We start from the raw sequence: 57,671 nt of genomic DNA, 5'->3' as shown, positions 1-57,671 counted from the left end.
ACCCGCACAGTTCAAAACAATCCGCAAAACGTGCCGGCGTCAGCGTGCTGTCGCATCGCCGCCAGGCGCGTGCCTACTTCATTTCATTGCCACAGCCACATCGGCGCCGGACATCACCGGCAAACTGCCCGACGCAGCCGCTGCGCGTGGTTGTAGCAATAACGCGACCAGCCCGCTCCAGCCGGTCTGATGCGATGCGCCCACGCCGCGGCCGTTGTCGCCGTGAAAGTATTCGTGGAACAGCACAAGGTCCTGCGAACGCGGATCGGCTTCGAGCAGCGGGTACGCGCCCATCACGGGGCGCCGGCCGTCCTTGTTGCGCAGGAACAGCGTCGTGATACGGCGCGCAAGTTCATCGGCGATCTCGCTCAGCGAGAACTTCTCGCCCGAACCGGTCGGATACTCGACACGAAAATCGTCGCCGTAATAGCGATGGAATTCGTACAGCGATTCGATCAGCAGATAGTTGACCGGCATCCACACCGGCCCGCGCCAGTTGGAATTACCGCCAAACACGCGCGAATCCGATTCGGCCGGTAGATACTTCGCACCGAAGCTCTGGCCGCCGTACTTGAACTCGAACGGCGCGTCGCGATGCACACGCGACAGCGCACGCACGCCGTGATCGGACAGGAATTCGGTTTCATCGAGCGTACGACGCAGCAGTGCCTTCATGCGGTGGCCACGCAGCAGCGACAGCAGCAGGCTGTTGCTCTTGCCGGGCTGATCCCAGCGCGAGACGAGCCGCGCAAGATCGGGCCGGTGTTCGAGGAACCACACGAGCCGCGCGCGCAAGCCAGGCAGATCGCCGTGTAGTCGTTGTTCCAGCACGTGCACCGCGAACAGCGGAATTAGCCCGACAATCGAGCGGATGCGCAGCGGAATGCTCGTGCCATCGGTCAGCCGCAGCTTGTCGTAGAAGAATTCGTCGGCGCTGTCCCACAGACCCGTCTCGGAGTCGTCCTCGCAGCTGACGGCCTCGGCGATGTACAGGAAGTGCTCGAAGAACTTCACACCGATATCGACGAACACGTGATTCGCTACGGCCAGTTCGAGCGCGATACGCATCAGGTCGAGCGCGTAGGCCGCCATCCAGGCGGTGCCATCGGCCTGATCGAGATGACCACCGGTCGGCAGCGGCGCGGAGCGGTCGAAGATACCGACGTTATCGAGGCCGAGAAAACCGCCCTGAAAAATATTGCGGCCGTCGGCGTCCTTGCGGTTCACCCACCACGAGAAATTCAGCAGCAGCTTGTGGAACACCAGCTCGAGAAAATCGCGGTCCGCCTTGCCGGTCAGCGCACGGTCGATTTCATACACGCGCCACGCCGCCCACGCATGTACCGGCGGATTCGCGTCGCCGAAAGCCCACTCGTAAGCGGGGAGCTGTCCGTTGGGATGCTGGTAGCGGTCTTTGACGAGCAGCAGCAACTGGCGCTTCGCAAACGCGGGATCGATCAGCGCAAACGCCGCCGCGTGAAACGCGAGATCCCACGACGCGTACCACGGGTACTCCCATTTGTCCGGCATCGAGACGATGTCGGCGTTGCACAGATGGCGCCAGTCCGTATTGCGTCCGTGCTTGCGGCCGGCAGGCGGCGCGGGCTGCCCAGGGTCGCCCTCGAGCCAGCGCTGCACGTCGAACTGGTAGTACTGCTTCGACCATAGCATCCCCGCGAGCGCCTGGCGTTGCACGAGCCGTGCGTCGGCATCGGCAATTTCATGTTGCAACGCTGCGTAGAACGCGTCGGCCTCAGCGAGGCGTTGCGTGAACAACGCATCGACGTCGAGCGGCGCGTCATCCGGCGCCGACTCCGGCCGCCAGCGCATGAACACGACCGCGCGACCGTGCGGCCCGAGTTCGAGCGGCACATGCGCCGCAGCGCGCGTGCCCGAATCGTTACGTACCGCATGCGTGTCGCCCTGCACGATCCAGTCGTTGAAACCGTCCTTGAACGGCCCTGTGCCATCCGTGCCGAACAGGCGCTTCACATTGGTCTCGTTCTCGCAGAAGCGCCAGTCGGGTACCGCGCCGTCCGCGTCCTTCGTCCATGCGGTGACGACGATCGTATCGTGCCCCTGCTGGCGACCCGTCACCTGCACGTTGCCCTGCGCCGTCACGCTCTTTACCAGCGACGGTTTGTCCTGCAGTCCTTTCCACGACCACTTGTTGCGCGCCCAGATCTGCGGCAACAGATCGATCGAGGCCGCCTGGTCCGCGCGGTTCTCGACCGTCACGCGCATCACGATGTCCTCGGGGGTGTGTTTCGCGTACTCGACCTGCACGTCGAAATAACGCTCGTCGTCGAACACGCCGGTGTCGAGGATTTCGTATTCGGGCATGTCGGCGCCGCGGCGCGCGTTTTCCTGAATCAGGTCGTCGTAGGGAAATGCCGCGTGCGGGTACTTGTAGAGCATGCGCATGTACGAATGCGTCGGTGTGCCGTCGAGGTAGAAGTACAGCTCCTTCACGTCCTCGCCGTGATTGCCCTGCGCATTCGTGAGGCCGTATAGGCGCTCCTTGAGAATCGGATCATGGCGGTTCCACAGTGCAAGTGAAACGCACCAGCTGAGCGTGTCGTCGCCGAAACCGGCGAGGCCGTCCTCGCCCCAGCGGTAGGCGCGGCTACGGGCGTGATCGTGTGGAAAGTAATCCCAGGCGGTGCCGTTCTCGCTGTAGTCCTCGCGCACCGTGCCCCACTGGCGTTCGCTCAGATACGGGCCCCAGCGTTGCCAGCGCGGACAGTCGTGCGAATGCAGGCGGGAGCCTTCGATAGTGTCGAGCAGATTGGCGGCGCGCAACGGTGGCATGGATATCCTCGTGCTAGGCCCGGACATCGGGATCCACATCGTAGCGCGGTTTGCCGGAGACCGCGTTTTTACTGGGCGCCAATGCCAGTCCCCAGCCCCTATGCGGGCCCCAGCAATTTTTCGAGCCGCAGCAGCTCGCCCATCGACCACGCCTGGAACGGTGTGCCACCAGGCGTATGCGGCGCATCGCCGTCGGCGACCTCCGACACATGATCGAGGCCCGCCTCGTCGAGATGCGCATGCAGCGGTGCAACAAAGCCGGCGTACGCCTCGGCGCGGCTCACGTCGGTGACGCCGTGCACGCGCAGCCACGCCTCGACGAACGGCCCGATCAGCCACGGCCACACCGTGCCCTGATGGTAGGCGCTGTCGCGTGCGAGTGGATCGCCGGCATAGCGGCCGCGATAGGCAGGATCGGTTGGCGCGAGCGTGCGCAGACCGAGCGGCGTCAGCAGATGCGCCGCGACCTGGTCGACGACCGCGCGCGCCGACGCGCCTTCGAGCAGCGCAAAAGGCAGGCCGCCTACCGCAAAAATCTGGTTCGGCCGCAACGAGCGGTCGACGGTGCCGGGCACGTGATCGACGTCGACGACATCGAACAGCGCGCCGCTCGAGGGATCGACGAAGCGCTGCGCAAACGCAGCCGTTGCGCTCGCAAGCAGCGACTGCCACTGCGGATTCCACGCTGTTGCAATGCGCAACGCGTTGATCCACAGCGCCTGCACTTCAACCGGCTTACCAATGCGCGGCGTGACGACCCAGTCGCCGACCTTCGCATCCATCCACGTGAGCTGCACGCCGGGCACGCCGGCGCGCAACAGGCCGTCGCGATCGGCGGCTATGTTGAAGCGCGTGCCGCGTGCGTAGCCGGTGAGGATCGCGTCCACGGTGTCCTGCAGACGCTGGCGCGTCGCCGCCGATGCAACGCCGATCGCAAGATAGTCGTGTACCGCGACGACGAACCACAGCGAGGCATCGACGGCGTTGTACTCCGGCGCGCTGCCGTAGTCGGGGAAGCGGTTCGGCAACATGCCTTCGGACAGCGTGCCGACCCATTCGAGCAGGATCGATTCCGCTTCCTGGTAGCGGTCGGTGGCAAGCAGCAGGCCGCGCATCGAGATGAACGTGTCGCGGCCCCAGTCGGTGAACCACGGGAACCCGGCGACGATCGTGCGGCCGGTGTTACGGGCGACCACGTAGGCATCGGCGGATCGTTGCAGACGGGAGCTGGCGGCAGTACGGCGTTGCTGTTCGGTGGTGGCAAGAGTATCGGCATGCTGCGCTGCGGTTTGCGCGGTTTGCGTGAGCGGCAAAGCATTCGCAGCGGGCGCGGCCCGCAGGATCATCACCGCCGGGCCCGCAGCGAGATCGAACGAGAACACGCCCGGCGTCGCCAGGTCTTCGCTGAAGTCGAGCCCACGCTCCTGTTCGCGCAGATAACAGAAATTGCGGTACCAGTCCGGTGCGTGCGCGTAGGTGCCGTTGCTCGACGCGACGATTACCGGCAGATCGCCGTAGGGCTGCCAGGCCACCTGCTCGCCTTCTACGTGCGCCGCAAAATTGAACGCGGGGTTCTCATGGTGCAGTGCGTGATAGTCGCGGCCCGACAGCAGCGGCCTGACTTCGAGCCGTAGCGCACCTGGCGTTAATGCAGCATTGGTGGATTCGAGCCGCCAGCGCAGCACGGTCTCGCAGGTCGCTTTCGCGACGAATACCTCGGCCACGAGCGTCGTGCTGTCGTCGATACGGATACGCCACGTCGGCCACGGTTGCGTATCGAAACCGAGCAGATTCGCTGCGATGTCCGGATAGACCACGTCGGAGCCGTAGCGCTGCATCGTCAGCGGATGACGCTGTCCGTTCACCTCGAGCCACGCTTCGACTCCGTTCACCAGCACCACGCGGCCGGATGGCGCCTGCGCGGCGTCGCGTGCCGCGAGCAGCAGTGCCTGATAGCGGCGCGTACGCGCGATACCGACCGTGCCCGATGCGAAGCCGCCGAGGCTATCCGCTTCGAGCCATTCGTCCTGCAGGTGGTGTGCGTCGAAAGGCGAGGTGAACTGGATCATGGATTGGGGTTGGCCGGAAGGTTGTCTGCACCGCTCAGGAAATGGACGAAGCCGTCGACCGGTTCGCGTGTGCTGACGAGACCGTTCTCCGGCTGCGACGGGTCAGCATAGCCGAGGCTCATGCCGCAAACCAGCCTCGCGGTGGCGATCATGCAGCCACAACTCATTCTTCCCAAAAGCTTTCTTATTACTTTCGAAAAACAGACGTTACGAGTAGTTACGAATCACTCGCAAACGTTTCACAATTTTTTCTTCAATGCATTGGAGACTGCATGCGCACACCGCCTGACTGCTTCAATCACAAGGATGCCCAGATGAACGGAGACGCTCTTTCGCGCGCAACCCCGGTTGCGCTCGCGCTCTTCGCGGCCGTCGCGCTGACCGCCTGCAGCCCCGACGACGCCGGCAGTGCGTCGGGCAATACGCCGGTCAACGCGGCTACTAACGCAGCACCACGGCCCACACCTGCCAGAAGCGATACGCAGCAAACACCCGTGGTAGCCGCCGCAGCCGCAACCCCCGCTGCCCCGCCAAGCTGGTCCACAGCACTCGACGCACCACCCAGCAACAGTTCCAGCAACGACACGCCCAGCGCGATCCTCAGCGCGCAAGCGAGCCTCGCCGCAGACAGCAAGCAAGTAACCCCCGTCATGCACTTCGCGCCTGGCGACAACAGCAATTGATCAGTAGCGCGCCCCACGCGCTATCCTTTCCCCCGAGAAGAAGGTGATAAGCAATGACCTCGAATAGCCGCCGCCGTTTCCTTCAAACCGTGGCATCGTCGGCGGGTGCCGCTGCCGCGATGACCGCGTTGCCCGAGTCGATCCGCAACGCGCTTGCCATTCCCGCCGCGTCGCGCACCGGCACGATCAACGATATCGAACACATCGTCGTGTTCATGCAGGAGAACCGTTCGTTCGACCACTACTTCGGCCATATGCGCGGCGTACGTGGTTACAACGACCGCTTCCCGATTCCGCTGCCGGGCGGCAAGCCGGTGTGGTATCAGCCGTCGAAGGAAAATCCCGCCCAGCCGGTGCTGCCGTTCCACCTGAACACGCAGACCACGAGCGCGCAGTGTATCGGCGACCTCGACCACAACTGGTACCCCACGCATTCCGCGATCAATAACGGCGCGTACAACCAGTGGCCGCAGTACAAGACCGACATGACGATGGGGTATCACCTGCGCAGCGACATTCCGTTTCATTACGCGCTCGCCGATGCATTCACTGTCTGCGACAACTACTTCTGCTCGCTGGCAGGTCCGACGCACCCGAACCGCTCGTATCTGATGACCGGCATGATCGATCCGACCGGCACGCACGGTGGCCCTCTGCTCGACAACAACGACTTCGTCGATGGCGATGCGCCGCCGAAGTATCAACTGCTGTCGTGGACGACGTACCCGGAACGCCTGCAGGCCGCGGGCATTTCGTGGCAGGTGTATCAGCAGGGCCTGACCGGTGACGATCCGATCAACGGCAACTACGGCACGAACGTCCTGCAGAACTTCGCGCAATTCATCAACGCGCAGCCCGGCACGCCGCTGTATGAGCGCGCGCAGACCGTGCGCACGATCGCCGATCTGAAGTCCGACGTGCTCGCCAACAATCTGCCGCAGGTGTCCTGGCTGTGCCCGCCGGCCGCGTTCTCCGAACACCCGAAGTACACGCCGCTCTATGGCGCCGAATACACGTCGCAGATCCTCGATGCGCTGACGTCGAACCCCGAGGTCTGGAGCAAGACCGTGCTGTTCATCATGTACGACGAGAACGACGGTTTCTTCGATCACATCGTGCCACCGCAAGCACCGTCGAATAGCACGCAAGGCAAGTCGACGGTGACCGTCGACGGCGAAATCCACAACGTCATCAACCCGTCGGGACGCGGAGGCACCTACACCGTCGACAACCTGCCGTTCGGTCTCGGACCGCGCGTGCCGATGACGGTCGTATCGCCGTGGACCAAGGGCGGCTTCGTCTGCTCGCAGGTGTTCGACCATACGTCGGTGATCCGCTTCATCGAGCAGCGTTTCGGCGTGGAAGAACCGAACATCTCGCCGTGGCGTCGTGCAGTGTGCGGCGATCTGACTACCGCGTTCGACTTCCGCACACCCGATGCAAAGTTGCCGCCGCTGCCCGACACGAGCAACTACATCAACGAAGCCAACAACCAGTGCTCGTCGTTGCCGCCGCCGACCGTGCCGGCTACACCGGGCCCGATCGATCCGCAGGAACCGGGCATCCGCTTCGCCCGTGCGATTCCGTACGAACTGCATGTGAACGGCCACGTCGACACGCGCGCGAACAGCTTCGTGATCGAGTTCGGCAACACCGGCAAACAAGGCGCGCACTTCTACGTGTACTCGACGAACCGTACCGACGGCCCGTGGCGCTACACGGTCGAAGCCGGCAAGTCGCTCAGCGAAACGTTCGACCTCAGCACGACAAACGGCGCCTACGCGTTCATCGTGTACGGCCCGAACGGCTTCGTGCGCCAGTTCGGCGGCGATGTGTCGGCGCAGCAGACACAAGGCCATGGTCACAACCATCCGGCGCATCCCGAGATCAAGGTGCATTACGACGTCGCGAACGGCAATGTGTTCATCCGCTTTGCGAATCACAGCGAAGGCTTCGCGCGGCTGACGGTGGTCGACAACGCGTACGGCGCATGGCCGCGCCCCGTGCTGCTGCCGCCGGGCGTGCAGATCGAGGAACCGTGGATTCTCGCGTCGAGCCATCACTGGTATGACCTGACTGTGACTAGCAGTAGCGATGCGAGCTTTATCCGTCGTGTGGCGGGTCACGTCGAGAACGGCCGGCCGAGTATTAGCGATCCGGCGGCGGTTGCGCCGGTTAGTACGGCGCTCTGAGTGAGGTAGGTGTGAGGGCGGCAGCTATAGCTGCCGCTCTTGCAGGGTCAACCGAGAGGATTCAAGGCTTGGCGCTCTCTCAAGCGCCGGCCACCGGCCCTTCAGGCTCCACGTCCGCGCGATCCTCATTTCCTCCGCCCGTCGACAAAAGCTCCTTTGTGAAGGTCGCGAGCAGGGTGTCGGAATCATCGACGAAGCCACCCAGCAGCGTGGTGGCGCGTGCCTCAAGGTCCGCCCGCAGCCTTCCGGCGTCCTCTGGCGCCTGGAGCAACGCGTGTAGCGCTGCCTGCGTCCCGGATACGCAAGCTTGCGTACATCGCGCCCGAGCAGCCCAGCCGCTGCCAGCACCGGATCGGAATCCATCGCTCCCAGAAGATCCGCAGCCTTCTCAAAGGTCCGTTCGATATTGCCTGCCTGGAAGTAGTTGCGCAGGACGAAAAGGATGTCCCCAGCGTCGGTGTTTTTTTGCAGTCGACGGTCTTTCCACGCGAAGAGCTTGAGCAGGACGAAGGCGGGAAGCGTCACCACGGGCACCACGAGGTCCTCGCCGATGTCCACCGGTTCTGCCGTATCGACCGCTTCCTGAAATCCAAGAACCGTCATCACAATATCGCCGCCCGGTGGCCAGTGGATCTCGCCGCGCGGTCCTTCAATTTGCCCGAAAGGAACCACGTCCAGCTCGATCTCGTAGTCGTCCGGGCTACGCTTGAACAAGAACTTCTGCTGCTGTTTCTGGTGACGTCTGAAGCGCCGCGTTTGCAATAGCCGGTCGATCAGCATGTCGTGGAACGCCCAGCTCACCGCGCAGACCGCCACATCGACGTCACGCGTGGCGACAGGTGCCTTAATGTCGTGAAGATGCCACGTGAGAATGTCACGCGCCGTCGCGCCCGCGAGCACGAATTGCGTACCGAGTTGCGCGCACGCATCTCTAACGTCTCGTAGCAAGGCAATCGTGAGCGGCTCGACCGGACGTTCGACGGGGACTTTAAGCATTCTCGTTCGCCACGTAGCGTGCGTAGATCGCTTGGGCCACTTCGCGATTCCGGTCGTCGCCCGACATGATCAGATCCGCGTAGACCAGCAGAGGGTGAACGACTCCCCGATCGGGCAAGTCCCATCGGTCTTCTGCCTCCACGGGCCAGAATGCCTCAAGTACCTCGACATCACCGCGCTCGTCTGGCCTCAGCATGGCTTTCGACATCATCTTCGGCGCAAGCCCACCTGGTGCGTAGACCGTCACGGTCGCGGGTTTGATCTTTCGGGTGAGGATGTCGGCCGCCACTTCGCCACCAAGACGGGCTTGAGGGTCGAGCGCCTCCGGGTTGCGCCACCAATCCTTGTCCTTCGTCCAACTGGTAAAGCGCCGCGGGCTGAGCTTCGGGCGAAGCCGCGTCGGAAAGAGGCTTACCCAGTCGTCGACCAAGCGGCGGTGGTCGACGATCACTCTGTTCTTGCCCTTGACCACCACCAGACCGCGATCCATCAGGTCGTCCATCGCCAGATTCACCGTGTTCAGGGCAACGCCCGAGAGGTCGGCGATCGTGCGATAGGGTTCCCCCACGAGACCGGGCAGGGTCAGCAGCGCGAAGGTCACGCGCATGCCTTTTGGTGTGGTCGAGCGCGACGTTTGATCCAGACGCTGCAGCGTGGGCTTGCCGCGGCCGACGATCATGATCGTCGCCTCCGGTGTCTGGAGGAAGACGTTGCCCGCCGTGTCGAGGAACGGAATACGTTTGGTGATCAGCTCGTCCGCCAGCCTTGGCGTGACATGCTGCGTGACAAACATCAAAGGGCGATCGTCTTCAGGCGTGGCGCGAGAGTGCATGCGGTTGACGATGACTCCCGCGCCGGGCGAACTGGTGCTGGCCTCGATAACCACAGGCATGACGAGGTGCTTTCCCGCGACGTCGAAGCGGATCCAGGCGTCCGGGCCGTCGTTTGTCGACGTCCGCGCGTCAGCTTGCCCTTTTCTGCCTGACGCGCTGAGGGGTGTCGCCTGGTAGAGCTGCGTCGCATCTGAAAATGCTTCGCAAGCCAACGTCAGCGCGCGCTGGTCACTACTGGCGATGCGGTCCGAGAGGATCACGTGCAACTCTCCTGTACGTTTATTGTCCAGTGTATGATAAAAGCATACAAGATGCAAATAACGTACAAAAATGCAGGAGATGCCATACTTATTGGGAAATATAGCTCGACGACAGATTTATGTACGTTATTAAACGATGTACGCTAAAAACGTACACGTTAAAAAAACGTACAATCAGCAACAACTTTGTCCGCAAGTCGTCCCTGGATAACCTTTGACTCGACTCGGACTGTCCGTTCGCGTGCGGGGTTGTTTCATTCAACGTCAATGCGCGCCGGTCGGTGCGCGGGTCGTTAGCGCATCCCCGGATTCGTCTGTGCGTTCGCCCAACCCCGGCGAAATCGCCTCAAGCGTCAACTGGCTCGTCTCGATCCTCAGCGCGAGGATCGCGATGCTCAACAGCACCAGCGCACCGCTCACCATCGTCACCACACCGGTCACCCCGAAGTGCGTATAGAGCACGATCGCAACATACGGCGTCGACATCGACGCCGCACGTCCGCAGGTGCCGGCAATACCGGTGCCACGCAGCCGGTGCGTAGTAGGAAAGAGTTCAGGAATGTAGCCAAACAGGCCGAGCGTGCAGACCGTATAGATGGCCGTCACCAGCGTAAAGCCCACAATCGAAATCGCCGCCGGCTCGCGCATCTGCACATACAGGTAGCTGAGCGCGACGGTCACGGCCGAGAACAGCACGAGCCCATTACGCCGACCGATCCGGTCCGCGGCAAAGTAGCCGACCACGGCACCCGCTGGCGCGCCAAACGACATCAGCAGCACGAAGCCCAGCGACTGCACGATCGTCAGCCCTTCCTTCACGAAGAACGTCGGCAGCCACGCGACGAAACCGTACAACGACATATTGATCGCCATGCAAGTCAGCGCCGCGACCAGCGTGCGACCGAGCATGCCGCGCGCGAACAGCGCCGAGATCGGCGCATGCGGCGCCGCGTGGCTCATCACGTGCGCCACCGGCGGCAGCACGCCGACCTGCGCCGCGACTTCGCGTTCGATCGCCGTCACGGTCGCTTCCGCCTCGTCCAGCCGGCCGACGGTTTCGAGCCAGCGCGGCGATTCCGGCATCCGGTGCCGCAGCACCCAGACGATCAACGCACCAATGCCCGCGATCGCGAACATATAGCGCCAGCCGAGATGCGGAATCACCCAGTAACCGATCGCAGTCGCACCGAGCAGCCCCGAGTTGATGATCAGCGCAAGCAGCGAAGTCCAGCGTCCGCGCGAGGCTGGCGGCACGAACTCGCACAGCGTACCCGCTGCAACGACCAGTTCCGCGCCGAGTCCGACGCCCATCACGAAGCGCAGCACGATCAGCCAGTAGATGTCCGGCGCAAAACACGCTGCAAGCGACGCAAGACCGAAGATCGCGAGATTCGCCTGGTACGAATAACGCCTGCCGAAGCGATCGCCGAGATAACCCGACAGCCCCGCGCCGATCATCATGCCGAGGAAGGTCGCTGAAATGAAGAACGAGCCGAGCCGCAGGTCGGTGAAACCGCTTTTCACCATCGCAGCCAGCGAGCCGTTGGCGAGGTAGATGTCGAATGCGTCGAGGAAAGCGCCCGCACCGATCAGGCCGAGAATTTTCCAGTGAAAGCGGCTGACAGGCAGCCGGTCGAGCCGGGCGCCCGAATTGACGATAGCCAAATGTGTCTCCGATTGGTTCTATCGACGGCAACGTAGCGGACCCGTGCTTTCTCGCGATGCACTTCGGGGCGAACTGGGCGGCGTCGAACTGGGTTGATCTGCAGTGGGAGCTTGCGCCCGCCGAAACGCCAGCGGAATTTGCTTTTTTGGAACGGCTCGTTCAGGCACTGCGAACAGCCGCGATCGGATGCGTTCAGACGCGCGATCGGGTCATCGAAGCACGGGTTTTCCCGCATCGAACGGTAGGTCCAGCACGTGTGTCAGCTATCGCTGCTCAACAGCATATCGATCAGCTTGCGGGAAAATTGCGGCAGGTCGTTCAGGCTGCGCACGCAGATCTTGAGCTTGCGTTCGGCCCATGCATCGTTGAGCCGGACAATCGCGATTCGCATCGTCGTCGCGTGTCGCAGCGCGACCGATTCGGGCACGATGCCGATCCCGACACCCGCGGCGATCATCCGGCACGCCGCTTCGAAATTACCAACCTGGATGCGCAGCTTGATACGCCGCCCAAGCGCATCCGCGGCGATCGTGATGAACGAGTGAATCGCACTCGATGTCGGCAGGCTGATGAAGTCGTCGTCCAGCGTCTCCGAGAAATCGACGGACGTGCGTTGCGCGAGCGGATGACTAGGCGCTGCGACGAGCACCAGCCTGTCGTCGCGATACGGCAGCATCTCCAGATGACCGGCATCGACGTTGCCGGCGACGATGCCGATATCGGTGGCACCATCCGCAACGCCTTTGACGATCTCGCCGCTCAGCACCTCACGTAGCTCGATGTTGACGTCGTGATGATCGCGCAGGAACTGGCTCAACACCGCGGGAAGAAACTCGCTGATCGCGGTCGTATTCGCCCAGATGCGCACGTGCCCCTTGATGCCTTCGCCGAAGTCCTGCATGTCGGCCGCGAGATGTTCGACGCGCTCCAGCACGAGCCGTGCATGCCGCACGAACGATTCGCCGGCCGGCGTCAGCGTCATGCCCTGGCTCGTGCGATACAGCAGACGAAACCCCAGGTCCTCTTCGAGATTCTTTACGCGGGTACTCGCGGCCGGCGGCGACAGATGGCAACGTTCGGCCGCGCGCGCGAGGTTCTTCGTGTCGGCGAGGGTGACGATCAGATTCAGGTCGACGAAATCGACGTGCATGTCGGTAGATAAAGGCGGCATCGAAACGATGGACATCGATATTAACCGAGTGTGCGCTATACGTTGGGAAATGCGCCCTTCTGCCGGGGCCGCACGCGTTGAGCGTGGCGGCCCGTGTCTTTCATGCCTGCCCGCTCTACCCGCTGCTTCCTGCGATGCGCTGCGCCTTCAGGATCACCGGCAGATCGACCATCTTGCCGTCGACTGCGACGGCCGAGCCGCCGCTTGCCTGCACCGCTTGCAGCACACGCGCCGCCCACGCTTTTTCGTCGTCGCTCCACGCATACGCGCGATGCACCGCGTCGATCTGCTTCGGATGGATGCACAGCTTGCCGCCGAAACCGAGACGCCGGGCGCGCCGCGCATCGGCTTCGATGGCAGCAGGATCGTCGAGTACGGTCGACGGGCCGTCGACAGGCGTCTCGATACCCGCAAGCCGCGACGCGAGCACGATCTGCGAACGAAAAAACAACAGCTCGTCGCCGTCGCCTTCGATATTCATGTCGATCTGGAAATCGAGTGTGCCGAATAGCACGCGTTGTACCTTCGGCGCTTCGCACAGCACTGTGACGCCGGCTAGTCCGTGCGCGGTTTCGAGAATCGGTAGTACGGCGACCGAAGGACGCGCATGCGCCAGGACAGCGTCGATCTGTTCGCGCGTTTCCGCTTTCGGCAGCACGATCCCCGCGACGCCCGGATGATCGGCTAGCGCGGCGAGGTCATCGGCAAACCATGGCGTATCTGCCGCATTGATCCGCACGAACGCGGGCCGCACAGGATCCAGGTGCGCGAGCACAGTGTCGCGTGCGGCGGATTTCTGGTCCGGCGGCACGGCATCTTCGAGGTCCAGGATCACTGCATCAGCACCTGCCGCGCGTGCCTTCTCGAAACGCTCCGGACGATTGCCGGGCACGAACAGATAGGAACGCGCGCTCATGCCGCGGCCGGGATCGACACTGCGACCTGCGGAGCGCCACCGAACAACATGCCGACATGCGGCGCCGTAGCCACGTTCCACGCGGCAGCAAGCAACTGCGCCGCTTCAGCGTCTGTCGCAGCGCCGGAGAACGCCGCGAGCTGGCGAAACTTCGCGTCGATCTCGCCACGCGACAACGTATTGCCCGGATCGCCTTTCGGTTCGTCGACACGCCCTCGCAGTGTCCGACCGTCGCGCATAAGCACGCTGACCTTGCCGATCCAGCGAGCCGGATAGGCGCGATCGACTTCGTCGTCGAGCGCCATGCGCACCTTGTCGCGAAACGCGACGATATCGCCGGCCGAGAAATCGCGCTCGAAATCGTTCACGCCGGCCTGGCCGCGATACGCAACGAGCCCGAGCACGGTGCCCATGTTGAACTTCGCCTGGTGGACTGTGACCGGTGAGTGCACCGGACCAAGCACATCGAGCGCGCCCTGATGCACATGCGCCGTCACCTGAACGATGTCGTCCGGTTCGAGCCCGTGTTCGTCGATCACCGCAAGCAGCGCGTCGGCGGCCGGGTGCGTATGCCGGCATGCGGCGTGGTACTTGAACGATGTCTCGATGGTGGCCCAGCGCTCGCCGAGACGGTCGGTAAGACGCGCTGGGTCCGCATCCGTCGACATCCCCGCGGCCATCCCTTGCGCGCCCTCCAGGATATGCGTGGCGCCCTTGAAACCGTCGGCCGCGAGCGTCGCCGCCATCACGCCGTTCGCGGCCGCCATCGCGGTGTGCAGCTGCTTCGAATCGGCGGCGTCGCGCAGGAATTCCCATAGACCGCTTGCCTGTGTGCCGGCAGAACCGAACGCATCGAGCATCTGTTCCGGCGTAAGCCCGAGCAACCGCCCGGCGGTCGCCGCGGCGGCCACTGTGCCTGCCGTGCCGGTCGTGTGGAAAATCTTGTAGTGCGAGCGCCCGAGAAATTCGCCGATCCGGATGCCTGTTTCGTAGCCCGCCACGACTGCCGCGATAAACTCGCGGCCCGACGCGTTCGATGCCTGCGCAAGCGCGAGCGCAACCGGAAACACAACCGCCGCCGGATGGAACACCGACCCGTTGTGCACGTCGTCCTGCTCGACGAAATGCGAGGCGGCCGCGTTGATCATCGCGGCGAAATAAGGTGTCGTGCGCGTGCGGTCGATCAATACTTCTGCCGTACCTGCATGCTCACCCGCGCAAGTACCCGCCGCACGCGCGAACCGCGCAACGCTCTCGACCGGTCGCGCGCCCTTGCCCGCGAGCGCCGAGCCGAGCCAGTCCACATACAGGTTCACCGTGCGCTCCACAACCTCGTGCGGAATCGCGTCGAAGCGCAGTTGTGCGACAAAGGTTGCGAGCGTGCGGCTCGGATGATCGCTCATGTCTTGATCTCCAGAAAGTTCAGATGGCGCCGGCCGTGCGCAACGCGTCGATCTGCGCGGACGTATAGCCGAGTTCGCCGAGTATCGCGTCGGTATGTTCGCCGAGCGCCGGCACCGCGTCCATGCGCGGGTCGACGGTGTTGGGCACACCGGGTGGCAGCAGTGCGGGCATGTCGCCGGCCGACGTACCGACGGTGCGCCAGCGTTCGCGTGCCTGTAATTGCGGATGCGCCCATACATCGTTGAGCGTGTTCATCTGTGCATTGGCGATACCGGCATGATCGAGCCGCGCGATTACGTCTGCGGTATTCAGTGTCGAGAATGCTGCCACGATCACGGCGTGTAGTTCTTCGCGTGCGGCGGAGCGCTTCGAGTTCGTGTCGAAGCGCGGATCATCGGCAAGCGTTGCGGCTTCGAGCACCTGCTCGCAAAAGAGCTTCCATTCGCGCTCGTTTTGCAATCCGAGCATCACCGTCTTGCCGTCACCGGCTGGAAATGGGCCGTACGGATAGATCGTCGCGTGCGCAGCGCCCGACAGCGCAGGCGGGCTCTGTCCATCGATCGCGTAGTACAGCGGATAGCCCATCCATTCCACCATGCTCTCGAGCATCGACACGTCGATCCGGCAACCCTTGCCGGTACGTCCGCGCAGCAGCAGCGCATTGAGGATGCTCGCGTACGCGTGCATGCCCGCTGCGATGTCGGCGATCGAGCAACCCGCCTTGGCGGGCGCACCGGGCGACCCGGTGATCGACAGAAAACCCGACTCGCTCTGAATCAACAGGTCGTAGGCTTTCTTGTCGCGGTACGGACCGTCCGCGCCATAGCCCGAGATATCGCACACGATGAGCTTCGGGTAGCGCTCGCTGAGCGCGGCGTAGCTAAGCCCGAGCCGCTCCGCCGCGCCGGGCGCGAGGTTCTGCACGAGCACGTCCGCATCGGCGACGAGCGCATCGAGAATGTGACTGGCGTCTTCATGCTTCACATCGAGCGTGAGACTTTCCTTCGAACGATTCACCCACACGAAATGCGACGCGAGTCCGTGCACGCGCTCGTCGTAACCGCGTGCGAAATCGCCCGAGCCGGGGCGCTCCACCTTGATGACGCGCGCGCCCATGTCGGCGAGTTGCCGCGTGCAGAACGGCGCGGCGATCGCATGTTCGAGCGTGATGACCTTGATGCCGTCGAGCGGTCTCGTCATGTCGTCGGCCCTCAGAACGAACGCGGCAAGCCGAGAATATGCTCGGCGACGTACGAGAGAATCAGGTTCGTCGAGATCGGCGCGACCTGATACAGCCGCGTCTCGCGAAACTTGCGCTCGACGTCGTACTCGCACGCAAAGCCAAAGCCGCCGTGAAATTGCAGGCAGGCGTTGGCGGCTTCCCATGATGCATCCGCGGCAAGCAGCTTCGCCATGTTCGCCTGGGCGCCGCATGGTTCGTGCGCATCGAAACGGCGCGCGGCCTCGAAGCGCATCAGGCTCGCAGCCTCGACGTTGACGAACGCGCGCGCAATCGGAAACTGCACGCCCTGGTTCTGTCCGATCGGCCGACCGAACACGATGCGCTCTTTCGCGTAAGCGCTGACCTTGTCGATGAACCAGTAACCGTCGCCGATACACTCGGCGGCAATCAGCGTGCGTTCCGCATTGAGTCCGTCGAGTATGTATTTGAAGCCCTGCCCCTCTTCGCCGATCAGGTTTTCCGCAGGAATCTCGAGGTTGTCGAAGAACAGTTCATTGGTCTCGTGATTGACCATGTTCAGGATCGGTTGCACGGTCATTCCGTGGCCGATCGCTTCGCGCAGATCGACGAGGAAGATCGACATGCCTTCCGATTTCCGTGTGACATCGGCAAGCGGTGTCGTACGCGCGAGCAGGATCATCAGGTCCGAATGCTGGACGCGCGAGATCCACACCTTCTGTCCATTGATCACATAACGGTCGCCACGACGCTCGGCGGTGGTCTTGATCTTCGTCGTGTCGGTGCCGGTGGTCGGTTCGGTCACGCCCATCGACTGCAGGCGCAGTTCACCGTTCGCGATTTTCGGCAGATAGCGCTGCTTCTGTTCGGCCGAACCATGGCGCAGCAGCGTGCCCATGTTGTACATCTGGCCGTGGCACGCACCCGAGTTACCGCCCGCGCGATTGATCTCCTCCATGATGATCGACGCCTCGAGCAAGCCGAGGCCGGAGCCGCCGTAGTCCTGCGGTATCAGCGCAGCGAGCCAGCCGGCTTTCGTCAGCGCATCGACAAATGCTTCCGGATAACCGCGCGCCTCGTCGATCTTGCGAAAATATTCGCCGGAGAATTGCAGACAGAGATCGCGTACCGCTTCGCGGACGTCCTGGAACTGGTCGGAGTGAGTGGTTTGCATGGCGGGTTCGGAGGGAATTCAGGCAAGCGTCGCCGACGCACGCATCGTCAGATAGCCGTCGTGGTCTTTCGCCCACAGCTCGACGCCGCGGCCATCGGCCGACGGCTTGCCGCACACGCTGAACGGCTGCGGCGCAAAGGTCGGGCGCAGCGCGCGGTACGAAAACGTCGACAGCGTTGCGTCGGGCAGCTCGCCGCGCACGAGGTCGACGAGCAGTGTGGCAATCAGCGGGCCGTGCACGATGAGGCCAGGATAGCCCTCTTCCTGCGTGACGTAGGGATAGTCGTAGTGAATGCGGTGACTGTTGAACGTCAGCGCCGAATAGCGGAACAGCAGCACCGGATCGGGGTGGATGACGCGCGAGAACGTATCGTCGGATGGCGCACGGGCGGGTTCTTTCCGCGGCTCGTCGGCCGTGGCGGAAGGCGCCTCGCGGTACACGAGGTCATGCTCTTCGTCGATTCTCGGCTCGCCGTTCACCTCGATCTCGTGCCGCACGGTCACGAACACGAGCCGGCCCGTACGCCCGGTCTTGTCCTCGATATTGACGATGGTCGACGTGCGCTGCGCAACGTCGCCAGGCTGCAGCGGTGCATGGAACGTGACCCGGCCACCAGCCCACATTCTGCGCGGCAGCGGCACGGGCGGCAGAAACTCGCCGCGCTCCGGGTGGCCGTCCGCACCCGCAGTAGCGAGCGGCGAGACTGGCAGAAAGTACAGCCAGTGCCACAGCGGCGGTACATCCTGCGTGGGCTGAGCCGTCTGCGGATAATCCAGCGTCGCGGACAACGCCGCGAGCGGAAATGCGGTCACGGTATCGCGACAAGTCTCGGTCCTGTCGAGCCATGCATCGAGCTTCGCGGTGGAATCGGACACGTTGGGGTCTCCCGTTGGCGGTGGTCGTCAGCCTCAACTATGGACCCGAACCGCGTTCGCCGCGAAGTCGCGAATCCCGAATCGGGGCTTCGGGATTCGTTAATGCGGCGATCGCCGCGCACGATGCGCCTGCAGAACATCGACCCACGGCTGGGGCTTTTATTCGCCGTTATTCTTGCTGATTCACTGCCTGAAATTGAATCTGGCAATGGCATTATTTCGAATCTTATTTCGATCGAGTGACAAAGTGACAAAGCGGCACAAGGGGGTATTACATTCACTCTCATTCAGGTTATGCGAGTTGTCACGTTAAACCGCATAAATTACATTTCTCCACTAAAATTCTTTGAAATTCCTTTCAGCATGTCGTAGCATTGAAAAAAACAAAGCCGGCAGTTAGCGGAGAGATGCAGGTCGGAGGGGATTCCAGCGACATGTGATTCCATTATGCGAATTAGCGTAATGCATTCATGCATGTTTGATTCACCCTTAAATTTTCTTGCTCATTTCATCAATTCCGAACGTCGTTAATTCCGAATCAGGCAATTAATCGGAATTCCCACTTTTCATCGCAGATACACGTAGATGTGTACCTGCGGGGATACCTATCGCTCATCAGGTTTAGCGAAACCGGGAATATGCATTATTTGCTCCTGATTGAATAGTCGTTCCGAATTCAATTTATCGGGAGTATCGAATGAAAAAGATTTCGCCTTTCAGACTGGGCGGGACGCTGTACATGCCTGCGACGCGCACTGACATCCTCGACGTGGTTTTCCGGGAGAAATTGCCCGAGTTGCGCTCTCTGGTCGTCTGCCTCGAGGACTCGGTCAGTGCTTCGCAAGTCGACTATGCATTGAGCAATCTGCAGGCGTTGCTCGAGCAGATCGACTCGCGAGGAGGGTGCGCCGGGAATGGCCCGCTGTTGTTTGTCCGGCCTCGTAACGCCGGTATGGCGGCGACCCTGAACAACTGGCCGCTAATCGGACACGTGGATGGGTTCGTATTGCCCAAAATCTCCCTGAGAAACCTGCATGAGTGGGACACAGCCGTCAGCAACCCTGCGCTCGCGGTGATGCCGACGCTGGAGACATCGGAGGTATTCAGCCCCGGCGCGATGGTCGAGCTGGGCGAAGGACTCAAGGCCAGCTTCGGCGACAGGGTGGTCGCGCTACGTATCGGGGCAAACGATCTGCTCGGCTCCATGGGGTTACGCAGAAACCCGCTGGAGACGCTGTACAGCACGCCCATGGCCTACGTTATTCCGATGCTCGGCGGCATCATGGGCGCACAAGGTTTTTCGCTCACCGCGCCCGTGTTCGAGCAGTTTTCCGCGCCCGAATTACTCAAGAAAGAACTGGCGCTCGATATCTCTCATGGGCTCGTGGGGAAAACAGCGATTCATCCGGCGCAGATCCCGCTCATCAACGAGGCTTTCAGAGTTCGGAGGGAAGACCTGGACTGCGCACGGCTCATCGTGACGAACGACGCGCCGGCGGTATTCAAGTTCGACGACGCGATGTGCGAGCCGGCTACGCACTACCAATGGGCGACCAGGATCATCGATCGGGCCGAGTGGTACGGCGTGCGCGAAGAGATCGAAGACCTGGAGATGGATGCAGCCTGAATCCGGCTGACGTGCGTTGAAACAGGGGAGTGGCGAGCCGTCGCGAGGTTACACAGACAGCGCTTCTCCCCTCTCGCCAGAAGCCAGACGCAGCACGACCTGCCCTGCGCGCCCTCTCACACGCTGTCATTTTCTTCGCTCCGATGTCCAGGACTTCCTCTCATACCGCACTGCTTTGGACTGTAGCCGCCGGCTTCTTCATGCAGTCGCTCGACACGACCATCGTCAACACCGCCCTGCCGTCAATCGCCCGCGCCTTCGGCGAAGATGCGCTCGCGATGAGCAACGTCGTAGTCGCCTACACGCTGACGATGGCAACGCTCACGCCCGCGTCAGGCTGGCTCGCGGATCGCTTCGGCACACGACGCGTCTACTTCAGCGCCATTCTTGTGTTCGTAGCCGGCTCGCTATGTTGCGCGGCCGCACATAGCGCGACGCAACTGGTTGCGGCGCGGGTGCTGCAAGGCGTCGGCGGTTCGATGTTGCTGCCGGTCGGCAGGCTCGCCGTGCTGCGCAGTGTGTCGGGCAAAGACTACGTGTCCGCTATCGCGTTCATTTCGATCGCGAGCCAGGTCGGGCCGATTGTCGGGCCGACAGTCGGCGGCTGGTTGATCGAATCCGCGTCCTGGTACTGGATCTTCCTGATCAACGTACCGATCGGCGCGATCGGCCTTGCCGCGGGTTATCGCTACCTGCCGCGCGATTCGCTGATCGATCCGCCGCCGTTCGACTACATGGGCTATGCGCTTCTCTCACTCGCGATGATCACCGCTTCGCTCGCCGTCGATATCCCAACGGGTGGATCGCGCGGCATGTGGACGCTCGGTGCCTTGACGGTCGCGATCTTCGCAGTGCTCGCGTATGTGGCCTATGCACGCAAACATGCCAATCCGCTGTTTCGGCTCGGTCTCTTTGCCGAGCCCAATTTTGCGGTGGGCCTCGCCGGTAACCTGATCTGCCGGATCGGCACGACGGCCACACCGTTCTTGTTGCCGCTTTTGATGCAACTCGAGCTTGGCTATTCGCCGTTGCGCTCGGGGCTGATGCTGTTGCCTGCCGCTGTCGCCGGCACGTTCGCGAAACGCTGGATTACACCGCTTGTACGCCGCTTCGGCTACAGCGTGTTCCTGCGTATCAACACGCTCGTGGTCGGCATCACGATTGTCACGTTTGGCCTGATTACCCCAGCTACACCGCTGTTCGTCGAGATCGTGTTGCTCGCCATTTTCGGCGCCGCCAATTCGATGCAGTTCGCCGCCATGAACAGCGTCACGCTGAAGGACCTGTCGCATCGCGACGCCGGTAGCGGCAACAGCCTCTTTTCGATGGTGCAGATGCTTGCGATGGGGCTCGGCGCATCGCTTGGCGGCGCGCTGGCGAGTGTGTTCGGTGCGCACACGGGGTCGCCTGCGCTGGGTTTTCAGCTGAGCTTCGTTTGCATCGGTGCGGTGACGCTCGCGTCAACGGGGATTTTCTGGCGGTTGCGGACGTTGGCGCATGGATAGAGCGAGGAATGCCGGCTTGGGCATTCCTCGTCCAGTCGAGCACGGCATTGTCAACGATGGACAACAATCAAGCGGTGCACATGTCGTGTATCACTTGCGATCGTATTTCCCATCGCCATAACCTCCGGTCAGCGTCTCGCTGTTACCGGTGTCGTATCTTTCCAGGCGCGAGTTCCTACGTGATTGCGCCGCGGACACGTACTGCGGTTTCGGCCCGGACGTCTGCTCTGTGTAGTCCCCGTTACCACGCGCGAACGCGGCGAACTTTCTTCCCCACGAAGAGAGCGTTGCCCTGAACGAGTTCTGCGGCTTGACGCCGGCTCCGGTCGATTGCAGCGGCTTTCCGCCACCGGCAGAAGATCCATGCGTCGACGTATTGTGCAGCGTTGTCGTACTGCTATTCGCCGACTGGCTATACAACGTGGAACCGCTCAGCATGCTCCCGGTGGGGCTTGAGGGTCGGGTGTGCTGTGACGGCATCGCAGGCCCCCCATGGGCGCCCGTCATGTTGTTCGTCGACTGCAACGGCACCTTCAGCGGTGGCAATGGCACCTTCGGCGGCAGTTCCGGCGTCTTCGGCGGCACCGGCGGCCGTGAACCCGCCTGAGCGCCACCGAGGTCCGGCATCGAATGACGGCGATCGGGCGTTGGTCCCCAGAACATCTGCTTGAACATCGCAGCGGGGTCCGGCTGCGCAGCCCCGCTTCCCGTCGAATCCAGCGGAGTCTTCGGCGGCAATGCCGGCGGAGCGGAATTCCGTCTCATAGCGCCCGGGTTCTGCAGTGTCGGTGCTCGCGAATTCTGCAGAGCGCCGAACTGCGCACCCCCTGCCGGGGGTCGTGGCGTTGCCGGGGACCGCGTTGGCGACGCCGGCGCACTCGAAGTACCGTGAAAAGCCGGCGAGCCGTGACTGGGTTGCGAATCTGCGATGCGGGGCATAACGCTCCTCGGGGTCGGAAAGTGGCACACCCCGATCATATGAATGTCGACCTATGGTCGCTGGTATTCATACGAAGAAATGGCGGCAAATCTGAAGCAACCGGACTGTCCACTCGATATCACGCAATCTGCATCAATCCCAAGCGGAGCCCGTGCGAGCCGGTGCGGCCGAGCTCATGCACCCGTCAATCTGACGGAGCATTTCCTTCAGCTTGTTTTTCGCTCCTTCGCTCTTCAGATTCGGTTTGATCGAAGCTGCTCTGGCGCGGAGCGTGTCCAGTTCTGGTCGCGTGGGCGGATTTCGGACGAGATCCGGCAACACGCTTTCGATCTCGGTGAGCGCTTCGTCGATTCGCGCCTCCTTTGACGCGTAGCGACACCCAACCAGAAGAAACGTGATGCGGGACTGCGGCTTCATCCCGGTCGGGTTTTCTTTATAGGCGCGACCGAGGTCCAGCAAGGCGTTGTAGTCAGCGTCTGACATCTTGCTAATGGGTTCGCTCGAAGATGATCCTTTCGATGCGAACGGATTCAATTTCGCAGACAGGGCAGACATCTTTGACGTGGCAGGCTCCTGAAGTGGAGCGCCTGGCGTCGCTTTGCCAGCCATTTCTGCGCCACCATCTCCGCGCTGCGCGCCGTCTGCGCGCGCGGCACGCTTCGCTATTTCCTTTTTCGCCGCGTTCCCGATCCCGCCGTCATATGTCTCGGCGCAATTCATCAGCGTCGACATGCGCATGTCACGAACGACCGCGCGCCTGGGATTGAAGAAGTCCTTCACCCGCGACCCGACATTGCCACCACTCTTGTTTGACGAGCCGGACGAACGCAGATCACGCAACCCGTTGATCCCTGCGCCGCCCGCCTGAGGCGTTTCAGACGCGGGCTCGCGCGTGGGTTCTCCGGCATGTGTGGTAACCGGCGACTGACTTCGAGCGTCGTTAGGCGACGAGGGATCGATACGCATGAGTTCACCATTCGTAAGAGGTACGGCAATGTGTCCAGATTCACCCGCATCTGTGCAGCATTGTGTCCAGATGCCTCGTGGCACTCTATCCAGAACGCCACGTTCGCGCGGCACACTTACGAAACGGTGTCGACAAATCCGAATCCGGAAGCCCTACCTCGCGGCGCCCCCTTGCGTGTCGGCAACAATGCCAGCCTCCGCGGTGTGATCCGTGCGAAACGCAGCGGACGCGCCGCCGCGCATGTTGCCGACGCGCCGCGATTGACTGCGCGCCACACCCGCGAGCGCAACAAGGCTCACAGTGGCCGTGAACATCAGGTAAAAGCCTGGCGCACTGCGATTGCCGGTGGCGCTCAGCAGCCACACGGTGATCATCGGCGTAAAGCCGCCGAAAACCGTGACGCCGATGTTGTAGCCGATCGACATGCCCGTCGCGCGCGTCGCGACCGGAAACAGTTCGGCCATCAATGCCGGCAGCGCGCCGAAATAGATCGATTTGAGCAGCGCGAGCCAGCCGACCAGCACGAACAACGAGACGACCGACACATGGCCGACCGCATACGAAAACGCCGGATACGCCGTGACGAGACACAGCACCGCGGTGACCGCCATCTGCTTCAACCGACCAATGCGATCGGACAGATGGCCGGCAAGCGGCGTGACGACGGTGAGCACGAGACCGGCGAAGGTACTCGCAGCAAAACCGGTCGATGTGTCGAGATGCAGTTCGCGAATCGTGAAAGTCGGCACGTATTGCAGCAGATAGTTCATCGACGTCGATACCGTCAGCGCGCCGATCGCTGCGAGCAGCATCCACTTTTGCGTCGTGAACACGTCGCGTACCGGCGTTGCGGTACGCGTTGCTTCGCTGAAATCCGGCGCGTCTTCGAGAAAGCGCCGCAGATACAACCCGACCGGCCCGATCAGCAAGCCGAAGAAGAACGGCACACGCCAGCCCCACGCATCCAGTTCGGATGGCGACAGCAGTTTCGCGAGCACGTAGCCCCAGCCGGACGCGAGCAGGATCGCGCAACCCTGCGTCGCGAACTGCCAGCTCGCGATAAAACCGCGCCGATGTGGCGCATGTTCGATCAACATCGCCGTCGATGCACCGAATTCCCCGCCCGCCGAAAACCCCTGAATCAACCGCGCGGCGAACACACCGAGCGGCGCCGCAAGACCGATCGTCGCGTAGGTCGGAATCACCGCGATGATCGCGGTGCCGGCCATCATCAGCGTGACGCTCAGCACGAGCGCGGCCTTGCGTCCGCGCTGGTCCGCATACGCGCCGAGCACCATGCCCCCAAGCGGTCGCACCAGATATGACGCGCCGAATGAGCCGAACGTGAGCAGCATCGACGCAGTGTCGTTGGCCGTCGGGAAGAAGTGCTTCGCGATATAGACGGCGAAGAAGCCGTAGATCGCGATGTCGAACCATTCGAGCGCATTGCCGACCGAGGTCGCAAGCACGATCTTCGTCAGGCTGAGGGGTTGCTTTTGCATGATGCCGCCTATTCGCGCGATGCTGCGCTTGTTGGTGCGCTCGCCGATGCACTCATCGCCGCGCGCGCCGCCACGACGCTCGCCGCCGAATCGCCGAGATCCCACCACAACCCGGCCATCACACCGAGCGCTTCGCGTGCGACCGAGCCAAGCAGATGCTCGTTCGGCGCATGCTGCGAGCACGCGGGATACGAATGCGGCACCCACAACGTAGGCAGGTTCAGCGTGCCGGCAAACGCATCGTTCGGCACGGTGCCGCCGAGATTCGGCAACAGCGCCGGTTCCTTGCCGGTGGTCGCGCGCATCGAAGCGAGCGCCCAGTTCACCCACGGGTCCTCGAGATCGAGCCGCGTCGCGGCACTGCCCGTCGACACCTTCACGCGAACCTCGTCGAAGCCATGCCGCGCGAAGTGCGTCTCGAGATGGTGCGCGGTCCGCTCCCAATCCGTGCCGACGACAAAGCGCAACTGGCACACCGCTTTCGCTGACGGCGGTATCGCGTTGACCGGCGCATCCGCATTGCCCGACTTGAACGCGAGCACCTCGAGCGCATTCCACGCAATCACACGCTCGGTCGGCGTCAGCCCCGGTTCGCCCCACGTCGGGTCGATCGCCGGCGACTGCTCGTCGCGGCCGAGTTCGATATCGGCAAGCGCGCGGCGTACTGCCGAAGAAACGGGCGGCGGCCGCAGCCCTTCCACCGCGATGCGCCCATGACGATCGACAAGACTCGCGATCGCGTGCGCAAGCACCACCGCCGGATTGCGCAACACGCCGCCCCAGTTGCCCGAATGATGGCCGCCGTCGCGCAGATCGACCGACAGCTCGAACAACACCGCGCCGCGCGAACCGAGAAACAGCGTCGGGCGTTCGGCGGACACGCGTGGGCCGTCGCTGGCGAGGAATAGATCGGCGGCAAGCGCGGTCTTGTTCGCTTCGCAGACCGCATACAGACCCGGCGAGCTGACTTCCTCGCCGGTTTCGAAGAGCACCTTTACGTTGTAGCCGAGCCGGCCACCGCGTGCGTCCAGCACGGCGGCGAGTGCGGCGAAGTTGATCGAGTGCTGGCCTTTGTTGTCGGCGGTGCCGCGGCCGTACCAGCGGTCGCCCTCGACGACGATGTCCCATGGTTTAAGTCCGGCGCGCCACTGGTCGTCGTAGCCGCGCACGACGTCGCCGTGGCCGTAGGTGAGGACCGTGGGCAGTTCGGCGCCTTCATGGCGTTCGGCGATCAGCAGTGGGCCGCCGTGCGGTTCGGGGTTCGTCACGACCCGGCTCGTGAAGCCGAGTTGCTGAAGCGCAGGCGCGATCTCGTCGGTCAGATACGCGTGCAGCGTCTCCGCCCGCGATGGATTCTGACTCTCGGTCCGGCACGCAACGCGGCGCGCCAGTTGTTCGAGCAAGGCGCCCGAATCGAACGTGCGAAAAGCCGCATCGACTGCTGCTGTGCGGGTGTTCTGGCTTGTGGTCACAGTGCGCTTCTCCAGCCTGGTTGCAGGGTTGCGAAGCAGTCTAGGAAGGCCAATAATTCGCCACAATTTCAATCTTTGCGGATAGCATTGCCGAAACGGCAACGCACAGACGGGGGACTCCATGCTGCACGGCATCGCGTTGCGCTATTTCGTCGAAGTCGCCCGCACGGGCTCGCTGGCCGCGGCATCGGAGAATCTGCACGTCGCGGTGTCGGCACTCAGCCGGCAGATCGCCAAGCTCGAACAGGAAGTCGGCACTCCGCTCTTCGAGCGTCTGCCGCGCGGCATGGTGCTAACCGAATCGGGCGAGTTGCTCGCCCAACATGCGCGGCGCGCGCTGATGGACGCGGACGCCGTGCTCGCCGATATTTCCGCGGCGCACGCGCTCGGCGGAGGTATCGTGCGCGTCGGTTGCACCGAGGGCTTCACGCGCTATTTCCTGCCGTCGGTACTCGCCGCGTTCCATGTCGAGCACCCGCTGACCCGCTTCGTCCTACGCTCGGGCACACCGGCCCAGGTCGAGCATTGGGTGGAGATCGGCGATGTCGATCTTGGCCTTGGTTTCTCGACGGCGACATCGACGGCGGTCAGCGTTGAATTCACGCAGAGCGCTCCGGTCTGCGCACTGCTTCCCCCTACGCATCCTCTCGCGCACAAAGACCGGCTCACGCTCGACGATCTGCTTGCGCACCCGGTCGCGGTGCTCGAACGCGGTACGACGGTGCGTCAGTTGCTCGACTGGTGTTGCTCGGCGCGCGGCCGACATCTCGAACCGCTGCTGACCGGCAATAACTCCAGCGCGATGCATCACTTTGCCGCACTGACCGGCGTCATCACACTGGGCAGCCGCATTGCGCTACGCGGTATGCGTAATGATGCATCGCTGCTCGCGAAGGACATCGACGAGCCGTTGCTGCAGCAACGCCAGATGCAGTTGACGACGATGAAGGATCGTCGTCTGCCGGCTATCGTCGAGCGGTTTCTCGTGAAGCTGAAAGAGGCATTGAGTGCGACGGACTAATGCGAGCTAGCGCGTATTTGTCAATCGTTAACAGTTGCTCGCAGGCATTCGCGGTAGCCTAGAACCGCATGTCGTGCGCTTCACCGTGAGCCTCGGCATTCAATTCCTTCGCACTCACGCCGCCGGTTTGGAGCGCGTTTTTCCGTCTGCCTTTTTCAGCCTGCGAATGTCGTCGAATCCATTACTACTGAGCCCTACGCTGCCCGAAAAGCCGTTCCGCGAACTCACGGAAGACGAGTGGTTGCGCGTCGCGCAGCTGCTGCCGGAAATGAAGACGAGCGCGCCGCGTCGTGGCCGCCCGCATGCGGATATCCGTCAGGTCGTCAACGGTATCTTCTGGGTGCTCCATCATCGCAAGCCGTGGAGCGCGCTGCCCAACACGTACCCGGTGCATCAAACCTGCCATCGCCATTTTCAGCGCTGGCACGAGAACGGTGTGCTGTCCGTCATCGCCACTGAGCTGTTCGGCTCCGACGCGATCTGCGCCGACTACGGTTTGCGCAGCCGCAGAATGGTCGTACAGGCCCGGCCTCTGGAAACGCTCACCGTCGACTGGCCAGCGCGCCGCTAGGCGCCCGCTCTCCGCACCTTTTGTCGCCGTGCCAACGGTCAACGCGCGCTGCGCGACGACCTGAAGTTCGCGGCACTCATCCCTCGCGCGCGCAGCAATCGCGTTAGCGTGACGCGTGAAATCCTCAGATCGATTGCTGCCTTGCTCAGGCTGCCGCGATTTCTCAGCAGCGCCATCTGGATCACGTCGCGATCCGCTTCTTCGCGCGCTTCGGCAAGCGACACCGTACTGCGATCCGCATAGTCGCCGAGATCGAGATCGTCCGCCGTGATGAACGGCCGCTCCGACATGACGATCGCGCGCCGCACCCGATTGATCAGCTCGCGAACATTACCCGGCCACGGGTAGGTATAGAGCGCGGCAATCGCGTCCGGCGCGAAACCGCGCACCGTGCGCTGCGAATCCGAACGGTAGCGATCAAGCATGCGTCGCGCGAGCAACTCAATATCCGTACCGCGTGCGCGCAGCGGCGGCTCGTCGATGCGCAGCACGCACAGACGATGAAACAGATCGGCCCGGAAGCGACCGCTTTCGATAGCAGCCGGCATGTCGATGTGCGTCGCCGCGATGATCCGCACGTCGATATCGTGCAACTGATTCCCACCGATCCGCTCAAGCTTCTTCTCCTGCAGGAAACGCAGCAGGCTCGCCTGGCTTTCGAACGGCAGATCGCCGATCTCGTCGAGAAACAGCGTACCGCCCGTGGCCGCTTCGACGCGGCCGATCTTGCGCTGGTTCGCACCGGTGAACGCACCGCGCTCGTATCCAAACAGCTCCGATTGCAGCAGATGCGGCGGAATCGCGCCGCAATTGATCACGACAAACGGCCGGTCGCGGCGCGCCGAGCGCTCGTGGATTTCGTGCGCTGTCAGCTCTTTGCCAGTACCGGATTCGCCCGAAATAAACACGGGCGCATCGGTCCTCGCCACCTTACGGATCGAGCGGAACAGCGCGACCATCGCTTCGCATGAACCGATCATGCTGCCTTCCGCATGCACCTGGTGACCGCCCTTGAGCCCCGCGCGCAGCAGCAGGTTGCCGTCGATATCGCGCTCGTGCATACGCGACTCGAGCATATCGAACGCATAGGCAATCGACAGCGTCAGCTGTGCCGGCGAAGCGGGTGTTGAAAGCACATCGAGGCAGTGGTCGACTGCGAGGTGGCGCACCAGCGGGTCTTCGAGCTGGCCCGCAGCGACGAGGCCGACGGCCCCGACGTTCGGCAACGCGAGCAGCCGTTCAAGCGCCGCATGTGCATCGCTATTGAAGCCGTGCGTGAAGTCGACGACAACGCACGTCAGGACGTTCGCATCCAGCGTGCGTCTCAGTTCGTGCGTGGGCAACGCCGTGGCAATCGACCACGCCTGACACCCGAGGTCGCGCACCCATCCGGACGATTGCCCGGCTGTGAGGACCAGGGTGTGTCTCGTGGTTTGCATTTGTAGTGCTTGTGCCGAGTACGACCGCAGCCTGTTATGGGGCCGGCCGATCACTTCGATCAGGACATTATTTAATTACCTGGTTTGGCACAACTCAATTTGCGGGGTTTTGACAATAGTTAAAGGTCTGCCACTGGCGACCAGGCTAGACTCGATTCCACGCTGTGTGCTCCTACGTCGCCCTGACGTCGATCATGCGCACACACGGCGACCGACCTGACGGGTGCCTATGAAAAAGCATGCGCGGTTTAAGACAGCGTCACAGCTCGGCGAGCGTCGCGCAGAGAGCGCGATGTATGCGGGCAGCCGGATGGCGGCACCCGCTTCAACGCTGGACCGGCAAGCGCAGGAGCGTCCGCCTAGCAGCGAGAGCGAACGGACCACGGCATTGCCATCAGTAGGCGCACGTGTTCGCCTCTGGGACGAATGATCCGGACACATCGGTACGACCCTGGCTGCGATATGCTCAAGCGCCCTACGTGCCGACCGCTTCAAGACGGTAGCCGTATCCATAGATCGTCGTGATCCTGAATCCTGTGCCCGGATGCAGCTGCATCTTTTTTCTCAATACGGAAATGTGCGTGTCGACCGTTCTCGACTCGAATCGCACGTCCGACTTCCACACCACCTCGAGCAGATGGTCACGCGACACCGGCTGGTTAACATGCTGGAACAGCATCAATGCGAGATCGCGCTCCTTGCGTGTCAACGGCAACACGTTGTCGTTCATCGTGACCGTGCCGCCGCCGTGGAACGTGTAAGGGCCGTACGAGACGGAATCCGCAACAGACGCAGTTGTGTGTTTGCGACGCAGTAGCGATTCGATACGCGCCGCCAGCACGCTCGGAGACACTGGCTTGGCCACGCAGTCGTCCGCACCGCCGTTGAAGATGGACACGATATCGGTATCGCGCCGCCGGTTGGTCAGAAACATCACCAGGACGCCAGGCGGTAGATGCTTGCGAACCCAGCTCAGTACCTCGCCGCCTGAAATGTCGGGCAGATTCCATTCGAGTATCACAAGATCGAGCGATTGCCGCTGGAGGTGCTTGATCAGCATGCGGCCTTCAGTAAACTGGTGGCAGACATGACCCGCGCCTTCCAGGACGCGGCTGATCATATCGAGGATCTGGATGTCGCTATCAAGAATACAAACTCTCATGCTGATACCGGTCCTGGTAGCTGGCCTACTGTCGTAATACTCATGGTCTGCTGCGCCGCGCGACAAAAGCGGCGATGTTTCGCCGTTTGTGACGCTCCCCGTAAGACACCACGATCGCGATTCTTTTATTAGATGAGAGTTACCGGGCGATCGAGAAACTGTGCCAAGCCTACGCGGCGCAACCTGCTGTACTAGAGGTATTCTCCTGGAAGCCCCAAACAAAAACTGTCAAACAATGAAAAATCCGGGGCTCACCTGGCCGGGTATTGGCACATTACAGAAGCCGATACCGGTCTGATACCGGTCTTTCTCCCGGCGGGATGCATATCTTTCAGAATCATCGAAACGTCCGTTTCAGGTCTGGGCAAGCGGCTTTTATCGGCGGCGGGTAGTGAATTTATGCGGGATGCACCAATGCGGCTATAAGCCGATATTTGATCTGACATTTCTTGGCAAACCGGAGAAATGCACTAAGCTATAGTCGACATCGGTCAAGCGGCTGTGCCGCTTTCTAATGGGCAACAGTGCGCGCCGGGTCCGGCAATGACCAGCCGCCAGTCGAACTTCATTATTCAAACACCAACATGAAAAAGATCGCCCTTTGCTGGTTCGCTCTCGCTGCCGCCCTGACGGGTTGCACAGCGTCGTCCGGACCGACGTACACCGCTTATTCAATCGATATGCCGGGACACCCGAAGGCTTATCGCGTCGAATGCGGCGGTATCTTCGAAAGCTCGAATAACTGCATGAAAACCGCACAGCATATTTGCGGCGATCAACCCGTGCAGGTCATTCAGTCGATCGACGCGCTTCGCACCGACGGCTCCGCCGCCAATCCGCGCACCCTCACGTTCCAGTGCGGCGCGCCGGAAGTGGCAGCCGCTCCGCCGCCGCCCGCGCCCGTTCCGGCCGCCGCGCCGCAAACGCTCGAGCTGAGCGGTGAAGCGAACTTCGTTACCGACCGGGCAGACCTCACGCCGGCCGCGACTGCGAAGCTCGATAAACTGATCTCGGACAGCAAGGATGCGACGTTCGCCAACGTGACCGTGAACGGTTATACCGATTCGACCGGTTCGCGTGCGCATAACGAAGGGCTCTCCCGTCGTCGTGCCGAGAGCGTGCTGAGCTATCTGAAAGAGCACGGTTTGAAATCGGCGGCGTTCGAAGCGCATGGCTTCGGTCCGGACAATCCGGTCGCATCGAATGCCACGCGGGAAGGACGCGCGAAGAACCGTCGCGTGACCGTTAGCGCGCGCTGACCGCTGGACTGAAGGTTTGTATCGCCGCGCACCGTGACCGGTGCGCGGCGTTTTGCTGCGTCAGTCGATTGTCGATCGTCGAGAGAATGCTCAACCGATAGCCGGAAGTGCCAGCGCGACTTTCGCCTCGTCCAGCGGCTCAGTCCAGTCGCCGAGCTTACGCTGGCGATAAAGGCGCATTGAGGCATACCAGGGTGTAAAACGCGGATCGTCGTACCACCGGCTGTCGCAAGCCTGCGACAGCAGCAACCAGACAGGGCAACCCAGCGTACCCGCGAGATGCGCGGGGCCTGTATCGATCGATATCAGCAGGTCGAGCTTCCGCATGATGGCCGCGGCATCGGCAAACGTAGCCAGATGCGGACCGAGATCGACAATGCCGTGCTCGCTCATCAACGTTTTCTCGTCGGCGCTCAATTCACCCACCTGCAACGAGAAGAACCGGCATGACTGGTTCTCCAGCAAGGGGAGCAGCTTGCGCAGATCGATTGAGCGATAGGGCTCGTGACGTACGCCCGAAGTACTGCGCCAGATCAATCCAACCTTGCGTTCCGTTGTGCCCTCGTCGATGAGCGTTGCCGGTGAACCGGAGAATGCATGGAGCGGCGGCAACGCAATGATCGATGAGGGCGCGTTCGGAAAATACGGGTTGCTTTGATAGCGCGCGAAGAGGCTGAACATCGTGGTGATGAAGTCACATTCAAGCAGTTCAGCATCCAGTTGCTCTACCAGCGTGATGCGCGGATCTGGCTTGATGCAACTGCGAAGCGCCGGTGGGGTTTGAATGCAAACCGAACTCGCGCCTTCCTGGAGAAGCATGTCCACGTAGCGCGAATACATGATCAGATCGCCCATGCCGCCTTCCTGGACAATGCCGACCCGTCTGCCCGCTATCGAATCGGACAATGCGAGAAATTTCTGCTGAAAATGCCGCCACGTATCTTCGCCGGCATCTGGATACAGCAGCCGCACCAGATTGGCGCTTTCTCCCTTGTCTCTGAGTGACCTGAAAATCTCGTGCGCTTCGTAATACTTGCCAAGCTGGTATTTGGCAATGGCGAGCTCCGACATGGCCAGATGCCGGTTCGTACCATACGGGAAGGCTCCCATGGCAGCCGTCAATTGCGCCTCGCCCTGGGCAAACATACCCAGATAAATCATGTCGATGCCGAGTTGAGCGCATTCATAAGGGCCGTCCACCTTATCGATCCATCTGGTGCACAGGTCCTGTGCCTCGCCAGCACGACCGCTCAAACGCAGCGCACGACACCACGACATCGCGGATGCAAAGTCCCCCTTGCTGAGATAGGTCGTGTAGGCGCTGACCAACGCCTCTTCATCGATTGACTGTTGCATCCTGGTTTCCTGAGTCTTGCCGGGTGCCTCAGCTCCAGGCCTGATGAGAGAATTTCACAGCCCATGCTGGAGGCTGCTGCCTGAAAAAGAAATGAAATCCCTCGTTGAACGAGCCCAGCTTGAGACCGTGTTCCGCGCCGATCCGGCTTAACGACTGCGGCGTAAAAAATGAAATATGGCCGTTACGTGGAGCGCAGTACCACCATTTATCGATGCCTTCGCTGGCGATCTCGTCGCTCACCAGCAGCGTGCTGAAAAAAATCGCGCCATCATCGTCGAGAAGCGCGGCGAGATCGGCCATCAACTCACGCGGCTGCGGATGATGCTCGAATACTTCAAACGCCACCACAGTACGGTATTTCGCCGCGAGACCGGTACGCCCCGTTTCGCCACTTGTGTAGGGATCGTATGAATCGATCTGCGTAAAACCGCGCGCTCTCAGTTCCTTCTCGAGCAACCCGAGGCCCGAACCGAAATCGAGCAGGTTGGCCTGTGCCATCTCCGGAAAATTTCCGGCAATTATCTCTGCATTGTCCCGTGGCCGTTTGCCCAGATAGTCGGGGTCGTGCCGATCATAATCGTCGTTGTAAATACACGTTGCGAAGTCCTGATTGGTCCACGCGTCCATCGCCTGCGTGAAAACGAAATGGCACTCGTCGCAACGGTAGTAATAGATGGGTACGCCGACATAGGGGTCGACTTTCTTGCCCGCGTGTTGATCGGCACCGCAACGCGAGAAATCGACTACGCCGCACAGGCGACTGCTCTGACCGCAGCATTTGCATAGCGTCTGCTGCGGCACGACTTGCATATTGGCTAACGACATGGCGCCCTCGGTTCGTCCGGTTACCTGATGTTACTGCGTTCAGGCCGCGGTTCCGGAGCGTCGATTGATTTCGCGCGCAAACCGAAGCGAGGGCGGCAATCTGGTAGTGTCAGCCGGTGTGCTGCCGCGCGTGTTGTTCCGTGCGTTCCCGCAATGCCGTCTGCAACGCGTCGAGAACCGGCGACCAGTCCCCGTAAGCAGACTGTCGAAACAACTTCAGGCTGCTGTACCACGGACTATCGCTACGCTCGAGCATCCACACCCAATGCGGATTGACGTCGAGCAGCAACCACGTCGGCACACCGAGCGCGCCGCCCAGGTGCGCAACCGACGTGCACACAGTGATCACCAGATCGAGGCTGCTCATCAGCGCAGCAGTGTCGTCGAACGACGCAAGCTCCGGCGTCGGATCGCTCACCGGCAGACCTGCGTCGCGCATCCGGACCACACTGTCGCGGTCGTCGACCTGCAGGCTGTAGAATTCGACGCCCGCCACACCGGCGAACGTCTGCGCATACTTCATGGGATCGATCGAGCGTAGCGGATTGCGCTGATGTCCACGGCTACCGCTCCAGACCAGACCGACACGCAGCTTCTCCGGGCCGCCTAGCTTGCCGCGCCACTGCGCAACCCTGTTCGCGTCCGCCAGCAGATAACCTTCGGGCAGAGGTATTGTCTCGGCGGTCATACCGAACATCAGCGGCAGACTGCCGATCGGCACATGAAAGTCGAACGCGGCCAGGTTACCGGCGTTGTGCGCAACCGGTTCGATTCCATAGCGCGCAAGACTGCGCTGGAACAAAGGCAGTACCCCGGCAAAGCAGTTATAGGCAAGCGTGCCGCCTGCCGCCTTCACACGTTCCGCGATCAACGGAACGAAGCGCACGAACTGGAGCGCATCGCCAAAGCCCTGCTCGCCCCACACGAACAACGTCTTGCCCGCGAGATCCTCGCCCTGCCAGCGGTGCTCCGGGCGGAATACCGGCACCTTGGCCAGTTCGCCCGAGCCTTGCCAGCGCGCCTCATGATTGATGAGACCGTTTGCGTAGTCGCCACGAACCAGTTGCAGCATGGCGACCGTCCATTGCACCCGCCGGTTGTTCGGCGCGAGTTGTGCAAGGTGGATCGCTGTAGCCAGCGCCTCGTCCCAGCGCTGCAGTTCCTTAAGTGCACTGATCCGGCCGCCGAGCGCCTCATTGTAGGAAGGCGCGAGCACGCACGCCCGATCGGCGGCGATCAGAGCGTTCTCGGGCTGGCGCAGCGCCAGGTAAGCACTCGACAGGTTGACCCACGCGAGCGAATTGTCCGGGTCGCCGCGGATGACATCCAGCGCGAGCCGTCGCGCCGTCTGCGCGTCCTTCAACTGGTTGTATAACGCAGCGAGATTGCTGCGCAGCATCGGCAGATCGGGGTCGATCTGCATAGCGCGGCTGTACGCATCGAAGGCAGCGTTCAGTTCGCCGTCGCGCTGGCACGCGAGACCCAGCGTGAACCACGGCGCCGCGCGCTTACCGTCGCGCTCGCACCATACCGCTGCAATATCGCGCCCTTCCTGATTGCGTCCGGATTGCGAGAGCAGTTCCATCCATTCGGCGGGCCAGTCGTGGTCGCCATATTCACCGTGCGTCGCTTGCTGGGCTTGCCAGGCGCGCGCGAACCATTCGGCAGCCGGCCCGGCCTGCCCTTGCGTGCGCGCCGTACGCGCCATCTCGACGAGAGCCGGTACGTAGCCGGGCACGACCCCAAGCGCATGACCGAGCGTCGTCGTCGCTTCGCCGTAACGGCCGCACAGGCGCATCACGCGGGCAGCCAGCGTTAGCGCGCCGGCATCGTCCGGCTGCGCGCTGCGCCAGTGCGCAATTTCGTGTGCGGCGTCCACCAGATCGCCAGCCTCGATGAGCCCCGCAATGCGCCCAAACAACATGATCGAATCCACCCGTCGAAGTGCTGCCCGAAGTTACTTTTGACTACCGCTGTTGCACCGATGCGGCAACCGCACCGAACCCGCGTCCTAACGAATCGGTTTGCGAACGAGGTCGTCTAGCAGTGCGCTGTAGGTTGCGACCAGTTGCGGATTGTCCGGCAGAAAACGGCCGATCATCGTGCGCTGCCGCTCGCGATACCAGGACGCGTGCGCGTCGTGCTGATCGAGCGCGCTAAGCACCTGCTGCGCCCCTTTCGCCGCATCGTTCGCCGGGTAGTAGTAGCCGAGTTCCGGACACAGCGACGCGTTGTGCACGAGCGCATAGCCCTGCCAGCACACTTCCAGATAAATGTAGTTCAGCGGATTTTCCAGCTGATGCGAAATGACGATATCGGTATTGCGCGCCAGAAATTCCGGTGTGTCGTGCCGCCCGAGAAAGACCGCCTTGTGGTTCCTGACGATATCGAGCTGGTTCATCAGCGCGATGAACTCGTGGCTTTCGCGAGCGATCTGCTCGGCGTTGGTGACCTGCAGTATCGCGATGCTGTCGGGCCGCTCGCGATAGACCAGTTCGGCGATCAGTGCCGGGTACAGGCAGAACTTGACGACATTGTGGTTCGGCTCGATCACCGAGAGCCGCTTCGGACCGCTGCCCGGCCGGTATCGACCGCTCTCGGGCAGATCCTTGCTGCGTTCCTCGACGAACATCGGGCTCCAGATGAACGGCGCGACACGTGCGGGCAAACGCCGCAATACCTCGAAGTACGACCGGCTGATGTTGTCGACCTGCGGAATCATCCAGATGTCGTCGTAGCGCTGGTTGACGAACAGGTTCTCGCCCCATAGCGGCCGTCGAAACAGCACCGATTCCATCGCATGCACGTATTCGAAGCCGCAGCAGTAGGACACGAGTCGCACGCCGCGCTGCTTCAGGTACTCCGTTTGCGCCGCGTCGATCTGACCGCCGAGTTCGATCAGCACATCGAGTGTGTCTTTCGCATCGTCGAAGGTGCGGGTCGGCCAGCGTGTCTGGTCCCACGGTAGCTTGTCGGTAATCGCAGTCTGCGTCGTATTGACGAGCACCGTCGCCGCGACGTTCGGGCATTGCCGCAACGCCTCGGCGAGGAACACCGCGTTCTGCTTGATCCCGTTGTTCCAGAGCGTTTCCGCCTCGTGGTGCAAGCCGATCGTGATGCCGACACGCAATGCGTTCATGGCTTCGGCGCGGCGGGCTGGACCGTCGCATTGCGCTCCTGGTTCCGGCGCGCGTTGTAGCCGACCAGTCGCCATTGACCATCGGATTCCAGCCGGAAGCTGACCAGCTCGAATACGGTCTGGCCATCGGTGGTGTGCGATGCGTAGTCGACGTTTGCGTACAGGCCGTCTGGGACGTCGTGACTGTTCGTGTATTGCAGTCGCGTCACGGACGCCCAGCCGCGCGAACTGACGGCACCATACGACTGCCGCTGCTGCTGTAACTGCGTGATGAACTGCGCTCGCTCGAACTTCGTCTTGACGAACGGCGCGGCGTTGTCCCACAGCGCGCCACCATGCGACGCATCGATTTGTTGCAGCACCGCGTCCGCATCGTGCAGCAGTTCGTCGGCCGAGGTGCCGGCGGCCATCGCGCCCGCTGCGAAAGACATCAGCAGCGTGGTGGCTGCCAGCTTCGTGAACCTGTGTTTCATCCGTTCTCTCCTCGTTTGCAGTCATCCCGCGAAACGCGGGTCATGGCCGTGATCAGTGGGCGCTTGCCGCTTTCGAAAACGCCACGTAGCGGCGAATCACCAGACAGCCCGGCGGCGAGTCGATCAGCGACACCGACGAGCCGGGGTCCTTGCCGTCGGTGTAGACGGTCATCTGGTTCAGCAGCGGTGTCGCGCGATAGCCATGCAGCTCCTGGGTCGCGATCGTCTTGCACGCGACCGGTGCCGCCGAAATCCGCTCCGCCAGCACCGAGCACGAGCCATCCGCTTCCGGCACCGCGGTGATCGACATCGCCGCCGCATTCGAGCCGTAGTCGAGCCCGATCAGCGAAAACACCGGGCTGCTGTTCACGCGTTTGTGATCCCAGTCGAGCAACAGGTCGTTGCTGGCCGTGCCCTGCACGCCGAGCGTCGACAGCGAAGTGAGCTGCGGACGGCATTGCTTGATGCCGACGTTGTTGACGGCTGCGGCCATCGAGTTCAACGGGCCGGACGGCGTCGGTGCGCTCAGCACGCTCTGTGCGGACGCAGCGGGTACGAACATCGTCATCGACACGGCACAACACGCGGCAGCGGTCGCGCATGCACCGCTGCGGAAATACGCTGCAAGACGGGAAAGAGCGGAGATCATGGCTGACGGTTCACGTAGAGTGCATCGATTGCATCGGCATATGCCCGCACGTTGACTTCGTTTTCCGGATCGAGCCGGCGCAGGTAGGTCTTTGCCGTCTGCCGGTACGATGCGAGATTCGTATCGTGCTCCGCGAACGCCCGACGCAATGCGGCGCCACCTTCTTCACAGTCGAAATCGTGATAGCGATACCCGCAATCGCCGAGCAGGTGCGAATTGTGGATCAACGGATAGCCGCCGTAGAGCGCTTCGTAATAGACATAGTTCTGCGCGTTTTCCCAGTGATGGGAGACTACGACATCGACGTTGGCGGACACGATCTGCACGAACGGGAAACGCCCCTCGAACGACGAAAGACCGTGTTGCACGATGTTCAGGCTGTGCGCAAAACCGTTGAAGGTCACATGCTCTTTCAGGTGGAACGTGTTGTACGCCCAGACGCGCTCGAGCATGTCGGGGTCGGCGCGATGCGCGACCTCGCAGCACAGCATCGGGATGAAACCTGTTTTGACCATGCAGATGTTCGGCTCGAAGATCCCTGCGCGCCAGCGCCTGCGGCCGGGCTGATAGCCAAAGCTCGTACCGGCCGGCAGCGCCGCGACCTCGCGCTCGAGCACCGCGGAGCTCCACAGATGCGGCACGATGCGCACTTCGGCGCGCATCGCGCTGCGATAGTACGGAGCAGCCGTTTTCTCGTACTGCGGCAGCGTCCAGATCTCGTCGTACGGCGCGCCGGAAATGAGGAGCCCGTGTTGCTTGTCGAACACCATCCGCTCGGCGTCGATCACATAGTCGTTGCCCACGCGCATCGTCGCGACCTTGCCGCCGCGCTCGCGAAACGCAACGATCCATTCGCGACCGAGTTGCGCGCTCATCTCGATCATCAGATCGAGGGTTTCCATCGCCGTGTTCATATCGATCACGGGTGCAGGAGAGTCGCCGAGAAAATTGCGTGCATCTTCAGTGCTGCCATCGCCGCCGGCGACGAGAAACACCTTGTCGATGCGCGGCACGCGCGTGAGCAGCAGTACGAGAAACAGGCAGTTCTGGAAGATGCCGTTTTCCCACAACGACTGCGTACCCTTGCGCACATGAATCGTCACGCCGACGTTGAGCCGGCCGGTACCTTTCTGAAGGGGCGTGGGTGTAGTCATGTTCAATGCCGCCCGTCGACGAAGTCCGTATCGCGGCACAAATCGAGCAAACGGTCCGCGTAACCCTGCAGGTTATGCGCGGCGAATGGATCGACTGCATCGAATACGCGCTGTGAAGCGCTGTGATAGTCGACGAGCCCTGCGTCGTGATGGGCCAACGCGTGCCGCAGTTGCGCGCCGCCTTGCACCGCATCGAACTCCGGATAGTAGTAGCCCGCGCCGAATTCCTTCAGCCATTCGGAATTGTGGATGAGCGGGTAATCGCCGCTCAGTGCGTCGAGATAGCTGTAGTTCTGGTCGTTCGTCCATTGATGCGAAACGACCGTGTCCGCGTGCTGCACCATGAACCCGACGATGTCGTGCCGGCCATGGAACGTGGATTTGTGCTCACGTACAAGATCAAGCGAATTGGCGAGGTGCAGCATGGTGGGATGGTTGGCCATGTGCAGCGTATTGAGCACATGCATCGCTTCAATGCTCGAACGATCGGCGCGATACGCTTCGTCGCAGGCAAGCATGGAGATCGTCGAAGTCTTCGCCACCGAAATGTTCGGTTCGAAAATAGCGACGCTCAAGCCCTTGTGCGCGCCACCTGCTGTGCTCTTTGCACGCGCTGCTTCCCAGCCGAAGCGATAGCCCTGCGTTTCCACTTCGGCAATGCGTTGCCGGACAAACTGCGGATGCCAGAGGTAAGGCACCGTGAACACCGGGCAGCGATGTAGTGTGCGCTGAAAACTGGCGAATAGCCGGTACTCGGGCAGCGACCAGATTTCGTCGCAGCGGTCGGCCCGCGAAAAGTGACTGGGTTTCTCGAAAACGGCGGGTTCCGCAAGACCGGCAAACGGATGGCCGCAGCAGTAATAGACCGCTTTCTTGCCGCGCGCGCGCATCAGGGCGAGCCACTGGGTGTCGAGCGCACCGGCCATTTCGATGATCACGTCGACCTGGTCGCTGGCCTCGCGTTGCGACATCACGGTCAGACCGAGCGTGGCCGTGTCGACCTGTTCCGGCATCACGCCCTGGTCGCCGACGTCGATCAGCGTGACGCCGCGCACGAACGGCAACCGCTGGAACAGGCGAGCCAGAAAGATGATGTTCTGGCCCAGACCGTTCTGCCAGATATTCTGGCCCTGGTGGCTGATAACGGAGATTCCGATGCGCATGTTGCCGTAAAGCAGAAGTGGAGCGGACCGCTGTCAATGACAGCGGTCCGCCAGGGGGTACGGCAATAATAGCGTCAGAGCTGCGCCGACGCTACATTTGCGGGCTTACCACGAGTATCCAACGCCTGCGTTGAACATCATGCGCTCGCCGCTCACCGTGCTCACGCCGAACTTGACGATCGTGTTCTGCGTGACCCGTGCACTTCCGCCCACCGCGAGGGCCGTGTAGCCGCCGTAGTTGCCCAACCCTGCGCCGAGCATGAAGGTCTTGCCCGGCTCGACCTGCGGCAACCCGGCCAGCGCACCGGCCATCGCAACACCCGAATACGCATATTTCGCGACCGTGTTGACGTTGCTCTGCACGCTCTGCAACTGTTGCAAATTCACGGCATCGGTCGGATTCACACCCGCTGCGACGTTCGTGATCGTGCGTTCGTTGCCCGGCGAGCCCACCGACACCGAGTTCGACTGGCTGGCCACCGACCCTGCACCGAGCGCCACCGAGTTCGCCCCGCTTGCCACCGCGTTCGAACCGATCGCGGTCGACTGCGTGCCGGTTGCCTGCGACTGGAAGCCCACCGCCGACGAACCTTGACCCTGTGCGGTTGCACGGAAGCCGATCGCCGTCGTGTTCGTGTCCTGGGCAAGCGACTGCGAACCCATCGCCGTGGCGCCGTTGGCAACCGTCGTAACGGTCGCTCCGTTCACCCCGGCCACCGTGCCGGCCTGCGCACAGGTGCCGACTGCCGTCGTATCGGCGCCGTTGGCCGAACCGCAAGTCGCTGCGTTCACCGTCGACGTCGACGTGTTGTCGAACGTGCGGCCTTGCGTCGTCCTCGTGCCCGTACCGCTGCCGTTACCGCTCGACCCGCCTGCGCCGATCGTCGAGATCGTCGTGGAGAGACCTGTGGACAGCGAGGTACTCAGGCTACCGGTCGAAGTCGACAGGCTGTTCAGGTTGCTGTTGGTCGTGGAGAGGCCCGTCGACAGCGACGAGATCTGACCGAGCGATGCGCTGAGCTGGCTGGCTACGGTGAACAGCTGGCTGCCGTTGATCGCGTCGGTGCTGCTTGCCGTGACCTGGCCTGCTGCGACGTTGGTGATCTGCCGTTCGAAGCCCGGCGAGCCGACGCTCACCACGCCCACCGGTGACGTACCGGCGAACGGTCCGAGTTGCAGCGAGCCGATCGTTGCAGTTGCTGTTGCTACCGCGCCGGCCGTGATTGAACCCGAGCCAAGGGCGACCGAGTTGGCAATCGACGCTGTCGCACCGTTGCCGAGCGCTACCGAGCCGCTGCCCGAGGCGGTCGCGCCGTTGCCCACCGCCGCGCTGCTGGTACCCGACGCGAGCGCGTTCGTGCCAGCTGCCAGCGCGTTGAGGCCGGTTGCGCCGTCGTTGTTGTAGTTGCCCGTCGCTGTGCCGCCGTCGTTGACGCTGTAGTAGTGCGTACGCGTCGCCGAAACAACCGTGGACAGGCTCGAGATGCCGCTACCGGAGGTGCTCAGGGTAGTCGACAGGCTCGAGAGACCGGTCGAGAGGCTGGACACGTTGCTGTTGGTCGTGCTCAAACCGGTCGACAGCGATGTGAGGCCCGTCGATGTCGTGGTGGACAGACTCGACAGGTTGCTGTTGGTCGAGCTTAAGCCAGTCGACAGCGACGTGAAGCCGGTCGAAGTCGACGTGGACAACGAGTTCACGCCAGTCGACAGCGAGCCGATGCTGCTCGATGTCGAGCTCGATAGGCTTGTTACGTTGCTGTTGGTTGTGCTCAGGCCGGTCGACAGGCTGGTGATGCCGGTCGAGGTCGATGTGGACAGCGAGTTCACGCCGGTCGACAGTGAGCTGATGCCGCTCGACGTCGAGCTCGACAGGCTCGTTACGTTGCTGTTGGTTGTGCTCAGGCCGGTCGACAGCGAGCTGATACCTGTGGATGTTGAACTCGACAGGCTCGTTACGTTGCTGTTCGTTGTGCTCAGGCCGGTCGACAGGCTGGTGATGCCGGTTGAGGTCGATGTGGACAGCGAGCTCACACCGGTCGACAACGAGCTGATGCCGCTGGATGTCGAGCTCGACAGGCTCGTTACGTTGCTGTTGGTCGTGCTCAGGCCAGTCGACAGGCTGGTGATTCCAGTCGAGGTCGACGTGGACAGCGAGTTCACGCCGGTCGACAGCGAGCTGATGCCGCTCGACGTTGAGCTCGACAGGCTTGTTACGTTGCTGTTGGTCGTGCTCAGGCCGGTTGACAGGCTCGTGATGCCGGTCGAGGTCGACGTGGACAGCGAGTTCACGCCGGTCGACAGTGAGCTGATACCGGTGGACGTCGAGCTCGACAGGCTTGTTACGTTGCTGTTCGTCGTGCTCAGGCCGGTCGACAGGCTCGTGATGCCGGTTGAGGTCGATGTGGACAGCGAGTTCACGCCAGTCGACAGCGAGCTGATGCCGCTCGACGTCGAGCTCGACAGGCTCGTTACGTTGCTGTTGGTCGTGCTTAGGCCGGTTGACAGGCTCGTGATGCCGGTCGAGGTCGACGTGGACAGCGAGTTCACGCCGGTCGACAGTGAGCTGATGCCGGTGGACGTCGAGCTCGACAGGCTTGTTACGTTGCTGTTGGTTGTGCTCAGGCCAGTCGACAGCGAAGTGATCCCCGTCGAAGCTGAAGTCGACAAACTCGTCACATTGCTATTGGTCGTGCTCAAGCCCGTCGATAGCGAGTTGATGCCCGTGGACGTCGAGCTCGACAGGCTTGTTACGTTGCTGTTCGTCGTGCTCAGGCCGGTCGACAGGCTGGTGATGCCAGTCGATGTAGACGTGGACAGCGAATTCACACCGGTCGACAGCGAGCTGATGCCCGTAGACGTCGAACTCGACAGGCTTGTTACGTTGCTGTTCGTCGTGCTCAGGCCAGTCGACAGGCTGGTGATGCCAGTCGATGTAGACGTGGACAGCGAATTCACACCGGTCGACAGCGAGCTGATGCCCGTAGACGTCGAACTCGACAGGCTTGTTACGTTGCTGTTCGTCGTGCTCAGGCCAGTCGACAAACTGGTGATGCCGGTCGAGGTGGACGTGGACAGCGAGTTCACGCCAGTCGACAGTGAGCTGATGCCGGTCGAAGTCGACGTGGACAGCGAGTTCACTCCTGTCGACAGCGAGCTGATGCCCGTGGACGTGGAACTCGACAGGCTCGTTACGTTGCTGTTCGTCGTGCTCAGGCCAGTCGACAGACTCGTGATGCCGGTCGAAGTGGATGTGGACAGCGAGTTCACGCCAGTCGACAGCGAGCTGATGCCGCTCGACGTCGAGCTCGACAGGCTCGTTACGTTGCTGTTGGTCGTGCTCAGGCCAGTCGACAGACTGCTGATGCCAGTCGAGGTCGACGTGGACAACGAGCTCACGCCAGTCGACAACGAGCTGATGCCCGTGGACGTCGAACTCGACAGACTCGTTACGTTGCTGTTGGTCGTGCTCAGGCCAGTCGACAGACTGCTGATGCCAGTCGAGGTCGATGTGGACAGCGAGTTCACGCCGGTCGACAACGAGCTGATACCCGTTGACGCGGAACTCGACAGGCTCGTCACATTGCTGTTGGTCGTGCTCAGACCCGTCGACAGGCTACTGATGCCGGTTGAGGTGGACGTGGACAGCGAGTTCACACCGGTCGACAGCGAACTGATGCCGGTGGACGTCGAGCTCGACAGGCTTGTTACGTTGCTGTTCGTCGTGCTCAGGCCGGTCGACAGGCTGCTGATGCCGGTCGATGTGGACGTCGACAGCGAGTTCACGCCAGTCGACAACGAACTGATGCCGGTGGACGTCGAGCTCGACAGGCTCGTTACATTGCTGTTGGTCGTGCTCAAACCAGTCGACAGACTGCTGATGCCAGTCGAAGTGGACGTGGACAACGAATTCACACCCGTCGACAACGAACTGATGCCCGTGGACGTCGAGCTCGACAGGCTCGTTACGTTGCTGTTGGTCGTGCTCAGGCCCGTCGACAGGCTGGTGATGCCGGTCGAGGTCGACGTGGACAAGGAGCTCACTCCAGTCGACAACGAGCTGATGCCCGTCGATGTCGAGCTCGAAAGACTCGTCACGTTGCTGTTGGTCGTGCTCAGGCCCGTCGACAGGCTGCTGATACCCGTCGAAGTCGACGTGGACAACGAGCTCACACCCGTCGACAACGAACTGATGCCCGTGGACGTCGAGCTCGACAGGCTCGTCAGGTTGCTGTTAGTCGTGCTCAGGCCAGTCGACAGGCTGCTGATACCCGTCGACGTCGACGTGGACAGCGAGTTCACGCCGGTCGACAGTGAACTGATACCCGTGGACGTTGAGCTCGAGAGACTCGTTACGTTGCTGTTGGTCGTGCTCAGACCCGTCGACAGGCTACTGATGCCTGTCGAGGTCGACGTGGACAGCGAGTTCACGCCAGTCGACAGTGAGCTGATGCCCGTGGATGCGGAGCTCGACAGGCTCGTCACATTGCTGTTAGTCGTGCTCAACCCCGTCGACAGGCTGTTAATGCCAGTCGAAGTCGAAGTGGACAGCGACGAGATGCCGGTCGATGTGGACGTCGACAACGAATTCACACCGGTTGACAGCGAGCTGATGCCGGTGGACGTCGAGCTCGACAGGCTCGTCACATTGCTGTTCGTCGTGCTCAGACCCGTCGACAGGCTGTTAATGCCAGTCGAAGTCGAAGTGGACAGCGACGAGATGCCGGTCGATGTGGACGTCGACAACGAATTCACACCGGTTGACAGCGAGCTGATGCCGGTGGACGTCGAGCTCGACAGGCTCGTCACGTTGCTATTGGTCGTACTGAGACCCGTCGACAGCGAGCTAATACCGCTCGACGTCGAACTCGACAGGCTCGTCACATTGCTGTTTGTCGTGCTCAGCCCAGTCGACAGCGAAGTGATCCCCGTCGAAGCTGAAGTCGACAAACTCGTCACATTGCTATTCGTCGTGCTCAGTCCAGTCGACAGCGAGCTAATGCCGCTCGACGTCGAGCTCGACAGGCTCGTTACATTGCTGTTTGTCGTGCTCAGCCCAGTCGACAGCGAAGTGATCCCCGTCGATGCCGAAGTCGACAAACTCGTCACATTGCTATTGGTCGTACTGAGACCCGTCGACAGCGAGCTGATGCCGCTCGACGTCGAACTCGACAGACTCGTTACATTGCTGTTCGTCGTGCTCAAACCGGTCGACAGCGAAGTGATCCCCGTCGAAGCCGAAGTCGACAAGCTCGAAATGCTGCTCGTCGTCGTGCTCATGCCGGTGCTCAGCTGCGACACGGTCACGGCATCCTGCGGCGCGGAGCCATCGGCCACATTGGTAATCCGGCGCAACGCCGTCGAGTTACCCACCGACACTTCCGACTGCGGCGCTGCCTGTCCGGTCAGATAGCCCGTACCCGTCGGCGCAGTCGCACTCGTGGTACTGCCCGCACCCAGCGCCACGCTGCCCGCGCTGCTGGCCACCGCGCCGTTGCCGATCGCGACGCCATTGGACGCCGATGCGCTCGCATTCGGGCCCAACGCCATCGCGTTCACCCCGGTCGCACCGTTGTTGTTGTAGTTGCCCTGCTGTACGCCGTTGTCGTTGACGCTGTAGTAGTGCGAGCGCGTGGCCGACACAACGGTGGACAAGCTCGACACGCTGCTGCCCGTCGTGCTCAGGCCCGTCGACAGCGACGTGATGCCCGTCGAAGTCGACGTGGACAACGTGTTCAGACCGGTCGACAACGAGCCGATACCGCTCGAAGTCGAGCTCGAGAGACTGACGATACCGCTGCTCGTCGTGCTCAGGCCGGTCGACAGACTGCTGACGTTGCTATTGGTCGTACTCAAACCAGTCGACAGGCTGGTGATACCGGTCGAAGCCGACGTCGACAGCGAGCCGATGCCAGTGGATGTCGAGCTCGACAGGCTCGTTACATTGCTGTTAGTCGTACTCAACCCGGTCGACAGGCTGGTGATGCCCGTCGAAGCCGACGTAGAAAGCGAGCCGATACCCGTCGACGTGGAGCTCGACAGGCTCGTTACATTGCTGTTGGTCGTACTCAACCCGGTCGACAGGCTCGTTACGTTGCTGTTGGTCGTGCTCAATCCGGTCGACAGGCTGGTGATACCCGTCGACGTCGACGTGGACAACGATGCGATGCCGGTCGAAGCAGACGTCGACAGCGAGCCGATGCCCGTGGACGTCGAGCTCGACAGGCTCGTTACATTGCTGTTGGTCGTACTCAACCCGGTCGACAGGCTGGTGATACCCGTCGACGTCGACGTTGACAACGATGCGATGCCGGTCGAAGCGGACGTCGACAGCGAGCCGATGCCCGTGGACGTCGAGCTCGACAGGCTCGTTACATTGCTGTTGGTCGTACTCAACCCGGTCGACAGGCTGGTGATGCCCGTCGAGGTCGAAGTGGACAACGATGCGATGCCGGTCGAGGCGGACGTCGACAGCGAGCCGATGCCCGTAGACGTCGAGCTCGACAGGCTCGTCACATTGCTGTTGGTCGTGCTCAGCCCGGTCGACAGGCTGGTGATACCCGTCGACGTCGACGTGGACAACGACGCGATGCCGGTCGAAGCGGACGTCGACAGCGAGCTGATGCCCGTGGATGCGGAGCTCGACAGGCTCGTTACATTGCTGTTCGTCGTGCTCAGCCCGGTCGACAGGCTGGTGATACCCGTCGAGGTCGACGTAGACAACGACGCGATGCCAGTCGAAGCGGACGTCGACAGCGAGCCGATGCCCGTGGACGTCGAACTCGACAGGCTCGTCACATTGCTGTTCGTCGTGCTCAGACCAGTCGACAGGCCGGTGATGCCCGTCGAAGCCGACGTGGACAAGGAACTGATACCCGTCGACAGACTCGCCACGCTGGCGCCGGCCGTGCTCAGACCCGTGGACAACGAGCTAATGCCCGTGGACGCAGAGCTCGACAGGCTCGTCACATTGCTGTTGGTGGTGCTCAGACCGGTAGACAGGCTCGCGTCGCGACTCACCGCGGTGCTCAGCCCCGTCGACGTCGAGCTCGACAGGCTCGTCACGTTACTGTTGGTCGTGCTCAGGCCAGTCGATAACGACGTGATGCCGCTCGACGTCGAACTCGACAGGCTCGTGAGATTGCTGTTCGTCGTGCTGAGACCGGTCGACAGCGAATTCACGCCGGTCGACAACGAAGTGATCCCCGTCGAAGCCGAAGTCGACAAGCTCGAAAGGCTGCTCGTCGTCGTGCTCATGCCGGTGCTCAACTGCGACACGGTCACGGCATCCTGCGGTGCGGAGCCATCAGCCACATTGGTAATCCGGCGCAACGCCGTCGAGCTGCCCACCGACACTTCCGACAGCGGCGCTGCCTGTCCCGTCAGGTAACCGGTGCCTGTCGGCGGAGCCGCGCCCGTAACGCTGTTGGCCCCAAGCGCCACGCTGTTCGTGTAGGCCGCAGTAGCCGAGGTACCCAACGCCAGCGAATTCGTCCCAGCGGCATTCGCGTTAACGCCAACCGCCATAGCCTGGAAGTTGGACGCCGTCGCGCCAACGCCGAGCGCGGCCGCGCTGCTGCCGCTCGCGGTCGAGAAAGTGCCCACGGCAATCGCTGCGTTCCCCGACGCTATCGCAATCGGCCCCATGGCAACCGAACTGGCACCGCTCGCAGTAGCGCTCGAACCAAACGCGGTCGCAGCGCTCGCCGAGGCCGTCGCAAGAGTACCGAACGCCGAAGCCTGCTGAGCGGTGCCGCTGGCGTTGCCCGCTACACTCCCTTGTCCTACCGCAGTGGCCGTCAACGTCGACGCCGTAGAATTGCTGCCAATGGCTATCGCTTGCTGCGCCGAGCCAGTGGCGTTTTGCCCTATCGCAATAGAACCGACTCCCGATGACGACGCCGATGTGCCAAACCCAAGCGAGTTCGTCCCGCTAGCAGTCGACGTACCGAGCGCAACTGCAGAAGCCCCGCTCGCCGTGGACGAAACGCCCAGCGCAACCGCGTTCGACGCACTCGACGTCGCACCCACACCAACGGCAAGCCCGTTCGTCGCCGCCAGCACCACGCTCGAGGAGCGGCCGATAGCGATGCCCTGCGCGCCAAGCGCAGCCGCACCGCCGGTACCCGTGTTATTGCCGCCGCCGATCGCAACCGCGCTCGAGCCCGACGCCGTCGTATCGTTGCCGATCGCCGTTGCGCCGGTGCTGGTCGCCTTCGAGCCCGAACCCATCGCGATCGCGCTGGGCGAGTTGGCCGTGCTGTTCTGTCCGAAAGCCTGCGAATAGTTGCCGCTCGCCGTCGCGTTGGCACCGATGGCAATCGAGGTGGTACCAGACGCCGTCGTCGAGCCTGAGGTGCCGCCGGCGATCGCGATCGACTGCGAACCCGTCGCCGAACCACCGCTGCCCCCCGTGTACTGCGCATGCGCGACGTTGCCATGAACCCCCGCGCCCGCGACAACCAGTGCCGCAATCGCCTTCGCTACCGCCGATTTACTCGGTTTGCCGCGCGCAGACGCAAGCTCGGAAGCCGCAACCCAGGCACCCAGAGCTTCATTCCAGATAGATCTATATGTTTTATTCATTTCGAATCCCCTCTCCGGTAGCGCCTGTGCGCGGCAGCAGAATTTTCAAACGCTTGATGGAAATCAATCTGTCGACAAATGCAAAGGGCTGCGCGCTCAGATTTAAGTGAGCGGATTGTATCTTCGTGTATTTTTTTCAATTGTCAAATAATGAAAGATCGTCATGTACGAAACGTAAAGAAATGTCAAATCTACATATTGCACATCCTACGAAGCCCCTTTTTACCTGGCAGAGCGGGCGGCCACACAGTTTTGCATTTGTCTAGACAATAAACTAACTTCAAGCGCTGAGGATTTTAAATTAAATATTCATCAGTAAAATTATTGACATTATTCACGTAGAATAAAATATCTCTTTCATGAGAAATTCTCCGCAATCGACCGTCGAAAATGTTCTGTTTAGTTCACGTAACCCTGGTGGAAACCCGGGCTAACCGCTGGCATTTGTCGGCTACCGGACGGTCGGTAATCCAACGCGCCGGCTAATATCGCTGCGTTTGACCTTTCTTAACGGTTGGATCCGTCAAACGGCGTTATCTTGTTATTTGGCCGGACGGACCGGGCACCACGCGCCCGCGTGCGCGAGGCGGCAACCGCTTCAAACATTCATTCGACCGATCGCCGTCGGCCGCGCCCGCCTCCACAGGCGGCAGCCTTGCAAACGGCGCCGCCTTTCCCGTCAGTTGCGGAACGCAAAGATGTCCGACCGCAGCGGGACTCCCAGAGGAATCCAACGTGAAGAACATCGGTAGTGGATTGAGCGCGCCACCCAGCCGCGCGATGGATGCCGGCGAAACGTCCCGACGAAGCGACGGTGCGCTCGCCGCGCGCGTGCGCAGAGGTCTGCACGACGGCGAATTCCGCGTCGCGTTCCAGCCGATCATCCATGCGCAGACTTCCCGGCTGTCCAGTATCGAATGTCTGCTGCGCTGGCAGCATCCCGATTACGGCCTGCTGCTGCCCGGTAGTTTCGTCGAGGCGTTCGAGGATGCACGCGCCGCGCGCGAAGCAAGCTACTTCGTTCTCGAATCGGCCTGCGAGCAACTGCGTACGATGCAGCGCGAAGGTCATCCGTTGCCGCGCGTATCGATCAACATCCAGCCGTCGCAACTCGCCGACGATGAACTGATCACGACGATTCGGGCAACGACGGAGCGCTACGGCATCGATCCGTCGCACCTGGAACTCGAACTCGTCGAAACTGCCGACGCCTCGAAGCTGCTGGCCATCAGCGAGATCACCGACTCGCTGCGGCAACTCGGCGTACGCATCGCGATCGACGGTTTCGGATCTGGCTACGCGTCGCTCGCCATCCTGAGCTCCACGCAGATCGATACGATCAAACTTGCACGCGAATTCATGGCCAGAGTGCCGACCTCGCACCGGGCCTGCACCGTAATGTCGTGCGTACTCGACATGCTCGACAAGCTCGCGGTCACGGTGGTGATCGAAGGTGTGGAAACCGAGGCGCAGTTGCGCTGGCTGAGCCGGCGTGCCGAAGTGTATGCGCAGGGCTACCACATCGCACGGCCACAGACGAAGTTCGCCGCCGCAATCGCGATCGGCTAATCGCGATGTACGGGGCCAACGCCCCGAAGCGTCATTAAAATGCATAAAAGCCGTGGATGGCACCCCAAAATGCCATAGACTCTCCGGAGCTTCAGCCGTGGAACGAGGGCACCATGAGAATTGCAATACTTGACGACGACGCGGACCAGGCAGCACTGACGAACGACACGCTAACAACCGCCGGCCACACCTGCCATACGTTCGAGCAAGGTCAACTGCTTCTGCGTCAGTTGCGGCGCGAGAGCTTCGACTTGCTGGTGCTCGACTGGAACGTGCCTGATCTGTCGGGCGCGGAGATCCTCGAATGGGTCAGACAGAATCTGTCCGAGCGCTTGCCGGTACTGTTCGTCAGCAGCCGCGCGCGCGAGTCCGACATCGTGACGATGCTCAATGCCGGCGCCGACGATTACGTCGTCAAACCCGTCTCGCCCGGTGTGCTTACTGCGCGCGTTGCGTCGCTGTTGCGCCGTTCGTATCCGATGAACCCGGCCTCCACGAAAGAAACCTTCGGCAACCTCGAATTCGATCTGAAGGTTCGGCAGGTATCGGTCGACGGCAATCCGGTCAGCGTCACGCAAAAGGAATTCGATCTTGCGCTGCTGCTGTTCCAGCATCTGAGCCGGCCGCTGTCGCGCGCGCACATTCTCGACGCCGTGTGGAAACAGACCACCGATATTCCGTCGCGTACGCTAGATACCCACATCGCGATGGTTCGCACGAAGCTCGGCCTGCGTCCGGAAAACGGCTTTCGGCTTACGCCGATTTATGGCTACGGATATCGTCTTGAAGCGGTGGGCCAGGATGATACGAACGCAGCGACGGACGGGACCGCGAATCCGTAACGTCGCAAGCCGCCAGCGGCGTTGGCGGTTCTTCCAGCGGCGATCGCCATACCGCCTCTCCCCGCACAAGTCCTCCCTTATAATGTGATCAAGTTATAACAACTTGTGCACACGCACCCACCCGTCTCTTCCGCACCCTCAAGCATGTCGACCACGCCCTCCGCGATGCCCACGCTCCCCCGTTCCCGCGGTACTGCGCTGCATCGGCAGATCTTCGTCGTGTTGCGCGAACGGATCGTCACGGGCCGCTATGCGGCCGGCGCCGTCCTGCCACGCGAAGAGGATCTGTGCGAGCACTTCGGCGTCTCGCGCATCACCGCGCGGCGCGCGCTCGCCGATCTCGAGGCACAGGGCTTCGTGCAGCGCCGCCAGGGCATCGGCACGTTCGTGCGCGAAGACCTGCCGGTCGCGCGCGCGGCCGCGACGCTCAGTTTTGTCGACGCCCTGCACAAGAGCGCCACCGACACGAAAGTCGAAGTGCTCGGCGTCCATATCGAGAACGTGCCGGCCTCGATTGCCGCACAACTACAACTGGCGCCGGACGAACCCGCTGTCCACGCGCTGCGTCTGCGCAAGACCGGCAATGTCACGCTCATGGTGTCGGACGCATGGGTTCCAGCGCGCTTCAGCAAACAGGTAACCGCCAGCCGGCTCAAGAAAGAAGCGTTGTACGAAATCCTGATGAACCAGGGTGTCGAATTCGGTCGTGTCATTCAGGAAGTCACCGCGGTGGCCGCCGATCCGACGTTCGCACACTGGCTCGGTACCGACGTCGGTATGCCGTTGCTGAGAGTCACGCGGATCGTCTACGACGTCTCGCTCGAACCGGTACAGCATCTGACGTTGACTGTTTCGCCGGAACATAGCCGGATCGTCACCGACCTGCCGGTCGACAAGATCAATACGCTCGGCACCGGTCAGATCGTGCACGACGTGCAGCCGGAAGAACTGAAACGGAGCAAGCGTCGCGGCGTTTAGCGGCAAGCGCAGTAACAACCACCGCTAGCCAGTCAATGACTCCAGCGAGCGCCCATTGGTGCGCGGTCCGAGCGTCGCAATCGACAGCGCGACGATGCCCATGCTCGCAGCGATCAGCAGCAGCGCCCCTGACACTCCCGCCCGGCTCAATGCCCAGGACACGAGAAAGCCGCTGAACACGCCCGACAGGCGGCTCCACGCATAGACGAATCCGACCGCGCGGGCACGGATACGCGTCGGATAAAGCTCTGCCTGATAGGCGTGAAAGTTGTACGACAGAGTGGTCGCACCCAGTGTGACGAGCCCGCCGGTCAGCACGATCCACACCGGTTGACGCACCTGGGCAAACGCGAGACCTGCCGCTGCGACCAGCAGCGCCGACGCGACGATCTGCCACTTCCGCTCGAAGCGGTCCGCGTACAGCATCGCAACCAGCGGCCCACAAGGCATCACGAGCGTAATGCCGAGCGTGTAGCCGAGACTCGCGGTCACGTCGATGCCCTGCCGGACGAGAAACGTCGGCACCCAGTTCGAGAAGCCGTACAGGCCGATGGTCTGGAACACGTGAAACGTACACAGCATCACGGTGCGCGACAGATACCGGCGGCTGAACACCTCGCGCAGCTGCCCGGTTTCGGCACTGTCGGCAACGTGTGGCTCGGGCGATTGAAGCCGTTCGAACGGCGGCAGTGCTCTACCGGTGTCTCTTTCGACACGCGCCTCGAGCGCGGCAACGACCGCTTCGGCGCGTGCCTGCTCACCGTGGGAAGCCAACCAGCGCGGACTCTCCGGAATCCGCGTGCGAATCACCCAGATCAACACCGCCGCCACCGATCCCACCAGAACAACCCAGCGCCATCCATCGAAACCAAGCGGTGCAAGCGGCACCAGTTGCCACGCGAGCAGCGCGATGGTCGGCACCGACAGATACGTAATCACCTGATTGAGCGCGAACGCGCGACCTCGAACGTGGCGCGGCACCAGTTCGCTCAAGTAAGTGTCGATCGTGACGAGTTCGACGCCGAGACCGACACCCACCATGAAGCGCCAGAAGTTCAGTCCGCCCGCGTCTGTCTGGAACGCCATCACCGCAGCCGACACGGTGTACCACAGCAACGCGAACGTAAACACCGAACGGCGGCCCAGCCGGTCCGCGACGACGCCGAACATCAGCGTACCGACCAGCAACCCTGCGAATGCCGCCGCGATGAAACTCGCGAGACCCGTCATGCCGAAAAACGTCTTCGTCGTCTCGGTGAGAATGCCCGAACGGATGATGCCCGGCGCAAGATACGCGGTCGAGAACAGCTCGTAAAACTCGAAGAAGCCACCGAGCGAAATCAGGACTACAAGCATCCACACCGTACGGCTCGCGGGTAACCGGTCGAGCCGCGCACCGATGGTGCCGGTCACGGCATAAGTGCTAACAGCCTCGGTCGTACGCACTTCAGCAGCACCGATAACCTTACCTGGCGATGACATAACGCTCCCCACGAAAGTCGTTCACGCTACGTGTCAGGCAAACGGATTGGCGACAACCGGCGCCAGCGCCTCGATCAACTCCCCGACGTCATCGAGCCGTTCGATGTGCAGCACCAGTTCTTCGATGCGCTGCTGCCGCGCCGTATCGATCACGTCACCTGTCAGCGAACGAAACTTTGCAACGATCTCGTCATTCGTCATCTGCACGAGCGGTCGTCCCCGCGGATGGCGCAACAGCATGTCTTCGCAACGGCCGTCGGTGAAGAACATCCGCAGGCGCGTCGCGCCGCGCGCGAGCGGGCCGTCCTCGTCGTACGAGGTTTCGTGACGCACGGTGATGCGTTGCATCAGCGTCCATACGTCGTCCGCATCGATGCGTGCGGGGCTGAACTGCTTCATGCGCGCTTCGCCGTCTATCGCGGTGACCGCCACTGCATAGGCGAGATTCATCTGTGCGCCGATCGGCGTGAGCGGCCGCGCAGCCTGCCAGCCGCCGTGATGAAACGCAGCGCTTGCGAGATCGAGTTCGATGCGTTCTATGTCGTCCACATTGAACGGTCGCTGCGCGCGTATCTCGAGCACCGCCTCGATCGGTGCAAGCAGCGCACCCATCGCCGGGTACGGCTTGATGATGTTCTTCTCGACCTCCCACACGCTACCTAGATTTGCCGCGATCTGTGTGGCGTCAGGCGCGTGCCCTTCGCCGAAGGTCGACAGAAAGCCGCCGTATTCGCGTTCGAACACGCGCTTGATGCCCGTGTAACCGCCCGCCGCAAGCACTGCGGCGTAGAGACCGCTGCGCGACGCGAAGCCGTGATGCATGCGCTTCGACATCGCTTCGAATTGCGCCGCCATCAAGCCGCCCGATTGCGTGCCCGCGAGTCCCAGCGCGTCTTCGAATTGCGCGGCATCGAGCCCGTGCAGCTTGCCCGCGGCTGCCGCACTCGCATGCGTGCCGAACACCGCGCCCGAGTGCCAGCCGCGCGACAGCATCTGCGAGCCGTGTAGCGCCAGTCCGACGCGCGGGCCGACTTCATAGCCGCACATCGCGGCGAGCAGGAAACGCTCGCCGTTCACGCGGCCTAGCAGCTCGGCGCTAGCCAGCAGCGAAGGCAGCACCACCGATGCGCTGTGCAACGGGGCAAGCGGATGGAAATCGTCGAGTTCGAAGCTCTGGATGAACGTGCTGTTCAGCAACGCAGCTGCCGGCACGCTAGTTTTTCTGCCCGAACCGATCAAGGTCGCGCGTTCTCCGCTTTCTAGCGCGCAGACCAGTTCGGTGGCCTTGCTCGACCATGGCAAGCGTGCGCCGACCAGTGCACAGCCGAGACCGTCGAGCGTCAGATACTTGCCGCGCTCCAAAGCACGCTCCGCGATATCGCCGATCTGCAATTCGGCGAGCCAGCTCGCGAGCCGGCCGGTTGGGCCGTCGGGATCGGTGGGCACCGCACCCGATGCCCCGCGTCGGTCCGTCGTAGGTACCGCAGTGATACTGCTCATGGATGCTCCCTCATGAAAATCCGCGCACGCCGGCGGCGCACACGATTGATCGCAACGGTTAACTACCGCTCTGGGCTGGCTGCCGTTCGAGCGGAATCCAGATCCACGGACGTCGTTCGCGATCGGCCATCTGCCAGTCCGAGATCTGCTCGCGGTACGCGAAGGTTTGCGTGATCTCGTCGAGACCTGCCATCAGCGCATCGCGCCGGAGCGGATCGATCTCGAACGCGAAACGTGTGCTCCCCGCGCTAACTGTGCAGTCGACCAGACTCACCGTCACCGGCTCGCCAGCTTCCGACAAAGCCGCAAGCTCAGCGATCTGGCTAGCATCGAGACGCACGGGCAGCATGCCGTTCTGGAAACAGTTGCCATAGAAAATCTCGCCGAAACTCTCGGCGATCACGCAGCGGATGCCCGCTTCGAACAGCGCCCAGACCGCTCCTTCACGCGACGAGCCACAGCCGAAGTTCGCACCAGTCAACAGGATCGGCGCGGCACGATACGCTTGCCGGTTCAACACGAAGTCGGGGTCTTCGCTGCCGTCCGCGCGACGCCGCAACGCTTCGAACGCGTACTGACCCAGCGCGTGGCGCGGCTGCTGCGTCAAACGCTCGATGCGAATCACCGTGTCCGTATCGAGGTTCGCGCGCAGTAGCGGCGCAGCGGCACCCGTGACAATGTCGACTTTATTCATGTGCAAGCCTCCGGCTGTCGGCGATGACTCCGGTGACCGCGGCCGCCACCGCGCTTTGCGGACTCGCCAGATGTGTGCGCGCGCCCGGCCCCTGGCGGCCGACGAAGTTGCGGTTCGACGTCGACACGGCGCGGGCGCCGCTCGGTACGGTCTCGCCGTTCGCCGCTACGCACATGCTGCAACCCGGCTCGCGCCATTCGAAACCTGCTTCGAGAAAGATGCGATCGAGCCCTTCGGCCTGCGCATCGCGCCGCACCTGCTCCGAACCCGGTACGACCCACGCCCGCACACCGGGTGCGACGTGCCGCCCGCGTGCGAGGCGCGCCGCTTCGCGCAGATCCGAGAGCCGCGAGTTCGTGCACGAGCCGATAAACACCCAGTCGACCGGCGTCCCTTCGAGCGCGTCGCCGGGCTTCAGGCCCATGTAGTCGAGTGCGTTGCGCCACGCGTCGCGGTGCGCGGCATCGGGCGCGGCATCGGGGTCGGGAATGCGCCCGTCGATGGCGATCACCTGTTCCGGGCTCGTGCCCCAGGTCATCATCGGCGGTACGGTGCCTGCGTCGAACGATACTTCGCGATCGAAGCGCGCAAGCTCGTCGGACGGCAATGTGCGCCAGTAGTCGACGGCACGTGCGAACAGCTCGCCGCGCGGCGCATACGCGCGGCCTTCGAGGTACGCATATGTCGTGTCGTCGGGGGCGACCATGCCGACCTTCGCGCCGAATTCGATCGACAGATTGCATAACGTCAGGCGCGCTTCGACGTCGAGCGCGCGGATCGCTTCGCCTGCGTATTCGACCGCATGACCCGTCGCGGCGTGCGCGCCGAGACGGCCGATCAGATACAGCACCAGGTCCTTCGCGAACACACCGTCCTGCAACCGGCCGTCGAAACGGATGCGCAGCGTCTTCGGCTTGCGTTGCCACAGTGTCTGCGTTGCGAGCACGTGCGTGACTTCGGACGAACCGATGCCAAACGCAAGCGCACCGACCCCGCCGTTCGTACAGGTGTGGCTATCGCCGCAAACGAGCGTCGCACCCGGTTGCACGAGGCCGAGTTCGGGTGCCATCACGTGAACGATCCCCTGGCCCGGTTCGCCGAGATCGAAGAAGCGGACCCCGCCTTGCGACGACAGCGCCTTGAGCCCGGCCCACAAGCGCGCGCCGCCTGCGAACGTCGTGCCGGTGCGGCCCGGCATCGTGGACACCGCGTGATCCGGCGTCGCGAACGCGAGATCGGGGCTGTGTATGGGCAGTCCCCGTTCGTGGAGTGCGTGCAGCGCGGCCGTGCCCGACAGGTCGTGCAGCAACAACCGGTCGATGTGCAGCAGCGCGATGTCGTCGCCAGCCTGCGCAACGACATGGCTGTCCCATACCTTGTCGAACATGACGGACGGTTTCATCGCGCGTTCCCTTGCACCGCCGGTTCGCCATCTACTTCGGGCTCAGGATCACGAAAGCGCGTGCGGATCGCATCCCATTCGTCGGCGCCGAGGCGCCTGAAACGCTCGCGCACCGACGCATGCCCCGCCGACGCCGGCGGCACG

General features: G+C 62.3%; 40 protein-coding genes and 4 pseudogenes (1 of these 44 running past the window's edge). 11 read left to right on the top strand and 33 right to left on the bottom strand.

Features of this window, described 5'->3' with window-relative positions; genetic code table 11:
• Positions 1-78: 78 nt before the first annotated feature.
• The 3 genes from FNZ07_RS05365 to FNZ07_RS33540 form a co-directional block, all read right to left on the bottom strand.
• Entirely contained in the window at positions 79-2,811 is a 2,733-nt protein-coding gene (locus FNZ07_RS05365) for an MGH1-like glycoside hydrolase domain-containing protein (RefSeq protein ID WP_091012189.1), read from the bottom strand.
• A 98-nt stretch (positions 2,812-2,909) separates the two neighbouring features.
• Complete coding sequence (locus tag FNZ07_RS05360) at positions 2,910-4,880, bottom strand: amylo-alpha-1,6-glucosidase (RefSeq protein WP_091012186.1); 1,971 nt, start codon at positions 4,878-4,880, stop codon at positions 2,910-2,912.
• On the bottom strand, positions 4,877-5,032 hold the full coding sequence (locus tag FNZ07_RS33540) for a nitroreductase family protein (RefSeq protein ID WP_170275639.1): 156 nt from the start codon (positions 5,030-5,032) through the stop codon (positions 4,877-4,879). Before FNZ07_RS33540 ends, FNZ07_RS05360 begins: the two co-directional genes overlap by 4 nt.
• 162 nt (positions 5,033-5,194) lie before the next feature.
• On the opposite strand from FNZ07_RS33540, the gene FNZ07_RS05355 reads away from it, so the two are divergent.
• Together FNZ07_RS05355 and FNZ07_RS05350 are read left to right on the top strand one after the other, a co-directional pair.
• Entirely contained in the window at positions 5,195-5,563 is a 369-nt protein-coding gene (locus FNZ07_RS05355) for a hypothetical protein (protein ID WP_091012184.1), read from the top strand.
• A gap of 53 nt (positions 5,564-5,616) precedes the next feature.
• On the top strand, positions 5,617-7,755 hold the full coding sequence (locus tag FNZ07_RS05350) for a phosphocholine-specific phospholipase C (protein WP_091012182.1): 2,139 nt from the start codon (positions 5,617-5,619) through the stop codon (positions 7,753-7,755).
• Positions 7,756-7,834: 79 nt separating this feature from the next.
• On the opposite strand, the pseudogene FNZ07_RS05345 reads toward FNZ07_RS05350, so the two are convergent.
• From FNZ07_RS05345 to FNZ07_RS05305, 9 genes and pseudogenes are all read right to left on the bottom strand, one after another.
• Positions 7,835-8,751: pseudogene (locus tag FNZ07_RS05345) on the bottom strand (nucleotidyl transferase AbiEii/AbiGii toxin family protein).
• Positions 8,744-9,844: a type IV toxin-antitoxin system AbiEi family antitoxin gene (locus FNZ07_RS05340; protein ID WP_091012180.1), complete on the bottom strand. Its 1,101-nt coding sequence runs from the start codon at positions 9,842-9,844 to the stop codon at positions 8,744-8,746. The pseudogene FNZ07_RS05345 and the gene FNZ07_RS05340 overlap by 8 nt, the downstream one beginning before the upstream one ends.
• A gap of 264 nt (positions 9,845-10,108) precedes the next feature.
• Complete coding sequence (locus tag FNZ07_RS05335) at positions 10,109-11,509, bottom strand: MFS transporter (RefSeq protein ID WP_091012178.1); 1,401 nt, start codon at positions 11,507-11,509, stop codon at positions 10,109-10,111.
• Positions 11,510-11,769: 260 nt separating this feature from the next.
• Positions 11,770-12,660 (bottom strand): LysR family transcriptional regulator, encoded by an 891-nt coding sequence (locus tag FNZ07_RS05330; protein WP_091012175.1) that lies wholly within the window; start codon positions 12,658-12,660, stop codon positions 11,770-11,772.
• 136 nt (positions 12,661-12,796) lie between these two features.
• Positions 12,797-13,597: an HpcH/HpaI aldolase/citrate lyase family protein gene (locus FNZ07_RS05325; protein WP_091012172.1), complete on the bottom strand. Its 801-nt coding sequence runs from the start codon at positions 13,595-13,597 to the stop codon at positions 12,797-12,799.
• A complete protein-coding gene (locus tag FNZ07_RS05320; protein WP_091012170.1) occupies positions 13,594-15,000 on the bottom strand; it encodes an MmgE/PrpD family protein in 1,407 nt (468 codons plus the stop codon). Before FNZ07_RS05320 ends, FNZ07_RS05325 begins: the two co-directional genes overlap by 4 nt.
• A gap of 19 nt (positions 15,001-15,019) precedes the next feature.
• On the bottom strand, positions 15,020-16,201 hold the full coding sequence (locus tag FNZ07_RS05315) for a CaiB/BaiF CoA transferase family protein (protein WP_091012168.1): 1,182 nt from the start codon (positions 16,199-16,201) through the stop codon (positions 15,020-15,022).
• Positions 16,202-16,212: 11 nt separating this feature from the next.
• Positions 16,213-17,376: an acyl-CoA dehydrogenase family protein gene (locus FNZ07_RS05310; protein WP_091012165.1), complete on the bottom strand. Its 1,164-nt coding sequence runs from the start codon at positions 17,374-17,376 to the stop codon at positions 16,213-16,215.
• A gap of 18 nt (positions 17,377-17,394) precedes the next feature.
• Entirely contained in the window at positions 17,395-18,252 is an 858-nt protein-coding gene (locus FNZ07_RS05305) for an HTD2 family dehydratase (RefSeq protein ID WP_091012162.1), read from the bottom strand.
• Between the two features lie 39 nt (positions 18,253-18,291).
• Between FNZ07_RS05305 and FNZ07_RS05300 the strand changes: the two genes are divergently transcribed.
• The 3 genes from FNZ07_RS05300 (at position 18,292) to FNZ07_RS05290 (ending at position 21,384) form a co-directional block, all read left to right on the top strand.
• Entirely contained in the window at positions 18,292-18,495 is a 204-nt protein-coding gene (locus tag FNZ07_RS05300) for a hypothetical protein (RefSeq protein WP_091012160.1), read from the top strand.
• Between the two features lie 454 nt (positions 18,496-18,949).
• Positions 18,950-19,879 carry an HpcH/HpaI aldolase/citrate lyase family protein gene (locus tag FNZ07_RS05295; RefSeq protein ID WP_091012158.1) on the top strand — a complete coding sequence of 310 codons (930 nt, stop codon included), beginning with the start codon at positions 18,950-18,952 and terminating at the stop codon, positions 19,877-19,879.
• Between the two features lie 143 nt (positions 19,880-20,022).
• On the top strand, positions 20,023-21,384 hold the full coding sequence (locus FNZ07_RS05290; RefSeq protein WP_091012156.1) for a DHA2 family efflux MFS transporter permease subunit: 1,362 nt from the start codon (positions 20,023-20,025) through the stop codon (positions 21,382-21,384).
• Positions 21,385-21,474: 90 nt separating this feature from the next.
• On the opposite strand, the gene FNZ07_RS05285 is transcribed toward FNZ07_RS05290, so the two are convergent.
• The 4 genes and pseudogenes from FNZ07_RS05285 to FNZ07_RS05270 all read right to left on the bottom strand — a co-directional run bounded on the left by FNZ07_RS05285 (position 21,475) and on the right by FNZ07_RS05270 (position 26,265).
• Positions 21,475-22,149, bottom strand: a complete 675-nt coding sequence (locus FNZ07_RS05285) for a hypothetical protein (RefSeq protein ID WP_143098073.1) — start codon at positions 22,147-22,149, stop codon at positions 21,475-21,477.
• Between the two features lie 307 nt (positions 22,150-22,456).
• Complete coding sequence (locus FNZ07_RS05280) at positions 22,457-23,290, bottom strand: hypothetical protein (protein ID WP_143098072.1); 834 nt, start codon at positions 23,288-23,290, stop codon at positions 22,457-22,459.
• 261 nt (positions 23,291-23,551) lie between these two features.
• A pseudogene (locus tag FNZ07_RS05275) lies at positions 23,552-24,796 on the bottom strand (MFS transporter); the annotation flags it as partial.
• A gap of 5 nt (positions 24,797-24,801) precedes the next feature.
• Complete coding sequence (locus FNZ07_RS05270; RefSeq protein WP_091012146.1) at positions 24,802-26,265, bottom strand: M20 family metallopeptidase; 1,464 nt, start codon at positions 26,263-26,265, stop codon at positions 24,802-24,804.
• Positions 26,266-26,386: 121 nt separating this feature from the next.
• On the opposite strand from FNZ07_RS05270, the gene FNZ07_RS05265 reads away from it, so the two are divergent.
• Positions 26,387-27,286: a LysR family transcriptional regulator gene (locus FNZ07_RS05265; RefSeq protein ID WP_091012143.1), complete on the top strand. Its 900-nt coding sequence runs from the start codon at positions 26,387-26,389 to the stop codon at positions 27,284-27,286.
• 166 nt (positions 27,287-27,452) lie between these two features.
• On the top strand, positions 27,453-27,857 hold the full coding sequence (locus tag FNZ07_RS05260; RefSeq protein ID WP_143098071.1) for a transposase: 405 nt from the start codon (positions 27,453-27,455) through the stop codon (positions 27,855-27,857).
• A gap of 38 nt (positions 27,858-27,895) precedes the next feature.
• On the opposite strand, the gene FNZ07_RS05255 is transcribed toward FNZ07_RS05260, so the two are convergent.
• On the bottom strand, positions 27,896-29,296 hold the full coding sequence (locus FNZ07_RS05255; protein ID WP_091012139.1) for a sigma-54 dependent transcriptional regulator: 1,401 nt from the start codon (positions 29,294-29,296) through the stop codon (positions 27,896-27,898).
• A 475-nt stretch (positions 29,297-29,771) separates the two neighbouring features.
• Positions 29,772-30,458 (bottom strand): response regulator transcription factor, encoded by a 687-nt coding sequence (locus FNZ07_RS05250; protein ID WP_091012136.1) that lies wholly within the window; start codon positions 30,456-30,458, stop codon positions 29,772-29,774.
• 746 nt (positions 30,459-31,204) lie between these two features.
• Here FNZ07_RS05250 and FNZ07_RS05245 point away from each other — a divergent pair.
• Positions 31,205-31,717 (top strand): OmpA family protein, encoded by a 513-nt coding sequence (locus FNZ07_RS05245; protein WP_308076695.1) that lies wholly within the window; start codon positions 31,205-31,207, stop codon positions 31,715-31,717.
• Between the two features lie 90 nt (positions 31,718-31,807).
• Here the strand turns inward: FNZ07_RS05245 and FNZ07_RS05240 are convergent, their stop codons facing one another.
• The 10 genes and pseudogenes from FNZ07_RS05240 to FNZ07_RS34440 all read right to left on the bottom strand — a co-directional run.
• Positions 31,808-33,073: a glycosyltransferase family 9 protein gene (locus tag FNZ07_RS05240; protein ID WP_091012131.1), complete on the bottom strand. Its 1,266-nt coding sequence runs from the start codon at positions 33,071-33,073 to the stop codon at positions 31,808-31,810.
• A gap of 28 nt (positions 33,074-33,101) precedes the next feature.
• Positions 33,102-33,701: a class I SAM-dependent methyltransferase gene (locus tag FNZ07_RS05235; protein ID WP_245811482.1), complete on the bottom strand. Its 600-nt coding sequence runs from the start codon at positions 33,699-33,701 to the stop codon at positions 33,102-33,104.
• A 307-nt stretch (positions 33,702-34,008) separates the two neighbouring features.
• The gene (locus tag FNZ07_RS05230) at positions 34,009-35,823 is read right to left on the bottom strand and encodes a tetratricopeptide repeat protein (RefSeq protein ID WP_091012127.1); all 1,815 of its coding nucleotides are present in this window, start codon (positions 35,821-35,823) and stop codon (positions 34,009-34,011) included.
• An 87-nt stretch (positions 35,824-35,910) separates the two neighbouring features.
• Positions 35,911-37,038: a DUF2827 domain-containing protein gene (locus FNZ07_RS05225; RefSeq protein ID WP_091012125.1), complete on the bottom strand. Its 1,128-nt coding sequence runs from the start codon at positions 37,036-37,038 to the stop codon at positions 35,911-35,913.
• On the bottom strand, positions 37,035-37,511 hold the full coding sequence (locus FNZ07_RS05220; protein ID WP_091012123.1) for a DUF4019 domain-containing protein: 477 nt from the start codon (positions 37,509-37,511) through the stop codon (positions 37,035-37,037). The genes FNZ07_RS05225 and FNZ07_RS05220 overlap by 4 nt, the downstream gene beginning before the upstream one ends.
• A 52-nt stretch (positions 37,512-37,563) precedes the next feature.
• Positions 37,564-38,160 carry a hypothetical protein gene (locus FNZ07_RS05215; protein ID WP_091012121.1) on the bottom strand — a complete coding sequence of 199 codons (597 nt, stop codon included), beginning with the start codon at positions 38,158-38,160 and terminating at the stop codon, positions 37,564-37,566.
• A complete protein-coding gene (locus FNZ07_RS05210) occupies positions 38,157-39,314 on the bottom strand; it encodes a DUF2827 domain-containing protein (protein ID WP_091012119.1) in 1,158 nt (385 codons plus the stop codon). The genes FNZ07_RS05215 and FNZ07_RS05210 overlap by 4 nt, the downstream gene beginning before the upstream one ends.
• Positions 39,315-39,316: 2 nt before the next feature.
• On the bottom strand, positions 39,317-40,477 hold the full coding sequence (locus FNZ07_RS05205) for a DUF2827 family protein (RefSeq protein ID WP_091012116.1): 1,161 nt from the start codon (positions 40,475-40,477) through the stop codon (positions 39,317-39,319).
• A 105-nt stretch (positions 40,478-40,582) separates the two neighbouring features.
• Positions 40,583-41,044: pseudogene (locus FNZ07_RS34615) on the bottom strand (YadA family autotransporter adhesin); the annotation flags it as partial.
• A 63-nt stretch (positions 41,045-41,107) separates the two neighbouring features.
• Positions 41,108-49,060 (bottom strand): annotated as a pseudogene (locus FNZ07_RS34440) (ESPR-type extended signal peptide-containing protein); the annotation flags it as partial.
• Positions 49,061-49,795: 735 nt separating this feature from the next.
• Here FNZ07_RS34440 and FNZ07_RS05195 point away from each other — a divergent pair.
• The 3 genes from FNZ07_RS05195 (at position 49,796) to FNZ07_RS05185 (ending at position 52,449) form a co-directional block, all read left to right on the top strand.
• On the top strand, positions 49,796-50,629 hold the full coding sequence (locus FNZ07_RS05195; protein ID WP_143098069.1) for an EAL domain-containing protein: 834 nt from the start codon (positions 49,796-49,798) through the stop codon (positions 50,627-50,629).
• Positions 50,630-50,742: 113 nt separating this feature from the next.
• Complete coding sequence (locus FNZ07_RS05190) at positions 50,743-51,471, top strand: response regulator transcription factor (protein ID WP_091012109.1); 729 nt, start codon at positions 50,743-50,745, stop codon at positions 51,469-51,471.
• Positions 51,472-51,615: 144 nt separating this feature from the next.
• Positions 51,616-52,449, top strand: a complete 834-nt coding sequence (locus tag FNZ07_RS05185; protein ID WP_091012106.1) for a GntR family transcriptional regulator — start codon at positions 51,616-51,618, stop codon at positions 52,447-52,449.
• Between the two features lie 24 nt (positions 52,450-52,473).
• Here the strand turns inward: FNZ07_RS05185 and FNZ07_RS05180 are convergent, their stop codons facing one another.
• The 5 genes in view from FNZ07_RS05180 to FNZ07_RS05160 are tightly spaced (at most 58 nt apart) and all read right to left on the bottom strand, a layout consistent with a single transcriptional unit that may run on beyond the window.
• Complete coding sequence (locus tag FNZ07_RS05180; protein ID WP_091012104.1) at positions 52,474-53,931, bottom strand: MFS transporter; 1,458 nt, start codon at positions 53,929-53,931, stop codon at positions 52,474-52,476.
• A 33-nt stretch (positions 53,932-53,964) separates the two neighbouring features.
• Complete coding sequence (locus tag FNZ07_RS05175; RefSeq protein ID WP_091012101.1) at positions 53,965-55,431, bottom strand: MmgE/PrpD family protein; 1,467 nt, start codon at positions 55,429-55,431, stop codon at positions 53,965-53,967.
• A 58-nt stretch (positions 55,432-55,489) separates the two neighbouring features.
• Complete coding sequence (gene leuD, locus FNZ07_RS05170; protein WP_091012099.1) at positions 55,490-56,125, bottom strand: 3-isopropylmalate dehydratase small subunit; 636 nt, start codon at positions 56,123-56,125, stop codon at positions 55,490-55,492.
• Positions 56,118-57,527: a 3-isopropylmalate dehydratase large subunit gene (gene leuC, locus FNZ07_RS05165; RefSeq protein ID WP_091012097.1), complete on the bottom strand. Its 1,410-nt coding sequence runs from the start codon at positions 57,525-57,527 to the stop codon at positions 56,118-56,120. Before leuC ends, leuD begins: the two co-directional genes overlap by 8 nt.
• Positions 57,524-57,671, bottom strand: the 3' end of a protein-coding gene (locus tag FNZ07_RS05160; protein WP_091012093.1) for an isocitrate lyase/PEP mutase family protein. The gene runs 758 nt beyond the window's last position; 148 of the gene's 906 nt are visible here — the last part of the coding sequence; its start codon lies beyond the right edge, outside the window; the stop codon is at positions 57,524-57,526. Before FNZ07_RS05160 ends, leuC begins: the two co-directional genes overlap by 4 nt.

Source organism: Paraburkholderia megapolitana, assembly GCF_007556815.1.
Classification (GTDB): Bacteria; Pseudomonadota; Gammaproteobacteria; order Burkholderiales; family Burkholderiaceae; genus Paraburkholderia; species Paraburkholderia megapolitana.
This window is presented reverse-complemented; position numbering and strand designations above follow the sequence as displayed.

Coding starts and splice junctions, on each gene's coding strand:
- FNZ07_RS05365 (WP_091012189.1), bottom strand. CDS start 2,811: ATGCCACCGTTGCGCGCCGCCAATCTGCTCGACACTATCGAAGGCTCC.
- FNZ07_RS05360 (WP_091012186.1), bottom strand. CDS start 4,880: ATGATCCAGTTCACCTCGCCTTTCGACGCACACCACCTGCAGGACGAA.
- FNZ07_RS33540 (WP_170275639.1), bottom strand. CDS start 5,032: ATGATCGCCACCGCGAGGCTGGTTTGCGGCATGAGCCTCGGCTATGCT.
- FNZ07_RS05355 (WP_091012184.1), top strand. CDS start 5,195: ATGAACGGAGACGCTCTTTCGCGCGCAACCCCGGTTGCGCTCGCGCTC.
- FNZ07_RS05350 (WP_091012182.1), top strand. CDS start 5,617: ATGACCTCGAATAGCCGCCGCCGTTTCCTTCAAACCGTGGCATCGTCG.
- FNZ07_RS05330 (WP_091012175.1), bottom strand. CDS start 12,660: ATGCACGTCGATTTCGTCGACCTGAATCTGATCGTCACCCTCGCCGAC.
- FNZ07_RS05325 (WP_091012172.1), bottom strand. CDS start 13,597: ATGAGCGCGCGTTCCTATCTGTTCGTGCCCGGCAATCGTCCGGAGCGT.
- FNZ07_RS05320 (WP_091012170.1), bottom strand. CDS start 15,000: ATGAGCGATCATCCGAGCCGCACGCTCGCAACCTTTGTCGCACAACTG.
- FNZ07_RS05315 (WP_091012168.1), bottom strand. CDS start 16,201: ATGACGAGACCGCTCGACGGCATCAAGGTCATCACGCTCGAACATGCG.
- FNZ07_RS05310 (WP_091012165.1), bottom strand. CDS start 17,376: ATGCAAACCACTCACTCCGACCAGTTCCAGGACGTCCGCGAAGCGGTA.
- FNZ07_RS05300 (WP_091012160.1), top strand. CDS start 18,292: ATGGACCCGAACCGCGTTCGCCGCGAAGTCGCGAATCCCGAATCGGGG.
- FNZ07_RS05295 (WP_091012158.1), top strand. CDS start 18,950: ATGAAAAAGATTTCGCCTTTCAGACTGGGCGGGACGCTGTACATGCCT.
- FNZ07_RS05290 (WP_091012156.1), top strand. CDS start 20,023: ATGTCCAGGACTTCCTCTCATACCGCACTGCTTTGGACTGTAGCCGCC.
- FNZ07_RS05285 (WP_143098073.1), bottom strand. CDS start 22,149: ATGAGACGGAATTCCGCTCCGCCGGCATTGCCGCCGAAGACTCCGCTG.
- FNZ07_RS05280 (WP_143098072.1), bottom strand. CDS start 23,290: ATGCGTATCGATCCCTCGTCGCCTAACGACGCTCGAAGTCAGTCGCCG.
- FNZ07_RS05265 (WP_091012143.1), top strand. CDS start 26,387: ATGCTGCACGGCATCGCGTTGCGCTATTTCGTCGAAGTCGCCCGCACG.
- FNZ07_RS05260 (WP_143098071.1), top strand. CDS start 27,453: ATGTCGTCGAATCCATTACTACTGAGCCCTACGCTGCCCGAAAAGCCG.
- FNZ07_RS05255 (WP_091012139.1), bottom strand. CDS start 29,296: ATGCAAACCACGAGACACACCCTGGTCCTCACAGCCGGGCAATCGTCC.
- FNZ07_RS05250 (WP_091012136.1), bottom strand. CDS start 30,458: ATGAGAGTTTGTATTCTTGATAGCGACATCCAGATCCTCGATATGATC.
- FNZ07_RS05245 (WP_308076695.1), top strand. CDS start 31,205: ATGAAAACCGCACAGCATATTTGCGGCGATCAACCCGTGCAGGTCATT.
- FNZ07_RS05240 (WP_091012131.1), bottom strand. CDS start 33,073: ATGCAACAGTCAATCGATGAAGAGGCGTTGGTCAGCGCCTACACGACC.
- FNZ07_RS05235 (WP_245811482.1), bottom strand. CDS start 33,701: ATGGACGCGTGGACCAATCAGGACTTCGCAACGTGTATTTACAACGAC.
- FNZ07_RS05230 (WP_091012127.1), bottom strand. CDS start 35,823: ATGTTGTTTGGGCGCATTGCGGGGCTCATCGAGGCTGGCGATCTGGTG.
- FNZ07_RS05225 (WP_091012125.1), bottom strand. CDS start 37,038: ATGAACGCATTGCGTGTCGGCATCACGATCGGCTTGCACCACGAGGCG.
- FNZ07_RS05220 (WP_091012123.1), bottom strand. CDS start 37,511: ATGAAACACAGGTTCACGAAGCTGGCAGCCACCACGCTGCTGATGTCT.
- FNZ07_RS05215 (WP_091012121.1), bottom strand. CDS start 38,160: ATGATCTCCGCTCTTTCCCGTCTTGCAGCGTATTTCCGCAGCGGTGCA.
- FNZ07_RS05210 (WP_091012119.1), bottom strand. CDS start 39,314: ATGACTACACCCACGCCCCTTCAGAAAGGTACCGGCCGGCTCAACGTC.
- FNZ07_RS05205 (WP_091012116.1), bottom strand. CDS start 40,477: ATGCGCATCGGAATCTCCGTTATCAGCCACCAGGGCCAGAATATCTGG.
- FNZ07_RS05190 (WP_091012109.1), top strand. CDS start 50,743: ATGAGAATTGCAATACTTGACGACGACGCGGACCAGGCAGCACTGACG.
- FNZ07_RS05185 (WP_091012106.1), top strand. CDS start 51,616: ATGTCGACCACGCCCTCCGCGATGCCCACGCTCCCCCGTTCCCGCGGT.
- FNZ07_RS05180 (WP_091012104.1), bottom strand. CDS start 53,931: ATGTCATCGCCAGGTAAGGTTATCGGTGCTGCTGAAGTGCGTACGACC.
- FNZ07_RS05175 (WP_091012101.1), bottom strand. CDS start 55,431: ATGAGCAGTATCACTGCGGTACCTACGACGGACCGACGCGGGGCATCG.
- leuD (WP_091012099.1), bottom strand. CDS start 56,125: ATGAATAAAGTCGACATTGTCACGGGTGCCGCTGCGCCGCTACTGCGC.
- leuC (WP_091012097.1), bottom strand. CDS start 57,527: ATGAAACCGTCCGTCATGTTCGACAAGGTATGGGACAGCCATGTCGTT.